Here is a 53,119-nt window from a genome sequence, read left to right as displayed (position 1 = left end):
CATCGAAGATGTGTATAATCGGAAACGGCTTCACGCCTCTCTCGGATATATGCCACCGAACAAGTTCGAGGCGAGAAGCCAAACCTTAACCCCCTGTCCGGCGCTCTAACCCGAGTGTCCAATCACAGGGGTTCAGTTCAGTCCCAATAAGAGTGGATCTTCTTTTCATTGCGCCAATTCTATTTTACGAAGCAGCAATAGCCTTATGTTTGGCTGCCGTTGACCTTACCGTTAGTGAAAAACAAGGACTAACAAATCAACTGAATCGCTAATTCAAGGCGCAGCCCGTATTACCAGCAAAGCCTAGCAGTTCTAACCATTCGGCTCGAGAGGGTCGCAAAAATCGCGCCCCTCAGCCGAGCCGTTCATGTATAATTTTCAACCGGTATTCCGCATAGATAAATCGTCAAGGGGGCTGCAAGATAGTAGGTGTAGGTGACGATACCTATCTCTACGACACGATACTGATTTACGGGTTGAAGTGTGTACGGCCGGACGATAAGTACAGTTTCAGGAGAGCGCTGATTAGAGGATTGCCCAGAATTACTGCGAGGAATGAATTGGAATAGTCGGAAGGATTATCAGAAAGCCTGGTGGCTACCGGAATCTGCAGATACTGCCATCGCGGCCCCATTCGTGACTCTTCCCGTATGAATCCCTTCGATGTATGCCTGATCATTATTCCCGCCCCGTTCACGGTGTACACCTGCAGTCCATCAATTCGCGTATCTGCCGCTCGAAATCTTCTGCCGTCGTGAACAGGATCGTCTGCATTCCGATACCCCGTGCCCGCCCGATGTGCTCCTTATTGTCGTCGATAAACAGGATCTCTTCCGGTTTGACGCCGAGCTCGCTGCAAACGTACTGGAATGTTGAAGCCTCCCGTTTGCTCCGGTGAATCCGGAACGAGTTGAAGACACGGTCGAAATGTGAGAAGAGACCGCTGTCGCGGTCGATCTCTTCGAGCCAGTTCGTCTGATCGCTCAGCATGGCCACGGAAAGACCGCAGGACCGCAGAAGATCGACGCAGGCGAGCATCGGCTGCCGGAGAACGAAGCGCTTGAGTATCTCCTCGCGAAGTTCATGGTCCGTCCCGCGTACGCCCGCCCGCTCCCTGACGCTCTTCCAGTACTCCGCCTCTCCGGCGCGCCCGATGAGATATCCCGTCTCATCGATCAGCGCATCGGCGAGCGAGAAGAAGGTCACGGGATCGACCCCGTTCTTCCTGGCAATCTCCTCGAGCCCTTCCCGGAAGCCTTCTTCAGCCAGGACTCCTCCGAAGTCAAAGAGAATGGTTTTGATCATAAGCCTCCCTGCGCGTGTTCCCGCTTCCTTATATTATAGCCGTCTTCGTGCTGACCATGGAGGAGTCGAGAGGCCCGCGTCCAGGCGCGGGAAGCCTGAATTTTATTGTTTTTGATTTTTCGAATATGGTAAAATAGCTGGCCTTTGCAGAGCGCTTCTCTCCAGGGAAGTGATGAAGACGGTACGGAGGGGTTGGTGAATATGGTAATGCGATCCAGGCTGCTGCTGATTTTCGCTCTGATTTTGGCCGCATCACTGCTCGCTGCATGGAATCAGCCGGTCGTCCTTTCCCCGCATGCCGAAATGGTCGCAAAGGCTGTAAATTTCGACCGACAGGTGCTGGCCATCATGCAGGAGGAATCGGGAGGCGGGGAAATCCACCGGATGTCCGGCTATGATGCAAATGATTTCCAGGTCATCGTTGACGGGGTGTACCTATCCGTTCCGAATGACAAGACGGACGTGGTCCTTGAGTCCCTGAAAAAGAGGCTCGCGCCGATAAAATACATGGCTTTCGTCATCGAGATGAATGCAAATACCAGGACGGACAAGATCGGCGTGCTCAAGGGGACCGATCAGCTTGAGATCCTGCGGATCATGCACACCGACGGGGACCAGTACGACATTTCAAACCAGGACGTGATCGACCGGCTCACTGAATGGGGCAAGACCGCTCCCTTCGAAGTCATCGGCGCGGATAACGACTGGGTCGAGATCGAGTTCAAAACGCTGCCGCAGGACCTGAAGGCTTTCGCCGAGGAAGTGTATGATTTCTGCCCCGACGCCGTGGACCAGGGCCCGGGGAGCACGGCCGACCTTGCCCGGGACATCCAGAAGACGAAAAGGCTGTTCCTGTGGTGGGATTGACAATAAGTGAATCAAGGAAAGGTCGGAGGGGAATAAAAAAAGCAGGCGGTTTTGAACCGCCTGCTTAAAGTCACTCAAGAAACCTTTTTTCCGCTCGGTATAATGAATTAGCGGTATAGGTAACTTACTTTGCTGCCGGAGCCATTTCGTCCTTCTTCATTTCGGTCTTCTTGTCGGCCTTCTTCTTCTTCTCTTTCTTAGCTGACTTCTTCTTCTTTGCCGGCGCCTTCTCTTCCTTCTTCATGTCCTTCATCTCGCCAGCCGGGGCTGCCTTCTCCTCTGCGAAAGCAACGCCGAGGGTCAGAGCAAATGCCATTGCCGTGAAAAGCGCGATAATCTTCTTCATTGATTTTCACCCCCTTTCCGTTTTTAGAATGGTTAAATTTATCAGATTTTCCCCATAGTGTCAAGCATAATCAATGACTAACCCAGGAGGCGCATGATGGCATGCCTGTCTCGCGTCAGGCTCAAGGGCAGTATTGTTCTATAAAAGCTGTTGAAAAACAACGCGAACAAAGGTATTAGGAACGGCAATATTCCTCAGGTGTTACCCCAGGATTTTAACGCAGGCTATCAGTGGAGAAGAGACTGGGCATGGGCCGTGGTCGTGGATACGGCAAATCCCGGTGTCTACATAGCAGGATAGAAGGCCCTGATTCCTTCCCGGCCATTTTGAGTGGATCATCGAGAGGCTCGTGAAGTTAAGAGCATTCATACGAAGGCTTGTTTTTGCAGAGGGGCCGTCAAAAACCGTCATTTCTTGACAAACCTGAGTTATTGGTTTAGATTGGCTAAAATTAAAAATCCCGTGACCGAGGAGCCTCAGAGTGAAAAAAACCTTCTCTGCAGTCGTGATTTTCCTGCTGGTCGCAGTGCTCTCTGCCTGCACCAAAGGCTATGAGCGTCAGGCAACGGCAGGTGATGTGAAGATGACCCTCACGGCCAGCCAATATCCGCTCGTCAAGGGCGACAATACGATCACCATCAAGGCGGTTGATCAGTCGGGCAAACCCGTGACCGACGCGATTGTGAACGTGCGCTATTACATGCCTCCCATGCCGGGAATGGCTCCCATGGAATTCAACACCCAGGCCGTATCCAAGGGTGATGCCTACTCTTTTACGGCCAATATCGCAATGGAGGGCGGATGGAAGGCTGAAGTGTCGGTGACCCGCCCGGGCAAGCCGGCATCCTTGGCGACCTTCAATCTGGACGCTCGGTAACATACGGATTCAGCAGGGAAGAGCGACGAGGATCGAGAGATGAAGAACGATGGATGAACTCATCGAAGGCATCTGTCGTTTATTATGATCGCACTGTTCAATAAACGTATCCGGGGGATCAAAACGATCGTGCTCGCAGCAATGCTCGGGCTGATCACCACGTTCCACTTTCTGGCAGGGGGCGTTCAGGCGGGCATGCTGCATGGACTGCTCGGACACCTGTACATTCTGCCGATCATCCTGGCCGCTTACTGGTACGGCATCAAGGGAGGCGTGATCGTCTCCATTACATCCTGCGTCCTGTTCTCGCCCCATCTGTTCCTGCACTGGCATGATCCCTTCCTCGATATTTACAACTACGTTGAGCTGTTCCTGTACCTGTTCATCGGCGGCGTGACCGGAGTCCTGAGCCAGATGGAGCGGAACCAGCGACTGCGCTACGAGGAGGCCATCGGCAGGCTCGACGATTCCCACCGGAAGCTCAAGGAGCAGACGGACATCCTGTTCCAGACCGAGGAACAGCTCCGGAGGGCGGACCGGCTGTCGGCGCTGGGAGAGCTGTCCGCGGGCATGGCCCACGAGATCCGCAACCCCCTCGGTTCCATCAAGGGAGCCGTGGAGATCATCAAGGACGACTATTCGCCGGAGGAGGCGAAATACGAATTCATCCAGATCCTGCTGAAGGAATCGGACCGGTTGAACCAGATCGTCCAGGAGTTTCTCGGGTTCGCCAAGCCCAAAAACCCGGAGTTCCATTTCGTCGACCTGAATGAAGCCATCGAATCCGTTCTCACGCTCACTGCCCAGGAGGCACGGAAAGCACGCGTGCAGGTTCAAAAAAAGCTCGATCCTTCCATCGGGGAGAGAAACCTCGATGCGGGCCTGTTGAAGCAGGCCATCCTGAACCTCATCCTGAACGCGATCCAGGCTATGCCGGATGGAGGCGTGCTGACCGTCTCGAGCAGCCTCTCGGCCGGCGCCGTCGAGGTCAGGGTCACGGACACGGGAACCGGCATATCCGAGGAGAACCGGAAGAAGCTCTTCAGCCCCTTCTTCACGACCAAGAAGAACGGGACCGGCCTGGGCCTCGCGATCACGTACCGGATCATTGAGAACCACCGGGGAACAATAGACGTGGCGAGCGAGCCGGGCAGGGGGACGACGTTCCTGGTGAGGATTCCGGTGTGAAAAGAGAGGTGCCTGCCGCGGTTCCGGGGACCCTGTCGTGAGACGGTTCTTCTCTGACACTGAAATGCGAACGGAACGACCACAGGGCGAAGCGGGCAGCGTAGGCGCTGCCGACTGAAGGCTGGATTAATGAAAAAGACCACAATTCTCCTGATAGACGATGACGACAGCTTGCGACGGGTCATGGAGTTCAGCCTGGCCGAGGCGGGATACTCGGTCAAGGCCGCGGCGAGCGGCGAAGAAGGTCTGCGGCTGCTTGACGCGGGCTCTTTCGACGCAGTCATCACGGACATCACGATGCCGGGCATGGACGGCATGCAGGTGCTCGCCAGGGTCCGCGAGCGCGACGAGGCGGTCCCGGTCATCGTCATAACCGCCTACGGCACGATCGAGAGTGCGGTCGAGGCGATGCGGCAAGGCGCCTTCGACTACATCACGAAGCCGTTCAACCGCGATGAGCTCCGGATCACCCTGGACAAGGCGCTCAAAATGCGCCGCCTGGAGCGCCAGAACGCGGAGCTGCGCACGGCGGTGAACGACCGGTACCGCTTCGACGCAATCATCGGCACGAGCAACAGGATCAGGGACGTGCTCGAGATGGCCGGGCGGGTCGCGGCGAGCGACGCGAGCGTGCTCATCACGGGCGAGAGCGGGACCGGCAAGGAGCTCCTGGCAAAGGGCATCCACTATAACAGCGGCCGCTCCGACGGTCCTTTCGTGGCGATCAACTGCGCTGCGATCCCGGAGAACCTGATCGAGAGCGAGCTGTTCGGACACGCGAAGGGCGCGTTCACCGGCGCCGTCAGGGACCATGAGGGAAAATTCGAGCTTGCCGGGGGCGGAACGCTGTTCCTCGACGAGATCGGAGACCTGCGCGTGGACCTGCAGGCAAAGATCCTCCGGGCGCTCCAGGAGCGCCAGGTGGACCGCGTGGGTGGCAGACACCCGGTTCCCGTGGACGTGCGCATCATAGCGGCCACGAACAGGGACATCGAGCGCGCCGTGCGGGAGGGCAGCTATCGCGAGGACCTGTACTACCGGCTGAGCGTGGTCACCCTGCATATCCCGCCCCTCCGGGAACGCCGGGAGGATGTGCCGCTTCTGGCAGGTCATTTTCTGAAAAAGTTCAATCCCTCTGACGCGGTTCGGCTGGACCAGGACGCACTCTCGCTGCTCACGGACTACGGCTGGCCGGGCAACGTGCGCGAACTGGAGAACGTCGTCCAGCGTGCATCGGTGCTCAGGCGGGGGGATATCATCACGGCCGAGGACCTGCCGGACAAGCTCAAGAATGAAAAGACGAGCGTCGAGAGCATCATCCTGAACCTCCCCGATGAGGGCATACGACTGGAAGAGCTGGAAAAGAACCTGATAATCAAGGCCCTCGAAAAGCACAACAACAACCAGACCCGCGCGGCCGAATACCTGGGGATCACGAGGCCAACCCTTATTTACCGCCTGGAGAAATACGGGATAAAATAGCACGAGCCCCGGATGAACCGCGGCTGCGGGGTTGCCCATGGCAGGACAGGGGACGCGCGAGAAAAGTCTTTGCAACAGCGGCGAATTCCTGTATTATGGTTGCACTTTATCATAACTCTTTCTCCCCCAGGAGGTACTGAACATGGCTAAGACGACGCTGAAGGTCCAGGGAATGACCTGCAATCATTGCGTGATGCGCGTAGCCAAGGCGCTCAAAGCGGTTCCGGGCGTGCAGGACGCACAGGTCGACCTGCAGAAGGCCGAGGCGGTAGTGACCTATGACGACGCGAAGACCGGTAAGAACAAGCTTTCCGCTGCGGTCGTCGAGGCGGGGTATAAGACCTCGTAGGCAGCCTCCGGACCCCTTTCCTTGACAACATCCCGTGCGATCAGTATAATTTCACCGTATTTTACGCGGCGCCGTCGGCCGCGCGATCGTGGGGGGACGAAGAGAGGCGGCAGATGGAAGCCAGTTCCAAGTGGATCATGATCCTTGCCCGGTCAGCGAGGAGAAAACAGCTCCCGCTCGATATAGACCACTGTTCGCCGATCTCGCTCCGCAGCATCATCCTCGACGTGCGCACACCGGACTCGATCCTCGAGCAGATCGCCCAGACCTACTACGATGACGAGGAAGTCCTGCGCGAGCTGGTCCGGTGCCCCAACCTCTCCGAAACGACGCTGGCCTTCATCGCCCTTACCGCATCCGATGAGATCAGGAGCTTCATCAGCGGCACGCGGGTGATCGATGTGGTCACCGCTGAGGCCGAAGCGGAGAGCGGGCGGAAGAAGCTGAACACGACGCAGATCATCCTCAAGATGAAGCCGTCCCAGAAGATCAAGCTCGCGCTGACCGGCGCCAAGGAAGCGCGGGGGATCCTCATCCGGGAGTCGAGCAAGCAGATATCCCTGTCCGTGCTGAACAATCCCCGGGTCACGATAGCCGAGGTGGAGTCCTTTGCCAAGTCCCAGAATCTGAGCGAAGACGTGATGCGCAAGATCGGGGCCAACACGGAATGGACGAGAAAGAACTCGGTCGCGGCCGCGCTGGTGTTCAACCCGAAGACGCCCGTCGGCGTTTCGCTCGGGTTCATTCCGCGCATGACCGAGCGTGATCTCGGAATCCTGGAAAAAAGCAAGAACGTACCCGAGGGCGTCCGCACGGCAGCTCGCGGAATGCTGATCAGGAAAAAAGTAGGCAAGGGTTAGTCAATTATCTCCTTGCGATCCACGCCGCCGTCTTGTCCTTTATCAGCTCATTTCCCCGGGGGAATTCCGATGAAACAGACGATACTCCTCGCCATGCTGCTCGCGCTTGCCGTCGCGGGATGCAGCCGTGTCAGGACGGTCCAGAAGACCGAGCCCATCATGGGCACGGATGTCACCATCACGGTCGTCGCGAAGAGCAGGGCGGGGGGCGGGGCCGCCATCGATGCCGCCATGGACGAGGTCCGGCGCTTCGACCGGATGATGTCGCTCTACAAGATCGACAGCGAGGTATCGAAGGTAAACGAGGCCGCCGGCCGCCACCCGGTCGTGGTATCGCCCGAGATGATCGATGCGGTAGAATCCGCGCGCCGCGTCTCGGAGCTGTCGGGCGGCGTTTTTGACATCACGATCGGCCCGCTCGTGGTGCTGTGGCAGATGAGGCTCAAGGAGGGGACGGTCCCGACCGACTCGGAGATCGCCAGGGTGAAGCCCCTTGTGAACTACCGGAACATCGTCGTCGACCGCAAGGCCTCGACCATCTTCCTGAAGAGACCGGGCATGATCATGGACCTGGGGGGCATGAAGGGTTACATCGCCGACCGGGTCAGGGACCTGCTCAGGGCACACGGCATCGACAATGCCGTGATCGCGCTGGCGGGGGACATCTGGGTGATGGGACGCCGGGAGGACGGAACACCGTGGCGGATCGGCGTCCAGCATCCCCGAGAGCGGGACAAGACGCTGATCGTGCTGGGGCTGAGCGACAAATATATCACCACGTCCGGCGATTACGAACGCTTCGTCATCAGGGGGAACAAGCGGTACCATCATATCATCGACCCCAGGACCGGCAAGCCGTCTACCGGCGTCATCTCGGCCACGCTGATCGGGGACCAGGGCTCGCTGATCGATCCGCTTGCCAAGGCGCCCTTCATCCTGGGTCCGGAAGAGGGCATGAAGATCGTGAAACAGGCGGGGGCCGAGGCGATCATCGTGGATGAGGGAGGCCGGACCTTCATGACCGACGGGATCAAGACGATGGAGGCGGGTGCCCGCAAGTGAACGTATGATGAAAGTGATGTTCCTGTGCACCGGCAATTCCTGCCGCTCCCAGATGGCGGAAGGGTTCGCCCGCGAGCTCGGCAAAGGCAGGGTCGAAGCCTTCAGCGCCGGACTCATGGCCGCGGGAGTGAACGCCCGGGCCATGGCGGTCATGAAGGAAGCCGGCATCGATATCTCCGGCCAGACATCCAAGGAGATCGACGCAGTGCTCATGCGCAGCATGGATGTCGTCATCACGCTTTGCGACAACGCCGCCGAGGCCTGCCCCTGGACGCCTCCCTCTCTCAAACGGCTTCACTGGCCCATCAAGGACCCGATCCTGGCGCGGGGCACCGATGCAATGATCATGAATGATTTCAGGCGAGCGAGGGACGAGATCAGGGGGAAAATACAGCTTTTTCTCAAGGATGTCCCGTCCGGCGGCGGAAAAAAAGTATAGGCGGGGAGCTCAGAACGAAGAAAAAAACAGTTGCAGGAATGAGAACATATTGGTACTATACGGAACAATTTTAGAAGGAATTGAAATTCATCGGGAGGAAGTATGGTAAGTCTGACAGACAATGCAGTCACGAAGTTCAAGGAAATTGTTGTGGCACAGGGCAAGGCCGGCGACGGGGTGCGCATATTCACCGTGCCGGGCGGCTGAAGCCCGTCACTGGCTATGGACATAGCCAAGGAAGCCCTGCGGGGCGATACGACGCTCGAATTGAGCGGACTCAGGGTGTTCGTTGAGGAGCGCGCCAACATAATGCTTGAGAACACGAACATCGATTTCAACGATAAACAGGGTTTTATCCTTTCGGGGATGCAGTCAAGCTGCGGCTCTTCTTGCAGCAGCTGCTGATCACCGGACCATCTTTTTTGCCTTCCCGCAACCGCTGTCTCACTGAGACAGCGGTTTTTTTTGTCCTGGAGCGGCTTGAGGGCGGACCGGAGGCTCAATACTTGTCAGGGTTCAGGCCGTGGGCCTTGCCCAGGAACTCCGCTGCCTTGTCCCTCATCCCCATGCCCTGGCCAGGTAGTCATAGACCATCCGTCATTCGGGTTCACCGGGACCGTCTCAGAGTAGAACTCGATCGCCCGGTCCGGAAGGCACTTTCTAAGATAACAGAACCCCCTGTTGACGAAGAGGCTGGCAGTGTCGATGTCGTCGAGGCTCCTGAGTTGCGGGACGAACATGAACTCCCGCATGCCTTCATCAGGCATGCCGTGCTCGACGTAAATGCTCCCGATGTTCACGCAGTCATTCATGCGGAAAGCCCCATGCTTACCGGGAAGCTTACGGGGAACGATGTCAATTCGGCATTGTTTCGTATCAATTATATGAATTTTATTGCTCATGCTGACCTGCGGGAGCAGCCGCCCGGTGCTAAAATAGGGATGGGGCAGTTGTGCGGCCTTTGGATACAGGTATGCCTCTTCTTGAAATCAATAACATCTCGTTTACTGCGGGTTCTCGTGCCGAGACCCCGATCCTTTCGGGGCTTTCCCTGTCCATGGATGCGGGCGAGGTGCATGCCCTGCTCGGCACCAACGGCACCGGCAAGAGCACCCTCGCGTGCCTGATCATGGGGTGCGAGGGATACCGCCCGGCGAGCGGCGAGATCCGGTTCAACGGCGAGATCATCAACGACCTCCCGATTCATGCGCGCGCCCGGCTCGGCATCACCATGGCATGGCAGGAGCCCGTCCGGTTCGAGGGCATCGCGGTGAGGGATTACCTGTGTCTGCGGCCGCAGGCCGGGGACGCGGCCTCCTGTCTGGAACTGGTCGGCCTCTCCCCGGCCCCGTACCTCTCCCGCATGGTTGACAAGAGCCTGAGCGGCGGAGAGCGCAAGCGGATCGAGCTGGCATCGATCCTGGCGCTCAGCCCGCGGCTCGCCATCCTCGATGAGCCCGACTCCGGCATCGACATGCTTTCGATCCAGGACGTCATCAACGTGATCAACGCGTTCCGGAAGAACGGGACCGCGGTCCTGCTCGTGACTCACCGAGAGGAGATCTGCAAGGTCGCCGATCGTGCGTCGCAGCTCTGCAACGGCAGGATCATATGCTCCGGCAAGCCTGAGAACGTAGCCGGGCATTACAAGTCCAGCCATTGCCTGGAATGCAACGGCGTGGAGTGCCACTATGTCTGAACTGGATCAGCTCATGCAGGCACTGGGAGAGGCGGGCGGCGATGCCGCGGTTCTCGCGGACCAGGAGACCGCCCATCTGAGTGTGAGCGGGAACTCCATCCTGAGCTCGCGCCTGGTGGAGGGGCTCGAGGTGGACGCACGGGAAACGCGGAACGGTATATCGGCCCGCGTCATCGTCCGGGAAGGGGTGAACCTCCGGAACCCCGTACATCTCTGCTTCGGCGTCCTGCACAAGAAGGGGAGGCAGGAGATCCGGATGGATGTGAAGCTCGAGAAGAACTCCTCGGCCACCTTCATCGCGCATTGCATATTCCCGAAGGCGGAGAAGGTCGTGCACAAGATGGACGCGAAGGTCGAGATCGGCGAGGGCGCGGAGATGCGGTACTCCGAAACGCATTACCACGGGCTCTTCGGCGGCATCGAGGTTCTGCCGAAGCTTTCGGTAAACGTGGGAAAGGGCGGCAGGTATTTTACGGAATTTTCCCTCGTGAACGGCAGGGTGGGGAAGCTCGCCATCGATTACGAGGTTAGCACAGGGGAACAGGCGGTTGCCGAACTGGTCGCCCGCGTTTTTGGTCATGCCGACGACGAGGTGAAGATCAGGGAAAAGGTCGTGCTCGCGGGCGAGAACGCGCGGGGGCTGATCAAGGCCCGCGTGGCGATCGAGGACGATGCATTCGCGGAGATCACGGGCATCACCGAGGGCAACGCAGCGGGTTGCAGGGGGCACGTGGACTGCATGGAGATCGTGAAGGACCGGGCCGTGGCCAAGGCGATACCGCTCGTCCAGGTGAACAACCCGCTCGCCAAGGTCACCCACGAAGCCGCAATCGGAAGCGTGGACAAACGGCAGCTGGAGACGCTCATGGCACACGGGCTGTCGCCGGAGGAGGCAGTGGATCTGATCGTAAAGGGTATCTTGCGGTGAGGGCAGCGGGGGATAGGCCAATCCGGACAAAAGCAGCCTTTCCCTCGAGCGCCGGTGTCTCAGAGTCAGGCTGGACAAAGGGCCGTCCTGTGCTTCATCCATTCGTGAGGGCGCTCTCTCACCCCTGAAAGTGCTATCATATAAATGGGGACACTTTTTCCCTTGTATTGCCGGGGGTAGCGCATGGAGCGAACAACCTCAAAATCTATCATCCGCATCACCGCATGGTATGCGGTCTTCGGCGGGCTGTGGATCGCCTCGTCGGACCGTCTTCTGGAATTCCTGGTTGCCGATCCGCACCGGATCACCGTCATGCAAACTTACAAAGGCTGGGCATTCGTGGCCGTGAGCGCCCTGCTTCTCGCTCTCCTGGTCCGTCGTGAGCTGCTCGCCCGCGAAAAGACGGAGCAGCGGCTCACCGCGTCAGAGCTGAAATACCGGACCCTGGTCGAGGCGGCGAACGATGCTGTGATCGTTGCCGAAGCGGACACGGGCGTCATCATCGACGCGAACCGGAAGGCCGCCGAGCTCACGGGAATCCCCATCTCGTCGCTCATCGGGATGCGTCAGCCCGACCTCCATCCCGCCCAGGACCGGCAGCACTGCAGGGAGGTGTTCGAGCAGGTCCGGAGCGGAGGCGTGATCCAGACCGCGCGCTGCATGTCCCGCCGCGAGGGCAGCGAGATCCCCGTGGAGATCAGCGCCGGTGTGATCGATATCGGCGGGAAAAAGGTGGTTCTGAGCATCTACCGGGACGTTTCGGAGCACGCGGCCGCAGACGAACGGTTGAGGCGGGAAAAAGAGCGCGCCCGGATGTATCTCGACGTGGCGGACGTCATTCTCGCAGTCGTTGGCGACGATGAGTTGGTGAAGCTCATCAACCGGAAAGGGGCAGAGATCCTGGGCCTTCCGGAGGAGGAGATCGTCGGCAGGAACTGGTTCGACTCCTTTGTTCCCGAAGACCTTCGTGCCAGCGCGAGGGCCGGGTTCCGGAAACTGCTCTCCGGAGAAGCGGGGCCTGCCGGCTACGCGGAGAGCCCCGTGCTCGCGAAGAGTGGCAGGGAGCGTACCATCGCCTGGCGCCACACGCTCATCCGGGACGAGGCGGGCAGGGTCACCGCCGCCCTGAGCTCGGGTGAGGACATCACGGACCGCAAGCAGGCTGAAGAGCAGGCCTCCTGCAGGCTCGGCAACCTCGCCGCCCTCCACGCCATCGACCTCATGATCACCTCGACCCAGGACCTCCGCGTCATCCTTCGTCAGTTCCTCGACCTCGTTGTTGCCCAGTTCCACGTGGACGCAGCTGACGTGATGCTCGTGAACCGCCATGCGCCTGTGCTCGAATACGCCGCGGAGACGGGATTCCACACCGCGGGCATCCGCCGCTCGAGCCTGCGGATGGGGGAAGGCCTCGCCGGCATCGCCGCCCTCGAGCGGAGGGTCATCAGCACGCCCGATCTCCGGGACCCGGCGAGTGGATTTCTGCGTCCGAATCTCATCGATGGAGAAGGGTTCGTTGCCTATTATGCCGTGCCCCTCGTGGCGAAGGGCATCGTAAAAGGCGTGCTTGAGATCATGCATCGCTCGCCACTCGTCCTCGACCAGGAGCAGCGTGAGTTCCTCGAATCCCTCGCTTCCCAGGCGGCCATAGCTATCGACAATGCATCGCTCTTTGACGAGCTCCAGCGCTCGAACATGGAGCTCATGCTCGCCTATGACGCGACGCTCGAGGGCTGGGCCCGGGCCCTGGAACTCCGGGACCGGGTGACCGAGCGGCACACCGAGCGTGTGTCGGAGCTTACCGTCAGCATCGCACGGGCCATGGACCTGCGCGAGGAGGACATCGTCCACATACGCCGCGGTGCGCTCCTTCACGATCTCGGAAAGATCGGCATTCCCGACAGCATTCTTCGGAAGGAGGGACCGCTCACCGATGATGAACGGGAGCTCATGCGGCAGCATCCCGTCTACGCCTTTGAGATGCTCAAGCCCATAGCCTACCTGAGGCCGGCGCTCGATATTCCCTACTGCCATCACGAGCGGTGGGACGGCGATGGCTACCCGCGCGGGCTCAAGGGTGAACAAATCCCGCTGGCGGCAAGGATATTCGCCCTCGCCGACATCTGGGACGCGATCTTTTCCGCTGACAGGCCCTACCGCCGTCCGCTCTCCCGCAGCGAGGCCTGTGATCACATCCGCGGCCTCGCGGGCAACCACCTCGACCCGAAGGTCGTGGAAGCGTTCCTGCGCATGGATGATCAGGTATGCCCGGTCATGCCCCATTCCGGGAAGAAAGAAGAAACGGTCCGCTGATCTGAGGCTTTCTCACGGGAGGAAGCGGGGTTGCTCTGAGCTCAAGGAATTCTTTTTGTGATTTCAAGGGGAGCGCCGGCTTGCTGCGCCGTTTCGGGTCAGGAAAGAGACGTACCGATTCACCGTTGTGCCCCATCGAACGTCATGGAAGGGAGCCGCACTCACGATGCCTCTCAGTACGCTGAACGTTCTGAAGAGGACAGTCGCGTCACTGGTCAACCGGTCATTGAGCCCACCCCTTCGGAGCCTCAAAAAGAACGTTCCCGCTCTGGATATAGGAGTGTACGTTGCTGCAGCCCACGCCTGCACATGCGTGCTTCACTTCACTCATTTCATCAAATCCGGTGAGAACGATGGGACGGGCATTATCGGACTTCCATAGATCTTATGAATAGGATTATGGGGTAAACATGCGCTGGCACTGCACCTGATGGGGTGCTGCCGGCCCGGCTTCGATGATCTCCGGACAGTACCCCACTGCTGCAGTCCGTACGGTCCAGCCCGCTCATGCTGCGGAACCACTTCCGGCCCAGGGCTTACTCAGGCTGCTTTCCTCCTGATGTATTTTTCGCGGGCTATGCCGACATCAACGGAATAGATCGTTATATCTTCTTCTGTGAACACTTTTTTCAGCGTCTCTCGCAGCGCATCGCGGACAACGTTTTCATAGAGCTGTACATCGTAATCGCGCATGTTCTCATCAACCCCCTGAAGCGGTACGTCAATGTTCAACTCGATATCGGGGACCACCTTGAGCCACATATCGGTCACCTCCTTCTTCGCAGCTAACACGTAACCCTCTTTGCGTAAATTATAGCACCATGGCGTGATACGGCCGTCTCCCTGTCGTACCGAATAATAATAACCGGGACCGCAACGAACCTGAAGTCCCTTCTTCCTTCAATATATTCATATTCCCCCTCGCTCCCGGTGATGTCGTGATGAAAAGCGCCTACGCCATCTCTGCGCGTTGCTCCAGTTGATCGCAGGAAGCGGACCTGCGCGGCTAGTCCACTCTTTGCCTAAATCAACGTGTCCAGAGTACTCAAGAAGTTGACGAGATCCTGTTTCTTTTGATTGATGAGTCCGGTGGCGTAACGCTGATCTCAAAAATTTACCGCGTCTATTGGCGGGAATAAGGAGGAAAGCTGATGCTTAAGTTGCAACACTCCTTGCGAGCGCTGCAAATCATCCCTATTCAGCTGTTTGTCTGGCACAGGGAATCATTGGGGGGTGAGCGAATACCGCACCGACCGTGCAGAGTCCGTCCCAAAGAAAGTCCAGTTTGAGCGGCTGGCGTATGGACAGCATCGCAAAGGGCGCGAGCATGGACAGGGTTATGAACTTTCAGGAGTATCTACAGCTGGCCAAAGTTGTACTGGCTGTAGCGGATCCTGTTGGTTGCACCTGAAAGAAATGCTCGAACAGTGCGATCGCTCGCTCAGTTCGGCAGCTACGTACCCTTTCGGTCATTTAAATTGCGGAGATGAGCGTACCAGGCGAACGACATAAAGACATTCGATATTCAGAAAAGCGAAATAGTACGGAAGATCACATGATTGGTATATTTTCTTTCGCAGCCCGGAGAGGAGTTCGCATGCCGCAACGAAGCCTTGTAAAATCGGTCAATTGCCGGGATGATTTACTTTTGGCCATTTATACTTTAGCCCTAAAGTTTCTGCAATTTCCTGCCGATAAAATAAGAAAATGCGCGTTTATCAGGGGGATCGCATGGCTGAAACAACGCAGTCCATTTCGGAGCAGGACGTCAGGCGGTATATCAAGGGTTTGCACGACCTCTCCACCATCCCGGTACTTCTCGGCAAGATACTGAGAACGGTCCAGGACGAGAACGCCTCCACAAGCGAGCTCCACAAACTCATCACGTTCGACCAGGCGCTGGCGCAGCGCGTCCTGCGCATGGCCAATTCAGCCTATTTCGGCCGTTCGGGCCAGATAAAGGACATCGAGCAGGCTATCATGTTTCTCGGCTTCGAGCGGATCCGTTCCGTCGCGATCGGCATGACGGTCATGAACGTGGTGCCGACGAAGGGCTCCTTTACCATAGAGAACCTCTGGATCCACGGGTACGAGGTGGGATTTCTCGCCTCGGTCCTGACCGACTACATTCCGCTCACCATCCCGGGCGAGTGCTTCCTTGCCGGCCTCCTGCACGACCTCGGCCGGGTCGTCTTCTGCAGCATGGACCAGAAGAAGTTCATGGCAATCGGCCCGGACGATGATATGCTGGACTGGGAGCGGACGATCTTCGGGTGCACCCACGCAGAGGCGGGGGCATGGTTCGTCGAGGCGCTCGGCATGCCGAAGGACCTCGCGGAGATCACGAATAACCATCATCATCCGACGCTTGCGAAGGAACAGAAGGATATTACCGCGGCGGTGGCGCTGGCAGAGGGGCTCGTGGGCAGGTTCAGCCCCCGGAAGGGAAACGACAGCATCTGGACCGGTGAGCACGATGTGCTCCTGTCCACATACTCGATCGCCGAAGAGGATATCAGTTCAATGGGAAATAGGCTGACGCAGGCCATGCCGGACATCGAACAGGTGTTTGCCAAGGCTTGAGTGCGTGGTAAGCTCCGACCGCCTGGACAAAAAAGTGCCGGCGGGAAGGTGGGGGGGAGGGCTGAACACCGCCGGCACGTGCTGCAACGGGAAAAGCTGTTTTGTACACTACCCTTGACTCTATTCCTGCCTGAACCGATTCCTCGCGTTCCTTGTTCTCTTTCTTGCGACCCTATCCCTGGCTAATATAATATCTGATGATTAGAATTTGATGTGTGGGGTAAAAAAAGGGGGGGTCACCCTTCGGAATAACCCCCTGTCATGAACCGGTCCTTAGGCCGTGCCGGTTTTACAGGCTTTTTGTTTTTTGATTCGATACTGCTCGGAAAGATGTCGCAACGCGGCCGCCGCCTGAACGACGGTGCCGCCGCTGGCGTGGCGCTTGAGGGCGATGACCGTTGTTTCATGAACCGACTTCGAGTTGTTTCTTTCAATCGCTTTCATGGAGGGACCTCCGAAAGGATGGAACAAGGGCATGTTGCAGAGCGAAGACTCAGTGTAATGAGTATAGCACATATTGTCAATAAAAAAATGGTCATACCGTTTCGCGGTCGCGCAACTATGACGGGTCATACTTCCGGAAAACGAGGGCCCCATTAACACCTCCGAAGCCGAGAGAGTTGGAGAGCGCTGCCCGGACCGCTATTCTGCGCGCTTTGTGCGGCACATAGTCGAGGTCGCAACCAGGATCGGGGTACTCGAGGTTGATCGTGGGAGGGACCATGCCATCACGGAGCGCGAGGGCGGTTATCGCGGCCTCCGCGGCTCCCGCTGCGCCGAGCATATGGCCGAGCATCGATTTGGATGAACTGACCGCGATTTTCCGCGCATGGGGCCCGAAAGCCTTTTTCAGGGCAAGCGTCTCGATCCGGTCATTGGACTGCGTCCCCGTCCCGTGGGCATTGACGTAATCGACGTCTTCGGGCCGCATGCCGGCGTCCTTCAGGGCCAGCGTCATGGCTCGCGCCGAACCGTCGCCGTGCTCGTCGGGACGGGCATAGTGGAACGCATCGGACGTCAGTCCGTAGCCGGCAAGCTCCGCGTAGATCCGGGCGTTCCGCTTCTCCGCGTGGCCCCGTTCCTCCAGGACAAGGACCGTTGCGCCCTCGGCGAGCACGAACCCGTCGCGTTCGCGGTCAAAGGGCCTGCTCGCCTTTTCCGGCTCGCAATTCCGCAGGGAGAGCGCTTTTGCCTGGCAGAACCCCGCAAGGATCAGGGGAGTCAGGGACGCTTCGGACCCTCCGGCGAGCATCACATCGGCGTCGCCTCGCTGGATGATCTTCATGGCCTCTCCGAGGGCGTGCGTGCCCGTGGCGCAGGCCGTAGAGACATCGAGACAGGGTCCCTTCGCGCCGGTCTTCATCGAAATATAGGCTGATGCCATGTTCACCAGCGACATGGGAGTGTAGAAGGCAGACACCGCCCGGGGTCCCCGCTGGAGCAGCGCGGCCATGTTGGTCTCGGTCGTGCTGACGCCGCCCCTGCCGGACCCCACGAGCACGCCCGTCCGTTCGGGGCTGACGCCTGCGGCGGGAAGACCGGCGTCTTCGCGAGCCATGAGAGCAGCGGCCAGCGCGTATTGGATGCAGGGATCGGTCCTGTTCGCTTCTTTCGCGTTCATGAACACGCGCGGGTCGAAGCCGGTGAGTTCGCCGGCAATGCGGCAGGGAAAGGCGGAGGCGTCAAAGCGGGTGATCCGTCCGACGCCCGAGCGGCCTTCGAGCAGGGACGACCAGGTCGTTTCCCTGTTGACCCCGAGGGGTGTGAGCATTCCGATCCCGGTGACCACAATTCGCAGCGTCATGCTGCGCAGTATAAAAGGTTTCGGCAGGTTTGTCAAAAGACCCTGTTCCTTCAAGGTATTCACCTTTGACAACGACCTGGTTTGTGGTATAGTTGAGCCAGACGAATACTGTTTCTCATCCTGATATTGCGGAAGGGGGCCCGAGATGAAAAAACCGGAACTGCAGACCATGATCGTCCGTGAACTCAAAGCTCTGGCCGGAAAGATGAAGGTGCAAGTGCCTTCGGAGGCCAGGAAGGCAGACATCATCAAACTCTTGTCCGCAGCTTTCAAGAGCAAGCCAGCAGCAAAAACGGTCAAAAAGAATGCCGGGGCCAAGCGCGCCGTTGCATCGGTAAAAAGGAAAGCAGCTCCCGCAAAGATCGCCATCGCAAGAAAGAAAGCGGCAGCCCGTCCTGCATCGCTGACGAAGCCGGCTCTGCGTCCGGACAAACCGTCCGTCGAGATGCCTCCCTCGGGCCGTGAATGGAAGACCCCTCCCGGAGTAGAGGAGCCTATCATGGCGCAGGAGCGCGTGTCCGACGCGAAATATTACACCGGGCCCGAACGGAGGCCGACGGCCGCGGCCGCCTACGGCGAGCTTCCCGCGGGGTACGGCGAAGAGAAGATCGCCATCATGGTGCGCGATCCCTATCTCGCCTATGCCTATTGGGAGGTTACGCAGGAGCGGCTCCAGCGGGAAAAGGCCTGGTTCGGATGGGACGGCAAGCTGACGATCCGGATCTATGATGTCACCGGGGTCCAGTTCGACGGCCGGAACGCGGTCGGGTACTTCGATCAGGACGTGGATGAACTGGTCGGCAAATGGTACTTCGATCTGGGCAGGCCCGGCCACTCCTTTATCGCGGACATCGGACTGCTGTCTCCGGAGGGAAGATTTCTTACCCTCGCCCGTTCGAACCGCGTGATCACGCCGAGGGACGGGGTCTCCGATGTGGTCGACGGCGAATGGATCGTCGTGGACGAGGAGTACTGGAAAATATACGGGCTCCGGGGAGGCCCTTCCTCGCAGCAGCTCCAGGAGAAGGGAAGGCTGAAACGGAGACCGCAGGTAACGTCACCGGGGATGTTCCCGCGGGGGAAGAAATAGTCCTCCGCCCTCGTGCTCATTTTCATACAAAAGTCCATCCTCACCGGGATGGACTTTTGTTTTGCAATCTGCTATCGTGCCTTTCGGCAGCGCCCTGACCGGAGGATTGCCTCTTCCTGCCACGATGGCGCCGCCCCTTCCCGGCCCGTGGTGCCTGTCCCCATTGACGCTATTCCGCTGAAGCGGCACGGGATGCAGCGTCATCATCGCCCGCCGTGTCAGGCCGCGTGAGGGGATTTCCCGGGATTGGATGACGCGAACCCCGGCAGGCACTGTGCAGGAACCAACCGCACCCATGACCAATCGCCCCGAACGAGATGAAGCAGAAAAAAGCATCGGGCCGGACAAGCCGGGCCGGGAGCGCGGCTCCCTCGCACTGGTGCTGCACAGCCACCTGCCCTTCGTGCGGCATCCCGAACATGAACAGTTCCTCGAAGAGGACTGGCTGTTCGAGGCCATCACCGAAACCTACATCCCCCTGATCAACGTGTTCGACGGCCTCGTGGACGACGGCATTGATTTCCGGATCACCATGAGCCTCTCGCCGACGCTCGTCGCCATGCTCGCCGATCCCCTGCTGCAGCAGCGGTACATCCTGCATATCAGCCGGTTGGCCGAGTTCGTCGAGCACGAGCTGGAGCGGACCAAGGGTGACCCGCGGTTTCATTCCCTCGCCCTGCTGTACCGTGACCTGTTCCGGAATGCCCGGCATGTGTTCGAGGAGAAGTACGGACGAAATCTTGTCACCGCCTTCCGGAAATTCCAGGACCTGGGCAGGGTGGAGCTCATCACCTGCGCCGCGACCCACGCGTTCCTGCCCCTCCTGAACAGCAGGGAAGCTGTCCGGGCGCAGATCATGGTCGCCGTGCAGCATCACCGGAAACACCTGGGCAGGGAGCCAAAGGGCATCTGGCTTCCGGAGTGCGGCTATGCCCCGGGGCTCGATGAAGTCCTGAGGGAAGCGGGGCTCCGCTTTTTCTTCCTGGATTCCCACGGTGTGTACCACGCGTCGCCCCGCCCCCGGTACGGCGTGTACGCGCCCGTCTGCTGCCGTTCCGGGGTCGCCGCCTTCGGCCGGGACATGGAGTCGTCCAAGCAGGTTTGGAGCACCAGGGAAGGCTATCCCGGGGATTTTGACTACCGGGACTTCTACCGCGACGTGGGCTTCGACCTGGATTACGAGTACGTCAGGCCCTACCTGCACCAGGACGGCGTGCGCGTGAGCCTGGGGATCAAGTATCACCGCATTACGGGCGACACGGACCAGAAGGAGCCCTACGACAGGCGGCGGGCGCTCGACAAGGCCGCGGAGCACGCTGGGAACTTCCTGTTCAACCGGGGAAAACAGATCGAGTCGCTCTCCAGCAGCTTCGAAGACCGGAAGCCGCTCATTGTCGCGCCCTATGACGCAGAGCTGTTCGGGCACTGGTGGTTCGAGGGCCCCGACTGGCTGAACTTCCTGATCCGGAAGCTCGCCAGCGACCGGAAGACGGTCAGGATGATCACGCCCACGGAATATCTCGCGGAGACGCCGGCCTGCCAGACCGTGGACCCGCCCCTGTCGAGCTGGGGCATGAACGGATACTCCGAGGTATGGCTCGATGATTCGAACGACTGGATCTACCGGCACCTCGACAAGGCCGCCGAACGGATGACCGGGCTTGCACGGGGCCACGCCGGCGCAGAGGGCCTCGTGAAGCGCGCCCTGAACCAGGCGGCGCGGGAACTGCTCCTGGCGCAGAGCTCGGACTGGGCCTTCATCATCAAGACGGGCAGCCACGTCGATTACGCGCTCAAGAGGACCCGCGACCACGTGCTCCGGTTCACCAGGCTCTATGACGAGATACGGGCGAATCGTATTGACGAGGGGTGGCTCCAGACGATAGAATACCGTGACAATATATTTCCCGATATCGACTTCCGGGTCTATGCTTAAACCGTCCGTTGTCAAAGAACTGAAGAAGATCGTCGGAGCGGACCATCTCCTGGTCTCGCCCGAAGAGCTTATCGTCTACTCCTACGACGCTACGCGCCGGGAATCGCTTCCCTGGGCCGTGGCGCGGCCGGCCTCGGCAGCGGAGGTCTCGGCCATTCTCGCCCTGGCCAACCGGGAGCTCTTTCCCGTGGTGCCCCGCGGCGCGGGAACGGGCATGTCAGGAGGGTCGATACCCGTGCGGGCCGGGGTGGTCCTCTCCCTGGAGCGGATGAACAGCATCCTCGAGATCGACGAGCAGGACCTTATCGCGGTCGTCGAGCCCGGCGTCGTCACGGGCGACCTGCAGCAAGAGGTCGAATCGCGAGGACTCTTCTATCCGCCCGACCCCGCGAGCCACCGGTTCTGTACGATCGGGGGGAATATCGCCGAGTGCGCGGGCGGACTCCGCGCCGTCAAGTACGGCGTCACCCGGGACTATGTCCTCGGTCTCGATGTGGTCCTGCCCACGGGCGAACTGGTGCGCACGGGCGCGCGGACGCTGAAGAGCGTGGCCGGCTACGATCTGACGAGGCTGATCGTGGGGTCCGAAGGGACCCTCGGGATCGCGACCAGGATCATTCTGCGGCTTCTCCCTCTGCCTGAGAGCGTCCGGACCCTTTCCGCCTTTTTCGGTACCGTTGAAGGCGCCGCGTCGGCGGCGTCCGCGGTCATCGCAAAGCGAATCGTGCCGCGAGCCCTGGAGTTCGTGGACCAGGCGGCCCTGCGGGCCGTCGAGGGCTATCTCAAGGAGGACCTCTCGGGCGGCGCCGCTGCCATGCTGATCGTGGAGGTGGACGGCCCTTCGGAGTTGACGGAACGCGAGATAGCGCTCGTGGAACAGGTGATGAACGCGTGCGGGGCGACGCGCATTGTTCGTGCCGGGACGGAGGCCGAACGGGAGCGGATATGGAAGGCCCGGCGGTCCCTGTCGCCGGCGCTCTACACGATCAAGCCGAAGAAGCTGAACGAGGACATCGTCGTGCCGAGAAGCAGGATCCCTGACATCCTCCTCGCCATCAACGGTATCGCCGCAAAGTACGGCCTCCTGATCGTGAACTTCGGCCATGCCGGCGACGGGAACATCCACGCGAATGTCATGGTCGACGATTCCGAGCTTGAGAAAGGCCGGGCGGCGGTGCGGGAGATTTTCCAGGAGACCCTGAGGCTCGGCGGCAGCATCTCCGGAGAGCACGGAATCGGCCTTGCGAAGTCGGAATATCTCCCGATGGAGCTGGGACCTGCGACGATCAACGCCATGCAGAAGATCAAGCAGGCGCTCGATCCGAACAACGTTCTGAACCCGGGGAAGATATTTCTCTAGTCGGAGCCATGCACATGCGTATCGGACGGAACATACTGACCCTGATCCTGGCAGCCGCATGCTTCCTCGCCGCGGCGCCTGCGGGAAGGGCGGGCGAGAAATCGTCTCCTTCGCTGGAAGAGATCAGAAAACAGGTCGACGGCCTGCAGCACGAGGCCGCGCTTCTCGAGGAGGAGAACCAGGGGCTCAGGAGCATGCTGGAGGACCCGGACGACAACGAGATCTACCTCGTCGTGGACACGGAGAACAACCGGCTGACGATGAGGCGCGGGGGCGAGGTGCTGCTGGCAGCAAAGGTCGGGACCGGGAGCCGCCAGTTCGTGAAGGAGGAGACAGGCCGGAACTGGCTGTTCGAGAGCCCGACGGGATCGCTCTCGGTCCTGGGCAAGGAGCGGAACCCGGTCTGGATCAGGCCCGACTGGTCTTATGTAGAGGAGAACATGCCCGTGCCCGCCGAGAACGATCCGGACAGGATCGTGCGGGGCGTGCTCGGCAAATATGCGCTCATCCTCGGGAACGGCTACAAGATCCACGGCACCAAGTATACGGAACTGCTCGGCACGCATTTTACGCACGGATGCATCTCCGTCGGGGATGGGGACCTGGAACGCCTGTACCGGAGCGTGAAGATCGGGACCAAGGTGTACATCTATTAAGGGGGTCGGGGGCAGAGTATGCGAAAGAATGCAGGGTACGGCTGGCTGCTGCTCCTGTTCCTTCTCCCGGCGCAACCGTCTTTGAGCGTTGCTGCCGCGGCTGAGGAGGGGGAGCGGGAAAAGCTCCTGGAACAGCGGAAACAACTGGCAGCAACCGTCGAGAAGCTCAGACAGGAGCAGGACTCGCTGGTCTTCCTGAAGACCATGCAGGCTTCGGATTCCAAGTACCTGGTCCTGGACCTGAGGGCCGCAAAGGGTCAGCTCAGGTACAAGAACCGGACGCTGAAGGACCTTCATATTCTGCAGCGGGAAGGGACTCCCGCCCGCACGCAGAAGGCGGTCGTGCTGACCAAGAAGATCGAAGGCCCCCGTCAGCGCTACGCCCTGGTTTTCGGCAGATCGCTCATCCTCCAGCCACGCGGCGCGGCACCCTACCGGGAGGACTCGATTCCCCGCGCCGTGCTCACGAAGAGGGACTTCTCCGCTCTCTACTACGCACTGGAGGACGGCGCCATGGCATACGTTCTTCTCTGATCACCGGACGCGGCCGTTCTCAACCGGTGCTCTGCGCATTCCGGTATGTCCGGTAGCGTATGCTGTTCTTGCCGTTATTCTTCCCCTCGTACATCAGGTCGTCCGCCAGCTTGATCATGGTATCGACCGATTCCGGCGGATCATCAAAGGCTGCCATCCCGAAGCTGAAGGTGACCGGCCAGCTTCGCTCCTGCATGACGTCGAACAGGCTCGCCCGTATCTTTTCCAGCACCGTAATTGCCGTCCTGATGCCCGTCTCCGGGAGGAGCAGGATGAACTCGTCGCCGCCGACCCGTGCGATGGTGTCGGTCGCGCGGATCTGCCCCCGGATGGTCCTCACCGTCTGCTGCAGCAGGGCGTCGCCGATGCTGTGTCCGAACCGGTCATTCACGGCCTTGAAATTGTCGACGTCCATATAAACGACGGTGAAGGGGTGATAATACCTGCGCGACCGGCTGATCTCGGCCGCTGCCAGTTCCGTGAAATACCGGCTGTTTACGGCGCCCGTGAGGTAGTCGCTCCTGGCAAGCTGTTTTTCCTGCTCCAGCGACGCCTTGAGCGCGGAGAGGGTGTACACGACGATCAGAAAGAAAAGAATCTGCACGATCAGGTTCCCGTAGGGGATGGCGACATCGGAAGGGGTGCGGCGCGACAGCACATCGGCGAGCGACCAGGCCGCCGCGCTCACGACGGACAGGAGCACGCCGGCGCTGATGCCGACGAACCAGGTCGACAGGAATACGGGGATGAGATAGAAGATGAAAATGGAAAGGTCGGGGCCGGTGCCGTAATCGATGAACCCGAAGAACAGGACCAGTGCGGCGGACAGGAGGAGTAGCTGGTATTTCGGGAGGTTTCCCAGGGTGTGGAATATGATACGCATACCTTCCCCTCCTGATTAAATTATAGTTTATTTTGAGGGGGACGGCTTGATTTTTTGAGCCCGTGCGTGCGGCGACAAGCTTTTCGGGTTGACTCAATCCCGGTTCCCGGTATAATACGACCATGCGCGAACTGACCAGAGGGGAAGAATTTTATGACGGCATCGCCCTGCTCGGAGACCCGGTTCACGGGTATATTTCGTTCACCACGCCCCGCGGCGCAGGCGAAAAAACAGAGAAGGACCTGATCGACACCGCGTGGATGCAGCGGCTGCGCCAGATCTACCAGCTCCAGAGCGCGCGGTGGGTGTATCCCTCGGCCGAGCACAGCAGGTTCCAGCACTCCCTCGGTGCGATGCACCTTGCCGGAAGGTTCGCCCGTCACCTCTATCCTTCCCTGAAGGCGGCGGCAGCCGATTGTCCCTCGGAGCAGTACATCGAAGAGCTGCTGCGCATCGCGGCCTTGCTCCATGATGTGGGGCACGGCCCCTTCGGCCATTTCTTCGACGACAATTATCTCGACCAGTTCGGGCTGACCCATGAGAAGCTGGGGCAACACATCATCAAGGCCGAGTTGGGTGACGCGATCAGGGCCATCCGGCGCAGTCCGTCGGGAGAGTTCTCCAAGGGGGAGCGGCTGAACCCCGACCAGATCGCCTTCCTGATCGGCAAAGGCGTCGTCACGCAGCAGGGGAAACAGCCCCGGTGGCTCCAGTTCCTCCAGCCGCTGCTCTCCGGCATCTATACCGTTGACAACCTCGATTACGTTCTCCGGGACGCCTATCTGTGCGGAGTGGCCGTCGGCGCCGTGGACATCGACCGCCTCATGTATTACACCTTCTTTACGGATAAGGGGCTCACGCTGCACAAATCGGGTCTCAGCGCGCTGAACATGTTCCTGAACGCGCGGCTCTATATGTACACCAATGTCTACTATCACCGCACCACGCGGGCCATTGACGAGCATTTGAAGGAGCTGTTCAAGGACACGATGGCGGCGCTGTTCCCCTACAATCCCGTAGAGAACCTGCCGGAATACCTCGAACTGACGGACTGGTCGCTGCTCGAAGCGGTGCGTCGCTGGGGCACGAAGGAGAACGGAGCCACGGCAAAGCTCGGGCAGGAATGGGCGGCTATCCTGTCGCGCGAGGTCAAGTGGAAGATGGCCTACGACGTGACGCTCTCGATGCGCGCCTTTGAAAAAGGGAAGACGATCATAGATGCCGCCGAGCTGGTCAAGCGGATCCGCAAGAACCTGCCGCAGCGCCTCAAGGACCTTCAATTCCGGGTCGACATGGCGAGCCAGGACCCGAGGCCGATCAACCCGCTCATGATGGGAGAGCGCCAGATCCATGTGTTCGACCCCCTGACGCGCAGGGTCGAAAAAGAGCCGCTCAAGGATTTTTTCGACTACATCCCGGCCCGGGTGGTGCAGTGCCGGGTATTCACGCTGAACCACGACCACGACAGCGTGCTTGCCGATATCGTCGAGAAGGTCCTCGGAATCCAGGAAGACAGCATCAAGACGAACGTCTGATAGCTACTGTCGCCATTCCTCCCAATAGTTTCAATCCTCTTATATCCCTCGAAGCTAATTCTGCGGTTTTTTAAAGGCATTTATCGCCTGTTTCACTTACTAGTGTGTAGCGGATATTATGTCAACAGCCTTCTCCTTTACTGGTTGTAATTTGCAAGTGAACACCCTGCCGATACGCTGCGGGCGCCGCAGGCGACCGCCATCTTCATCGGCTTGTTAGACCGCCACGCGGCCGTGCATGCCCGTCCGTGGGACAGCGAGATCAGGCCGGTGTGACGTCATAATCCGGTAGCTCGATGTCGTCGTGAAGGCCGCGGCCGACGAAGAACTCGGCGATGAACGGCACTCCCATCAGCTTTGTCACTGCATTCCGGAAGGTGATGCCTACGGAAGTCCTTGGGGCGAATGATGAAGCGAATCTCGCCGCCGATTCCTGCTTCCTCTTCACGAACGGCATCAACCGCTGCTCGTAGCGGGCGAACGCTGTAGCAAAATCGTCGGCGCAGGCGTGAAGCTCGCCGGCGAGGACGTACGCTTCCGCGATCGCAAGGCCGGTCCCTTCGCCGGCCATCAACGAGACGCACGCTGCTGCGTCGCCGACCAGCGCGATCCGTCCCTTCGTCCATCGGTCCATCCGGATCTGGCTGACCGTGTCGAAGTAGATATCCTTAGCGGATTCGAGCTCTTTTTCGATCCCGGGCCACTCCCAGCCGGCGTCGGCGAAAGCGTTTCTGAGAATGGATTGTGGATCGTCGCCGCGCATGTACTCGTCGCGAAACACGAAGAGGAACATCGTTTTGTCGTCACGCATCGAGAATCGTGAGATCTGCCTCCCAGGCAGGCCGTGGCTGAGGTAGATTAGCTCATCGCGCGGACGGTAGCCCTCCGCCTCAAAGGCCGCGACATGGTAATCGAGCGAGACTTTGAAATCCGATTCCGGTCCGAACGCAAGTTGACGGACCCGCGAATGAAGGCCGTCAGCGCCGATGACGAGGTCGGCATCCCGCGGCTGCGCGTGATCAAAGGCGACGTGAACTCCGTGGTTGTATTCTTCGATGGCAGCCACCGAATCGCCGAAGATCGTTTCAACTTTGCCTTCAATGGCACGATACATCGTCGCCGAGACATCAGAGCGGGGCAGGCTGGTGAAGCGATTGTTGGTCATGCGACCGAAGACATCGACATGAAATCCGCCCCGCTTGAGACCGCGACCATCGACGAAGCGTACCTCGCGCACTTGATAGCCGAGGCGTCGGAGATCGGCGATGACACCCATCTTTTCGGCGATGTCGTAGCCGATGCCCCAAAAGTCGATGACGTAACCGCCGGCACGCAGCAACGGTGCTTTTTCGACGAGGACAACGTCATGCCCCGATTTCGTCAGCCAGTATGCAAGAGTCGGCCCAGCGACGCCAAGGCCATTAATGACAATGTTCACGGCGATCCTCAGTGTCGGTCTAACGACGAGTTGAGCCCCGCGCCGCAGAGCGCGGGACTCGAACGACTTGTTAGTAAATCATCCGATTTGATTGAATTACATAGCATGACAATCTCATACACTTGCCTTTATTGCTTTGCGATCCTTCATTAAATAGATGAAATATGAAAGCGAGGCGTACATGCCGGGCAAAAAGGTGGCTGAAAATATCAGTAACGAATTCTCTTGTTGCGATCGGATAACAAACAGCAAATAGATAACCAAGTTCAGCACAAAATATAAAGCAGTTCCAATTCCAACGATGGAAAAGAACACCTTCTTTCTGAAGTAGAGAAAGAGGAAGATTGTATAGGTTAAAAGGGCTCCAACAAGCATCATTCCACGTCTAAAGAAATCAGCGTTTGAACTCTGAGGATTAAATGAATTGAAGGTGACGACCAGCATGATTAGCAAGAGATGGATTGAAAGTAAAATCGATACAAATTTTCTGTGCATTGGGCCTCCTCCTCAGAACTAACAAGATATTAGCGAAACGACAATATTGAATCCACTTTATTCGAGCCGTCAAAACGAAATAGACATACCATATTGAAAAACCGAGTGATTGCCAATTGACTAATATTCCATTTATCACAAATTGATCTTAAATTAACTAATATGCAAATACGGTATTAGTCAATTGCTATTTTCGAGGCGTAATCCGTAATTTCAATCATGCCACTACGATTTGGTTTCGGGCAGAAGCTCTTATCGCCATAGCTCTGAAAGCACGATTGCTTCCGTTTTACGCCTGAGTGCGTCTCCGATTTTATCGTTTCTTCCCGCGCTTCACGATTTCCTTCACTGCCCGGACAATGCCCGCACGGGAGATCCCCTCAAACTCCAGGAGTTCGGCCGGCTTGCCGCTCTTCGGCAGGGCCCGCACCGCGAGCGAGTGCACGGGAGCAGGATGCCCGGCAAGGGCCGCTGCCACCGCCTCACCGATCCCGCCCTCCGGATAATGGTCTTCGACGGTGACGAGCGCCCCGGTTTCTTCCGCCGCCTGTGTGAGCGTCGCCAGGTCGAGCGGCTTGATGCAGTACAGGTCGATCACGCGGACCATGACCCCCTTTGCCTTCAGTTCCTCATAGGCCGCGAGCGCCTCATGCACGGTGATCCCCGCGGCGACGATCGCCGCTTTGTCCGACCCGCTTGACTTCAGCACCTTGCTGCCTCCGATCCGGAACGCCTCATCGTTCCGGTACAGGATGGGGGTCTCCATTCTCGTCGTCCTGAGGTAGACGATCCCCCGGTGGCCGGCCATGATCTCGACCAGCTTTTCCGTCGATACCGCATCGGAGGGATAGAAGACCACGCTGTCCCTCAGCGTCCGGAAGAGCGCGATGTCCTCCAGCCCCATCTGCGATGACCCGTCCTCGCCGATCGACACGCCTGCGTGGGAGCCGCAGAACTTGATGTTGGCGTGCGAGTACTGGCACATGCGGATCTGGTCGCAGGCCCGGGTAAGGAAGGCAGCAAAGGATGATACGAAGGGGATCTTCCCGCGGAGGGAGAGTCCGAGGCCGGTCCCGACCATGTTCTGCTCGGCAATGAACATCTCGAAGAAGCGCTGCGGGTTCGTTTTCTGGAAGATATCGGCATAGGTCGAATTGCTGACCTCCCCGTCAAGGACCACCATGGCCGGGTGGAGCGGGGCGATCCGTTCGAGCGCGTTCCCGTAGGCGCGTCGGGTCGCGATTGGGACGGCGGGATCGTAGGCCAGTGCCCGTGCTTCCCGCGGCTCCTCCGTCTGCGGCCGCAGGTCTTCGGGTTTCTCGATCCGGCCGCGTATCGTTCTGTCCACGGGTCCGAGGGCTTCCAGGGCCCGGACGAGTTCATCTTTTTTGAGCGGCTTCCCGTGCCAGCCGTTCTTGTCCTCGATGAACGGCACTCCCTTGCCCTTGATCGTTCTCGCGATGATCATGGCCGGCCTGTCCCTGGCCTGCAGCGCCTGCCGGTACGCCGTCAGGATCTGGGGAAGATGGTGCCCGTCGATCACGATCGGCTCCCAGCCGAAGGATGTTGCGCGGTTCCGGTACACGGAGAGATCGTGGCCGTACATGGTCTCGCCGCGCTGGCCGAGCCGGTTCACGTCCAGGATCCCGACGAGATTGTCCAGCTTGTAATAGGCGGCGATCTCCATGGCCTCCCATTGCGAACCTTCAGCCATCTCGCTGTCTCCCAGCAGGACATAGGTCCGGTACGGGAGCCGGTCAAGGTATTTCGCGTTCAACGCCATGCCCACGCCGATGGAGAGACCCTGCCCGAGCGACCCCGTCGCCGCCTCGGTATACCGGAAGGCCGGCGTGGGGTGGCCTTCGAGGGGGCTGCCAAACTTCCTGAAGGTCATGAGCTCCTCTTCGGTGACTGCTCCGGCCGCGGCCCAGAGCGAGTAGAACAGCGGCGACGCGTGGCCTTTCGAAAAGATCAGGCGGTCGTTGTTCGGGTTATGGGGATCGTCGAGGTCGTATCGGAACGTCCCGCCGAACAGGAGGCCGGTCATGAGGTCCGCGGCGGACAGGGAGGAAGTGGGATGGCCGGAACCGGCCTCCGTGGACATGACCAGGCTGTAATAACGGATGAGTCTTGCTATTTCTTCAAGATTATTCATGGCTGCCTCCCATTGATTTTAACCGTTATGTCAAACTTTAACCACAGAGCACGCAGAGAAATGCATTTGATCTTGGTAAGTTCGGGAGTATTTCTTTACTTCCGCTCTGCGTCCTCTTCGGGTTCCTTAGCTATTTATCTTGAGTTTTTTCAAAACTACTTAAGAACACAGAGACTGTTTCTTCCCCTTCTTCCTCAGCGCGCTCTGCCTGCGCCCAGCGCCTACGAGTGGAACCGCGAGTGCAGGGTGTGGTTTCATTTTCACTCTTTCATTTTCATGAAACTGTTGACACTACCATTTTAACACGACCGGAAACACGGCCCCCGGACCACTCCGTCAGCCGATCCCGCTGCGTCCGTATGCAGGCGCGGCTTCCGGTCGTGTCTACGTTCTTCCGATGACCCGTTGAATGATCGCGAGCAGCGGCCCAGGATACACGCCCAGCCAGACGAGCAGTACGGCAAGAACGGCAAGCACCGCATTGCCCAGCCGGGAGGCCGGCTCCCCCGATGGCTGCGAAGCGTCTGCCTGGGAATAGAGCGCTACAATGACCCTCAGGTAATAAAAGAGGCCGAGCGCGCTGTTGATCACGAGAGCGACAACGAGAAGCCAGAGGCCGGAGCCCACACCCGCGGCGGCCACGTAAAATTTTCCGATGAACCCGGCTGTCAGAGGGATGCCGGCCAGCGAGAAGAGCATCAACGTGAAGACGCCTGCAAGCCACGGCCTGCGCCACGCGAGGCCCTGATAGTCTTCCAGACGGTCGGCGTCCCTGTCCCGTGTGGAAAGGATCGTGACAACGCCAAAGGCGCCGAGAGTCGTGACGAAATAGGCGGCAAGGTAGAAGGACGCGGCCCCGGTCCCGAGCGGGCCCGCGGCCAGCAGCGTGACGAGGAGATACCCCATGTGGGATATGGAGGAGTACGCCAGGAGACGCTTCACATTCCGCTGGAGCAGGGCAAGGAGGTTCCCGGCGAACATGGAGGAGATTGCAATGATCGTGACCACCGTGAACAGGGCGCTGCCGGGACGGAACCCAGTATGGCTGAAAAACCGGAGCACCAGCGCGAACACGGCCCCCTTCGAGATCGTGGCAATGAAGGCGGTCACCGGCGCCGGAGCGCCCTCGTACACATCGGGCGTCCAGAGATGGAAGGGGACAGCGGCGAGCTTGAAGCCAAGGCCGGCCAGGATCAGAACGATGCCCGACGTCACCACCAGGCCGTGCGCGCCGGGCTCTGATGCCCGGTACGCGATCTGCGAGAACTCCATGATCCCGACCGCCGCGTAGACGAGCGCCATGCCGAAAAGGATGAACGCGGAAGACACGGCCGCGAGGATCAGGTACTTGACGCCCGCTTCGACGCCGCGTTCGTTGTGGCGCTGGTAGGCTGCGAGGGCATAGAGGGAGACGCTCAGGATCTCGATCCCGAGGAAGAAGGACGCGAAGTGGGTGCTCACGGCCAGCACCGCGCTCCCCATGACGGCGGTCAAGAGGAGCAGGTAATACTCCTCGTGCGGCCCGCTCTGCATTTCCAGGTAGGAATAGGAAAGGGCCGCGATTGCGAGTCCGGAGCACAAGATGAGACCGAGGAGGAAGAGCGCAAAGCGGTCCACGATGATGAGGTCGCCCACCTGTTGGGGCGCCATCACCGCAACGAGCGGGAGGGACGCAGCGGCAAGGGCCAGCCCGCCGAGCGTCAGGGCGGCGGCAAGCCGATGGCTGCGGCGGAACGCGATGCCGAGCATCACGATGACAACCGTGGCCAGCACGATGAGGAGCGGCATGAGCGCTTTGATGTCCTGGCTGTTCATAGAATACGTCCCGTTCTCTCTCCGGCCGGTTGCGGTCCATCGGGACGCTCCTGCCGCAGGTCCTGCCTCGCATCGATCGGCTGCCCGGGAGCAGGAAGGTATTGAGCCGGGCGAAGGGCCGGTCCCGCGGTTTTGAGAACAGGACCGGGGGAAAGCCCGAGCCAGAATATGGCGATGACCATGACGCCGAGGACCGCTGTCTCACGCACGGAAAGGTCGGGTACGGCATCTGTTCCCCGCCTCTCCCCCTGGAACGTTTGCTGGATCATCCAGAGCGCATAGACAGCGGAGAGCACCAGGCCGGCTGCGGCAAGAGCGGTTGCAACGCGGTCCGCCCGGAACGTCCCGAGCAGCACCATGAACTCGGCCACGAAGTTGCCGAACCCGGGCAGGCCGAGCGACGCCAGGCCGAAGACGAGCGCCATGCCGCCCAGCCTCGGCGCCAGAGTCCAGAGGCCGCCCATGCGATCCATGTCGCGCGTGTGCAGGCGCTCCTGGATCAGGCCGACGATGATGAACAGGGCGCCCGTGCTCACGCCGTGGGCGAGCATCTGCATGACAACGCCCTGCAGGGCGGTCATGGTCCCGGCGAAGATGCCCAGGAGCACGAAGCCCATGTGGCTGACGCTGGTGTAGGCCACGAGCCGCTTGAGGTCGCTCTGCGCAAAGGCGAGGACAGCGCCGTAGAGAATGCCGATGACGGCCAGGACGAGCATGATCGGCGAGATGGCAACGGCCGCTTGGGGGAACAGCGGCAGCACGAAGCGGAGCATGCCATAGGCCCCTGTCTTGAGCAGCAGCCCCGCAAGGATCACGCTGCCGGCCGTGGGCGCTTCCGTGTGCGCGTCGGGAAGCCACGGATGGAAGGGGAATGCCGGAAGCTTGACCAGGAAGGAGACCAGGAACCCCAGCATCAGCAGGAACGACGCCCCGTGGGGGAGCGAAGACTTGACCAGCAGGGAATAATCAAAGGTGTAAAGGCCCGTTGCACTGCCGTGGATGAAGTAGAGGCCAAGGATGGAGAGCAGCATGAACAGTCCGCCTGCCTGCGTAAAGATGAAGAACTTGAGCGAGGCGTAGACCCGGTTCTCGTGGCCCCAGATGCTGATCAGAAAGTACATGGGCACGAGCATCAGTTCCCAGAAGAAATAGAACAGGAACAGGTCGAGGGAGAGAAAGACGCCCACGATGCCGGCCAGGATGGCCATCAGGTTCAAATGGAAGAAGCCGACGCGCTCGCGGACCTCGGTCCAGGAACAGAGAACGGACAGGATGCCGAGGAACAGCGTGAGGGCGACGAGGACAAGGCTCAGGCCGTCCAGGGCAAGGTGGATGTTGATGCCGAACTGGGGGATCCAGGCGCCGTACAGCTCCACGAGCCACGCGCCCCCGGAAAGAGTGAGCGATGCGGTTGCATCACGCCAGACTACCGCGAGCAGCACCGTATCTGTGACAAGCGCCGCGAGCGAAACCCACCGGGCGGCCATGCCGCTCCAGCGGCCCAGGACCCATGCCGCAAGACCGCCGAGAACCAATATGAAGATCAACCATGCAAGGATCATAGTTTTTACTCTGTATCAATGATCTCGTATTAGTCTGCACCCTCTCGTTCGTCATTCCTGCGAAAGCAGGAATCCAGGATCTAAGCGAAAAACCACACCCTGCACTCGCGCTGCCGCACTCGTAAATGCCGGGTGCAGGCTGGATTCCGGGTCAAGCCCGGAATGACCGCATTTGAGGACAGGTTGAAGACGATAGGGCGATGTCCGCTCTATTATGAGACCGTTGATAAGCTCAGCGGGCCGCAGGGGCCGGCTTCGCAGCTTACCGCAAAAAGATGACGATTCCCAGGTACACTACGGCGCCGGCTGCAAGGGCCGCCGCATACCAGCGGATGTTTCCCGTTTGACTGCGGCTCAACAGGGCATGAAGTTCCCGGTTGACAGACGCCACGGCGGAATACCAGGAATCGACGAAATCGTTCCTGTTCGTGCGCGCGACCCAGAGGAAGGGCCTGACCAGGACCGCGTCATAGAGCCGATCGAAGCCCCAGCCCGAGAACCAGAATGCGCGGAGCGCGCTCATAGCCTGGTTCTTTGCGATGCGTTCCGCGGACCGCGGTATCCAGAGGTAGACGACGATCGCAGCGAGGATTCCCGCGAGGGACACGGCTGAAGCAGCGATCTGGGAAGCGATCTCCGTGCCGCCTGGATGGTGCGCTGCAGCGACGTCCCCGAAGACAGGCGCCAGGAACGTTGAAAAGAGCGGGAGATTGCCGAGCGTTTCGGGAAGGTTCACGAACCCGCCCACGATCGACAGCACCGCGAGGACCGCGAGCGGCAGTGCCATCCGGATTTTCGGGACGCGGCTGATCTCGATCTTCGCCTCGCCGAAGAAGGTCACGAAGACCATGCGGAAGGCGTAGAGGGCGGTGATGAATGCGCCGGCAAGGCCTGCCGCCCAGAGCCAGGTGCCGCCCGCGGGCGAGGACAGGGTCTCCCCCAGGATCAGGTCCTTGCTGTAGAAGCCGGCGGTGACGAGTGGCAGGGCCGAGAGCGACGCCGCTCCGACGAGGAAGGTCCAGAACGTGAACGGCAGCCTCTTTGCCAGACCTCCCATACTGAACATGTCGTGTTCATGGCGCTGGGCGAGGATCACGACGCCCGCAGCGAGGAACAGCAGTGCCTTGAAGAACGCGTGGGTCATGAAGTGGAACAGGGCGGCCGACCATGCGCCGACGCCGAGGGCCAGGAACATATAGCCGATCTGGCTGATCGTGGAATAGGCCAGGACCCGCTTGATGTCCTTCTGGGCGAGGGCGCTGAAGCCGGCGACCAGGAGCGTGATCGCTCCGATCACGGCGACGGCATGCTGCACCTGCGGCGCCAGCGTGAACAGCACGTGGGTGCGGGCGATCAGATACACGCCGGCGGTTACCATGGTGGCGGCATGGATCAAGGCACTGACCGGGGTGGGGCCGGCCATGGCGTCCGGCAGCCAGGTCTGGAGCGGGAGCTGCGCCGACTTGCCGATCGCGCCGCCGAGCAGGAGCGCCGCGGCGAGCGTTGCAGAAGGCGAGCCAACGGGCCACCTTTGAGAAGCGGCCTGCATCAGCGGCTGGATGTCCAGCGTGCCCAGCTCGTTGAACAGCAGGAACAGCCCGAGCGCCATTGCCGTGTCCCCGATGCGGGTCACGATGAAGGCCTTGCGCGCGGCCGCTCCGTTCGCGGGGTCCCGGTACCAGAAGCCGATGAGAAGATAGCTGCAGACCCCGACGCCCTCCCATCCGAGGTAGAGCAGCAGCAGGTTGTCGGCTAGCACGAGCGTGAGCATCGAGCCGACGAACAGGTTCATGTAGGCGAAGAAGCGGCTGTAGCCCTCCTCGTTGTCCATGAACTCCGAGGAATAGAGGTGGATCAGGAACCCGACCACGGTGATCACGAGGACCATGACGAGCGAGAGCGGGTCGAGCAGGAATGAAAAACCGCCGGCGTACCCGTCGAGAGGCACCCACGTCCGGATTGTTTGGCGCAGAACATGGCCCGCAAAGGGCGAGACCATGAACCGCACCCCGATCAGCAGGGACAGCAATGCGGACAAGGCGACAGAGCCGACGCCGACTGCGGTCACCCCCGCTTTCGGCAGACGGCCTCCGACCAGCGCCAGGATGAGGAACCCGGCGAAGGGCAGGGCGGGTATGAGGAAGAGAAGATCTTGCATGGTTCGGAGTTCAGCTTGAAAACAGCTATCCTTTCATCCTGCTTGCCGCATCGCTGTCCAGCGTGTTGAACCGGTGGTAGAGCTGCAGCACGAGCGCCAGCCCCACGGATACCTCGGCGGCAGCCATGGCAAGAATGAAAATGAACATGACCTGGCCGTCGGGCTGGCCCCAGTGCGACCCGGCCATGACGAAGGCGAGGCCGGCCGCGTTCAGCATGATCTCGATGGACATGAGCATGAAGACGATGTTCCTTCTCACGAGCACGCCGACGAGGCCGAGCGCGAACAGCAGTGACGCCAGCATGAGGCCGTGCTCCAAGGGTATGGTTGAGATCATGGAAGCTCCTCAATTCTCCGCGGAGTCACCGAAGCAAGTGTATGATCCCGTCCCCGGTGACGACCTGTCTCTGTTGCAAAGTATCAATCCTTGTGCGGCCTGCCGAGATGGTAGGCGCCTACCAGTCCCGCAAGCAGCAGGATGGACGCCAGCTCGACGCCCAGCACATAGGGTCCGAACAGGGCGATGCCGACCTGCTTCGGTCCCATGACGCGGCTCGAGGACACCCCGGCCTGGCCGCTCGTTATCGTGAGGATGAGCTCTCCCAGCAGGACGAGCGCAAGGAACGACGGCCCCGCCCACGCTGAGGGCCTGAGCCACTGGGACTCCTGCAGAGCAGCCTCCGGCCCCATGTTCAGCATCATGATGACGAAAACGAAGAGCACCATGATGGCCCCGGCGTAGATGATGATCTCCAGGGCCGCTGCAAAGGGAGCTCCCGCGGAAAGGAACGCCGTCGCCACGGCGAGCAGCGACACGATAAGGTACAGGAGGGCATGCACCGCATTCTTCTGGATGATGACCAGGAGCGTAGAGAGGGCGGCCACCAGGCCCGACAGATAGAACAGGTCAATCATGGGATCATCCTCAGGGCAGCAGCGACCGGGTGTCCACCGGGGGCTTCTCCTCGATGCCTTCGCCCTTGTCCTTTCCCTTGATGCCGATGCCGGCAACGTCGTAGAAATCATACCCGTGATACTTGCCTTGGCCGCTGATCAGGAGGTCCTCCTTCTCGTACACGAGGGAGGGCCTGCGGTACTCGCACATCTCGTAGTCCGGCGTGAGCTGGATCGCGTAAGTCGGGCATGCCTCCTCGCAGTATCCGCAGAAGATGCAGCGCGAGAAATTGATCCGGAAGAACGCGGGATACCGCCTGCCCGTCTCATCGACGGCGGTCTGGAGAGAGATGCAGTCAACGGGGCAGGCGACGGCGCAGAGATAGCACGCGACGCAGCGCTCGTTGCCGGCGGCGTCCCGGGACAGGATGATCCGGCCGCGCCACCGGGCCGGGAGCCGCTGCTGCTTTTCCGGATACAGGATGGTCACCCGCTTCCGGAACATGTGCATCAGGATGCCGCCGATCGTTCTGATGATGCTGATCATGGTTTCACCTCGTTATCCCCTCGCCAAAAGGACCGCGCCCGTCACGAGCAGATTGAGCAGGACCAGGGGCAGCATCACCTTCCATCCGAACGCCATCAGCTGGTCGAACCGGAGGCGCGGCAGCGACGCGCGGAGCAGGATGAACAGGCAGATGAAGAGAAAGGTCTTCACCATGAACCAGGCCAGGGGCGGAAGGAAGGGCCCCAGCCACCCGCCGAAGAAAAGCGTCGTGATCATGGCCGAGATGAGCGTGATGCCCAGGTATTCTCCAACGAAGAACATGCCGAACTTGAGCCCCGAATATTCCGCGTGGAACCCCGCCACGAGCTCGTTCTCAGCCTCGGGCAGGTCAAAGGGAAGGCGGTGCGTTTCGGCGACGCCGGCGATCAGGAAGATCACGAAGCCCGCAAATTGGGGGATGACGAACCAGAGGCCCCTCTGCGCATCGACGATCTGGCCCAGGTCGAAGGAACCGGCGAGCATGACGACGCCCATGAGCGAGATGCCCATGAACACCTCGTAGCTCAGCATCTGGGCCGCTCCGCGCAGTCCGCCGAGCAGCGCGTACTTGCTGTTCGAGGCCCAGCCCGCGAGCACGACGCTGTAGACCCCCAGGGAAGACATGGCCAGGAAGAACAGCAGGCCCACGTTGAGGTCCACCACGCGCACACCGGGCGCGAAGGGGATGACCGCAAAGGACAGGAAGGTCGTGATCATGATGACGGCCGGCGCGAGAACGAACACGGGCTTGTCCGCGAAGGGCGGGACCCAGTCCTCCTTGAAGAAGATCTTGATCATGTCGGCAACGACCTGCAGCAGGCCGAAGGGCCCGACCCGGTTCGGTCCGTAGCGGTCCTGCCAAAGCGCGAGCAGCCTGCGCTCGAGCCAGATAAGCCCGGCGCTGACGATCGTGAGCGCGGCCAGAATTGCGACGATCACGCCAAGCTGGATCAGAACGGGGCTCATCGCTTCACCTCGGGAGAAGGCGCCGCTGACAGCGTGCCCCACGCGGGCAGGTCAGCAAACATACCCGGCAGGCCCACGGGAAGCACGCCGACGTCCTCGGGAAGGTCCGGTACCAGTCTGGACGGGAGGCGGAATGATGCCCCGTTCACACGGACCAAGACAGCGTCGCCTTCACGCAGACCGATTTTGTCGAGCGCCTTCTGGTCCAGCCCCACATAGGGTTTCGGTGACAGCTCAGCAATGCCTTGGGAATGGATGCTCATCTCCTCGGACCCGAAGATATGATGACTTGAGACGAATAACACCTGGTCCTGGCGCGGCGCAAAGGGAGCAGGAATGGTGAATGGAGGATGGTGCTTCTGCCCGGCCTCGAGCAGCCGGATGCCGGGATCTCCTCCCAGCAGCGGCCCCCCAACCTCGGACTGGAACTTGTTGATCGCCTGCGGCGAGTTCCATCCCGGCGCCCAGAAACGGGGGATCAAGGGCGATGGCGGCTTTCCGCTGAACCCTTCCATGGAATAGGCGAGCGGCGAGTCAGGGTCTTTCGGAGGCTTCGGTTCAAAGACCGTGACATTGGCGAACATGGCCGTGCGGCCGCTGTAGCGGTGGGGCTTGCGCGGAATTTTCATGTCAACAGCGCGGAATGCTGCAGGTGGAGCGGCGTCCCGTATACCGGCCAGATCAGGCAGCGCCCGGGAGAGAGCCGTTACGACGTCATCCAGATCCTGCCACTCACGGCCTTCAGCACTGCCCTGCAGAGCCATGATATCCCTTATCCAGCGCCAGCTCTCCTGAACATCTCCCTCCGGAACGTAAACCTGGTAGAAGCGCTGCGCCCGCCCCTCGCTGCTGACGAACGTGCCATCGGCTTCCGCAAAGGTTGCGGCGGGCAGAATACATTCAGCTTTCAGCGTTGTCGATGTGCCGAGGTGGTCGATAACAATAACATGCTTGATGCCGGCAAGAAATCTGTCTGCCTTGTCCTTGTCCATGCGCCGGTAAAGATCGTTCTCCAGGATGATGGCGGTGTCGGCCCTGCCTTCTTGGACAGCCTCGCGCGCCTGCCCGAAGCTTCCGCCTCCCATAAGACCCGATCCCAGGGTATTGCATTCGGGAACTACAAGGCCGAGGCAGGGAGTCCTGTCCTTTCCCGACAAAGCCCATGCCACGCTTGCCGCGGCCTGGATCACCTTCTCGCTTCCGCAGCCCGTGCCTGAAACGATCAAGGGACGCCGCGCATTGCCGAGCTCTTTGGCGATTTCAGCCGCGAGCAACATCGTTCTTTCATCCAGCCCGGAGACCGCGGGCAGATCCCTGTTCAGCGCATGGGCAACAGCAAAGCCGAGCCGCGCTATATCGTCCGGCGCTGCGTAATAAGAACTGCGTGCAACGTCATCGAGCTTTGTCTTGTAAGTTGCTGCAATGAAAAATTCTCCCTCCCTGTCCTGCGTGGCGTTCCGGATTGCCGTATCGTCCCAACTAGGGAGATGCTGCTCCACGGCCGTTTCCACCTGTTTCCGGCGCGCCGCCTGACGCAAAGACAAGGCGAGTATCGGTGCCGTGTTGGTCACGTCCTCCCCGAGTACCAGGACCGCGTCGCAGGCTTCAACCTCCCGGAGCGAAGGCGAGCGTACGGGCCCGTTCTGCAGGATATCGATAATGAGCGAAACAAGGACTGCCTCTTGGTCGGCCATGCCTATATGGAAATGCTCCGGCCCGACGAGCGTACGGAGAGCGAAGTTCGATTCCAGCGAGGCGCGCGGCGATCCGATCCCGATGATGCCCCTGCTTTGGGACAGGATATCCCTGATCCTGTTGAGGACCGGCTCCCTGTCCACAGGCTGCTGCGCATCCTCCGACTCTCCCGGAACTTTTCCCGAAAGAGATCGGTCACCCCTTGTCAGGGGCTGGAGGATCCTCTTCTCGCTGTTCACGAATCCGTACCCGTACCTGCCGCGGTCGCAGAGAAAGTATCGGTTCACCTCGCCGTTGAAGCGGGTTCGGATGCGGCGCAGCAGCCCGTACCGCTCCCCGGGGATGGTGTTGCAGCCGACGCCGCAATGGACGCAGACGGAAGGCGCGGTCTGCAAATCCCAGCTTCTCGAGTACTGGTGCTGAAAGGTCTTGTCCGTGAACACGCCGGTGGGGCAGATCTCGACGAGGTTGCCGCTGAACTCGCTCTGGAGCACGCCGTCCTTCTGGCGTCCGAAATAGACATGGTCATGGACGGCGAAGACGTCGAGGTCGCGGCCGCCGGCATAGTCCCGGTAATAGCGCACGCAGCGGTAGCACTGGATGCAGCGGTTCATCTCATGGGCAACGAAGGGGCCGAGGTCCTGGTTCCAATGCGTGCGTTTTTTGAAGCGCGACCTGCGGTACGTGTGGCCGGTCATGAGGGTCATGTCCTGCAGGTGGCACTCGCCGCCTTCATCGCAGACCGGGCAGTCGTGGGGATGGTTCAACATGAGAAGCTCGATGATGTTCTTCCGGAACGACCGCGCCTCGGGGTCCTCGATCGAGATGCGCATGCCGTCGCGCACCGCGGTCATGCAGGACATGATGATCCTGCCGCGTGTGTCCTTCTCGTCCTTGAACTCCTTGACCGCGCACTGGCGGCAGGCGCCCACGGAGTGCATGGCCGGGTGCCAGCAGAAGTAGGGGATGTTGAAGCCCAGGGAGAGGCACGCCTGGAGCAGGTTCTGGCCCTCTTTGACCTTATAGTTTCTGTTATCGATATTGATCGTAAACATTTTTGACACAGACGGACACTGATTTTATATGATCAAAAAACCCTTCTGATTATTCTTATTTTCTCCCCAAAATTGATCAAGAGGCCAACCTTGATACCCGTGGCCTTAAGATAATTTACGCTTTCAACCCCTTCTGCAGAAGTTTTATCGCCATGGCATTCTCGTATACTTTCTCAGCAAATCCAAATCCCAGTTGTTTGTATACATCATAGGCACAGCCGATAATTTGATCCGTTAATTCAGAATGTACATAGTTTTTATCAAACCTTATCATAGGCGCTCAGTGTCCTTCAGTGTCAAGAATCGTTATCTATAGGAACATCTCTTCTCTCTTATATGCCGTTCGAACTCGTCCCTGAACAGCGTCAGCCCGCTCCGGAGGGGCTCCATGGCCCCCGGCGCAAGGGCGCAGTAGGTTTTGCCCAGCCAGAGCGAATCGCCGAGCGATTGCAGTGTCTCCAAGTCCTCCATCTCGCCTTTTCCCTGCTCGACGGCCTCGAGGATGTTCGTCACCCACGGCAGTCCCTCGCGGCAGGGAGTGCACCAGCCGCAGGACTCCCGGGCGAAGAACGCGGATAGATTATGCAGGGCGCCGATGGGGCAGGTTCTGTCATCGAGCACGATCATGGTGCCGGTGCCCATCCTGCTGCCCGCCTTCATCACGGAATCGAAGTCCATCTTCACGTCGAAATGGTCCCTCGTCAGGAACTCGGTCGAGGCTCCCCCCGGCAGCAGGCAGCGAAAGCCGTAGCCGTCCTGCATGCCTCCGGCGCGCTCTTCGAATATCTCCCCGATGGTCGTTCCCATCGGCAGCTCCCACAGCCCGGGCCGCTTCACCCGGCCGCTCACGCCGTAGAGCTTCGTGCCGCCGTCGTCGGTGCGGCTCAGTTTCTTGTACCACTCGGCCCCGTTCGCGACGAGCGGGGGCACGTTGCACAGGGTCTCCACGTTGTTCACGACCGTGGGCCTGCCCCAGAGGCCGACGACCTGGGGGAAGGGGGGCTTTGCACGCGGCATCGCGCGCCTGCCCTCCAGCGCGTTGAGCAGCGCGGTCTCCTCGCCGCACATGTACCGGCCGGCGCTGACATGAAGATGAAGCTCCAGGTCGTGCCCGGACTGAAAGATGTTCCCGCCAAGACAATTGTTCCCGTATGCTTCCTGGATCGCGGCTGCGATTCTCTTCTCTGCGACCGTGTATTCCCTGCGCAGGAATATATAGGCAACGGTAGCCCGGATGGCAAGGCCGGCGATGACCATGCCCTCGATCAGCAGGTGCGGATTTCGCTCGAGCAGCATCCTGTCCTTGAACGTGCCGGGCTCCATCTCGTCGGCATTGGCAACAAGATACGTCGGCCCCGGCGTTTCATCGCCGAGCGGCACGAAGCTCCACTTCATGCCGGTATTGAAGCCCGCGCCGCCCCGGCCCCGCAGGTTCGCGTTCTTCACCAGGTCCTGGATATCCCGGGGAGCCATGGCAGCCGCCTTCCGAGCGGCCTCATAGCCTCCGGTCTCACGGTACTCGCTGAAGGTCAGCGCATCCCCGTTTGACTTCATATGTCCGGTCAGCGGTCGTTCCATGCATTGTTCCTGCGAACAACAGAGTTCGCCGCACGATTTCTGCATTCTCTGTGCGCCCTGCGGTAAAACGTGTTCGTTACGAGTGCTTCATGGTATCCAGTATCTCGTCGAGCTTCTGCGGCGTGAGGCCGCCATGGAGCTCATCATCGATCATCATGGCAGGCGCCAGATCGCATGCGCCGAGGCAGGCGACGGGCAGGAGCGTGAATTTGTTGTCCGGCGTCGTCTGTCCCCAATCGATCCCCAGGCGCTTTTTCAGGTGCGCATAGAGCTCCTCCTGCCCCACGATCCAGCAGCTGATGGAATCGCAGAGCAGGACCACGTGTCTGCCCACGGGCCTGCGGTAAATGAGATTATAGAACGTTGCCACGCTGTCCAGTTCTTCCGTTGTCATGTCCAGGAGCCCGGCGATCTCGGCCAGACTCTCATCGGACACCCATCCGCGGCGGCGCTGGACGATCTTGAGTGCGTCCACACAGGCGGCGCGCTTGTGCACGGAGCGGTTTAACTCCTCATCGATTTCCTTTTTTTCCTGTTCGGTCAGCATAATCATGAAGAAAAAAGTTGACACTGATGTTCGCTATGAGTCATGCATTTCACCGACCAGCAGCCTTCAATCGTTCTTTTCCTGTTCTGGTCAGTGCCCGTCAGTGTCTAACAGGTAGTTGACGAAGTCTTTAAGCCGTCTTTGCGAGCGGAGCGAAGCAATCTCGCAGTGAGATAAATCAAAAGTTCGAGATTGCCGCGTCGCTCCGCTCCTCGCAATGACAGCAAGGAGGACTTTGAATCCCGCGACTTGCAATCCCCCGGCTCCTGCCGGGGGTAATGCGTCGTAGTCCGCGGGAGGTCGCGTTCCTGAGGGGAGCTACCGGCTCCTGCCCGTGGGGGCTCCACTGAGATCAGCAGTCTCTATTCGGCCTTTTCTCGCTCTTGTCAGTTCCCTCGGTGTCTAGAAGTATTTCACCGGTCAACATCTCCCATGATGAAGTCGATGCTCCCGAGCACGGCGATCAGGTCGGAGATGTTCCGTCCGCGCGTCATTCGGGGCATCACCTGCAGGTGCGGGAACGAGGGGGTGCGGATGCGCGTGCGGTAGGACCAGGCGTCTCCGTCACTCACCACATAATAGGTATTGTTGCCCTTTGCGGACTCGATCCCGAAGGCCGCCTCGCCGGGCGGAATGACGGGGCCCCAGCTCACGTTCAGGAAATGCGTGATCAGGGTCTCGATGTCCTGCATGGTCCGGTCCTTCCGGGGCGGCGTCGCAAGAGGATGACCGGACTTGTACGGCCCCGGCGGCATGTTGTTCAGGCACTGTTCGACGATGCGGAGACTCTGCCGGATCTCCTCCACCCGCAGAAGGGCCCGGTCGTAGCTGTCGCCGTGCTCCGCCGTGGGGATATCGAACTCGAACCGCTCGTAACCGGAATAGGGGCGGACCTTCCGGAAGTCCCAGGCGAAACCGCAGGCGCGCAGGTTCGGCCCGGTCACGCCCCATTCGATGGCTTCGTCCCTGGTCAGAGCGCCGACGCCCCTGGTCCGCGCCTTGATGATCCGGTTCCGCATCACGAGCGTGTCGTATTCCTTCAGGCGGGCGGGCATATAGTCGAGAAAGTCGCGGACCAGCTTGTCCCATCCCTGGGGAAGGTCCGCTGCCACGCCGCCGATGCGGAACCATCCCGGGTGCATGCGAAATCCGCATATCGCCTCGACGATGGCATAGAAGCGCTCCCGGTCGTTGAACGTGAAGAAGACCGGGGAGAGCTGCCCCAGGTCCGCGGCGAACGTCCCGTACCAGACGAGGTGGCTCGCGATCCGGTAGAGCTCGGCGAGCATGACGCGGATCACCTGCGCCCTGGCAGGGACGTCGATGTTGGCAAGCCTTTCCACGGCAAGGACGTAGGGGAACTCGTTCAGAACGCCGGCAAGGTAGTCGATCCGGTCGGTATAGGGAATGTAGGTATGCCAGGTCTGGCGCTCGCCCATCTTCTCGGCGCCGCGGTGATGGTAGCCGATGTCCAGGAGGGAGTTCACGATCTCTTCGCCGTCGAGCTCCAGGATGATGCGCAGCACGCCGTGGGTGCCGGTGTGGTGCGGCCCCAGGTTCAGGAACATGTAATCCGTTCCGTCCTCGGAGGGAGAAAGCCCCCACTCCTCGGGCCGGAACTTCATGGCCTCCTCTTCACGGATCTCCCGTTCTTCGGGCAGCAGGAACCGGCCCAGCTCGGTCCGGCGGGCGGGGTGCTCCTTGCGCAGGGGATGGCCTTTCCAGGTGGGCGGCATCAGGATCCGGCGGAGATGGGGATGCCCCTCGACGTGAATTCCGAACATGTCCCACAACTCGCATTCGTACCAGTTCGCTGCGGGCCAGAGCGGGGTGATGCTCGGGATCGAGGGGCGGTCGCCCGCGAGCGGGACCTTGATCCGGATGTCCTGGTTCCGGCCAAAGGAAAGAAGGTGATAGACGACCGTAAAATCGCTGTCGGGCTGGCCCTGACGATGAGTGCGCACGCGCTCGTCGATCGCCGTGAGATCGTACAGCATCGCGTAGGGCTCCCCGGCCTGTGTCTTGAGATATCGCAGAATATCGCGGAGCCTGTCCTTGGAGGTCCAGAAGGTGGGGATATCATCGGAGGTTGTCTGCGGCGTTACAAAAGCGTCCCCGAAAGTGTTCTTCAATTCCTCGATGATATTCATGCAGCCTCTTCACAGGGTATAGGTGCCGATAGAAACGAACCGGAGAAGGGTCCGGGTGGAGCGCTACTGCCTCTATATCTCCTCGGGCGGGAGCAGCTCGGTCACCTGCAGCCTCCGGGCGCGCTTGCGGTCGCGCATCACGGGCAGCGAAGGCCGCTCCACCTGCTGAGGCCCGACGACCCAGCTCAGCGGCCGGCGCTCTTTCCCCACGAGGTCCTGCAGCATCAGGAGGCCTTCCATGACCGTTTCGGGGCGCGGAGGGCAGCCCTGAATGTAGACATCGACGGGGAGAAAGGAATCGACGCCCTGGACCACGCTGTAAATGTCGTACATACCGCCCGAGTTCGAGCAGGACCCCATGGAGATGACCCACCGCGGCTCCATCATCTGCTCGTACAGCAGCTTCACCATGGGAGCGGCCTTGATGAAGACCGTGCCCGCGACGATCATCACGTCGGCCTCGCGGGGCGTGCTGCGGAGCACTTCGGAGCCGAACCGGGCGATGTCATACTTGCTCGTGAGGCTCGTGGCCAGTTCGATGTAGCAGCAGGAAAGGCCGAAATTGAAGGGCCAGATCGAGTTCTTCCGGCCCCAGGCGATCAAGTCCTGAAGCCGCGCCAGGGCAGCGTTTTTCTTCACGGCATCCTGCATGCCGCTGCCGGCATCACCCGGCTTGACCAGAGACCAGTCCATAGGAGCAGCGTCCTTTTCTCGAGGGTGGAAATGGTAAACGGGGACCGTTCCCTGCGGGGCCCGACCGCTGCCGCGAGGTGAACGTGACAGGTTGTCAGTGCTTCGTGCTCCAGTCCAGCGCCCCGGTCCGCCAGAGGTATACAAGCGCGGCCGCGAGGATGCCGATGAAGACGAGCATCTCGAGGTAGCCGGACCAGCCATTCTCCCTGAGCGATACGGACCAGGCATACACGAACAGGGCTTCGAGATCGAAGACCACAAAGAACATGGCGACGAGGTAGAACCGGATGTGGAATCTCAGCCGCGCGGTCCCCGTCGGGGCGGCTCCCGATTCATAGGGTTCGTCGGCCCGCTTCCTCCGGTGCCGCTCGCCCAGGAAGTAGGAGAACGTTATCATGGAGAAGACGAGCGCGAGCACGATGCCGGAGTAGACGGCAAGCGGCCACAGGACGGGCGAAGCGCTGTTCTGGCCGAGCATGGTAAAAGAATAGCATAGGGGCAAGGAAAGTCAAGCTTCGGATAGAACGGGGGATTTCAATATTGACAAATGCCGGCAACACTGATAAGTTACGGCATCCGTCGTCACCTCGTTTGAAGAAACGAGCCATTGACGCGAATACATTCTCCGGTCGTGTTGTCCGATACGGCGGGTACGCCGTTTGGAGCGACGAATATCGAAAGGAGCTTCGAGATGAAATTGGCATTGTCAATGATGTGCTGCTGCATGCTGCTCGCCGGTCCGGTGCTGGCCGAGGAGAAACCGGCTTCAAAGCCGCAGGAGACGCAGGTCCTGAAGACGCAGCGGGAAAAGGCCAGCTACGCCATCGGCATCGACATGGGGTCCAGCCTGAAGAAAAATGACATCGATGTGGATATAGAAAGCCTCACCCGCGGGATCAAGGATGGCCTCTCGGGCGGCAAGCAGCTCATGACGGAGCAGGAGATGCGGGAGTCCATCACGGTCCTGCAGAAGGATATGCAGTCCCGGCACGAGGAAAAGAACAAGGCTTTCCTCGACGCGAACAAAAAGAAGGACGGCGTCGTGACCCTGGCCAGCGGGCTGCAGTACAAGGTCATCACGAGGGGGAAAGGGAAGTCGCCCAAGGCCACGGATTCGGTGACCGTGAACTATGAGGGCAAGTTGATCGACGGCACCGAGTTCGACAGCTCCTACAAGCGCGGGCAGGCGGCAACGTTCCCGGTGAACGGCGTGATCCGGGGCTGGACCGAGGCCTTGCAGCTGATGAAGGAGGGGGCCAAGTGGCAGCTCGTCATCCCGCCGGACCTCGCCTACGGACCTCAGGGCAGGCCCGGGATCCCGCCGAACTCGATCCTGGTCTTCGATGTTGAACTGGTCTCGGTGAACACGAAAAGCACGAAGTAGGAAATTCAGGAACGACCCCGCCACAGCGGGGTCGTTCTGTTTGATGGCGAACGGCCTCCTGCCGGAGAGTTTCTTCTGCAAGCGGGCTCACCGGCATCCCCCTTCATTCCTCCCCGACGATCCTTCCACCCCATTCCTTCAGTTTGCCCGTGATGAACTCAATGATCGCAGCGTGCTCTTCTCCGCCCCGGTCCCTGATCGTCAAGGGTTTCCCGAAGGCAAAGTGAACCGGCTTCGACGGGACGATCTTTCCATAATCCTTCAGCCACTTTCCGTTGCCCCAGGCATCGGTCTTGAGCGCTATCGGAACGACGGGCACACCCGCCTTCTTAGCGAGCTTGACGCCGATGGTATTGAAGGCGGCCGGGTCGAACACGGGCGTGCGCGTGGTCTGGGGGAAGATGACGATGGAAATTCCCTTCTTCAGCCGCTCGGCGCCGCCGTCCAGCACCGCCCTCAGGTCGTCGCGGGGATTTGCCCTGCCGACGGTAATGGGATCGCGCGAGCGCATCACGTGCCTGAAAACGGGATAATCCACGAGGCTCTGCTTGACGACGAAGGTCGACTCCTTGAAGGACGAAATGATCACCGGGAGGACGAAGGTTTCGAGGGTGCTCATGTGGTTCGCGATGAAGACGCAGGGGCCTTCGAGCGTCCGGAAGGAGTCGAGGCCGGAGACCTCGACCCGGACCCCGACCCGCTCCAGCGCCCGGAGCGTCTCGAGGCTGCTTCCGCACCAGTCCGCCGTATCGTACCTGCCGTGCTTGGCACGGGAACTCGCGCGGAGCACGATCATGAGCGCGTGGGAGTAGAAGGTGAGCGACGGCAGCGCCCGCGCCGCCAGGGAAAGGGGGCGGGGCTCGGTGCGGTACGAGTCCTGGGCAAAGGGGATCTGCTCCACGGCATGCTCCTGAGGGAAAGATCGCAGCAGGCCGAAGTATACCATGGGCATGGGCGGGAAGGAAGCAGAAGTTGCAATGACGGCCGGGTCAGAGCAGGTCGGGCGAGGGCTTCCCGATGTAAAACCCCTGGGCATAGTCGATGCCGGCCGACGACACCTGGCTCAGGATATCCTCGGACTCGACATATTCGGCGATGGTCTTGATCCCCAGTCGTTCGGACAGGGAGGCGATGCTGGTGACGATGGCCTTATCGACGGTGCCCTGTCCGTTCAAGTGCCGGATGAAATCCCCATCGACCTTCAGGAAATCGATGCTGAATGTTCTGAGGTACTGGAAGGACGAATAGCCCGCACCGAAGTCATCGATGGCGAAGCGGAAGCCGTCATCCTTCAGCGCGTCGATGTATCTTCCGATGACGTCCAGCCCCTTGACCGTGTCCCGCTCCGTGATCTCGAATACCATCTTCGACGGCTCGATGCCGTAGTCCCGCAGCAGTTTCCGGACCGTGGGGATGAACTCGTTCAGGACAAGTGCTCTGGGCGACAGGTTCAGAAAGAGGGCCCCCTGGTATCCGCAGTCCCTGACCTTTGCCAGGGTCTGTTCGATCAGCTGGTAATCGATCCTGCCGATGGCGCCCATGCTTTCCGCCGTTTCGATGAACTCGGCTGCTGGGATCACGCGGTCGTCGATCACGATCCTCGTCAATACCTCATGGGCCCCGATCTTCCGGTCCCGCACGTTCATGATGGGCTGGAAGTAGGGAACGATCCGCCGCTGGGCGAGGGCCTCGAGGACAAGGATGTTCCTGGCGCCCATGCTCTTCAGGACCTCGACGTCGTCCTGCTCGCTCGGCATGCTGAGGCGGTCCTTGCCGAAGGTCTTTGCCTGGGCAAGCATGCTGTCCGCAAGGAGGTAGAGGTCCCTCTCTTCCCGGGCGTGGTCGGGAAAGACCGCGACGCCGATGGAGACCGTCTGCCGGATGGACTTCCCGTCGGGCGTCTGCATCGAGGCCGCCCGCACATTCTCCAGAACGCGGCGAGCGGCAATATGCGCCTGTCCCTCGTCGCATACGGGCAGGATGGCGGCAAACTGGTCGCCCGAGTTCCGTGCCGCGACGTCTCCGCTGCGCAGCGCGCTCTTCAGGACATCCGCGATCTTCTTCAGGAACAGGTCGCCCGTATCATGACCGTAGCTGTCATTGATGGCCTTGAAATTATCAAGATCGACAAGCATCAGCGTGAACTTATAGCCCTGGCGATTGGAGCGGTGGGTCTCGTAGTTCAGGAGGTCCCGGAAAGCGACCTCGTTGTACAGGTTGGTCAGGGGGTCCCGGGTGGCGAAGCGCTCGACCTCGCGGGTATAGGTGGCGAGCACCCTTGCCGACCTGACGCTGTTCATGAGGGCGACCAGCACGCTTTCCACGGCGATCTCGTCCTCCGGGCCGCGGCTTTTGGCATTCCCGAGGCCGATCCCCGCCAGGGCATTGCCGTTCACGGCCTCGAGGGAAAATATCTTCGACCGCACGTCCAGATGCGGCAGATCGATGTCGGGGAGAGGGGAGTCCGGTATGAAGTTCGTATTCACGATCGAGAAATCCGGGGGCGCCTGGAGGGAAACCTCGGCGCATATCGCGTTCGAGACGATCGCCGTAGCCCGACCCTGAAGCGGGGCGGGAGGCGTGCCGCACCAGAAGAAGTGGAGCACCGGGCGTTCGTCATCTCCGCGCTGGTACGTGAACAGGAAATGGACATCGAGCACGTCACGGGCCGCCAGTGCAATATTCCTGACCGGCGATTCCTGGCTCCGGCCGGGAACGGCTGTCATGGTAAGCTCCTTCAGCAGGCGTGACTGGAATTCAATAAGGCGGTCTTTTTTCTTGTGCTGAAAAAAAAGCACGGCAGGTGATGACTCCTCAAAGGTTGACGTATTGCGGGAGTGCGGCGACGAAGCAGTCCTCCTTCTTTCCAGCGGAACCGCCGCGAGCCGTGCAGTCGCGCGTAATGACAGTGTTGCAGGACTTTTTCCTGTGCCTATTAGTATATACTTCCTCTCCTGTTTGTCAACTGATGTCTCATCGCCGGGCCCTCGTTCCAGAAAACGCTTGCATTGCCCGGGGGAAAAAGAGAAAATGCCGATCATGACGGGGCTTGGAAAAAACGTGTGGCAGCTGGTCATGCCGAGGATCGACGGGGAATTCCTGGAGGACCCTTCCTATCGCCGGGAGATCGAGGACCTCGTGCGCGAGGGCATCGGCGGTTTTATCCTGTTCCGGGGCAGCGTCGAAAAGACCCCCGCGCGGCTGCGGGATCTGCAGAAGCTGGCCGAGATCCCGCTCCTCATCACGTCCGACGTGGAGCGGGGGCTGGGCCAGCAGCTCACGGGCGGCACGCGGTTCCCGAGCCAGCGGGCGGTGGCCTCGGCCATCAGCCGGCACTCGAAGCAGGACGTTGCCCTCCTGGACAGTATGCTCGACGCGGTCCGCAGCGAGACCCGCGCCGCGGGCATCCACGGCGTATTTTCTCCCGTCGTCGACGTGAACAGCAACCCCGCCAACCCGATCATCTGCACCCGCGCCTTCGGGAGCGAGCCGGAGATCGTCGAGTGGTTTGGCAGGCGCTACATCACGCAGCTGCAGAAGCCCCGCGCGAACGGCTGGATCGATCTGTTGGCATGCGCCAAGCATTTTCCGGGCCACGGCGACACGGACCAGGATTCCCACAGCACCCTCCCGGTCATCAGCGCCGACCGCCCCCGCCTGAACAGCATGGACCTGCCGCCGTTCCGGGAGGCGGTGAAGGACGGCGTGGGCATGGTGATGGTCGCGCACCTGCTCGTCCCGGCCCTCGACCCGGGGAAGCCGACGACCTTCTCGAAAAAGACGGTCACCGCGCTCCTGCGCGAGGGGATGGCCTTCGACGGCCTGATCGTGTCCGACGCCCTGGACATGCTCGCGCTGGCTGCCGATTATTCCCAGGAGGAGATCGCCGTGCGCGCCGTAGAGGCAGGCATGGACATCCTGCTCCACCCCAAGGACGCCCGCCTGACCGCGGGTGCGGTAACGGCCGCCGTTGGGCAGGGAAGGCTGACGTCGAAGCGGATCGAGGAATCGGTGGAACGGATCCTCGATGCCAAGAAAAGGCTGGGGCTGTTCGAGCCCGCCGGGGACGGGAAGGTCCTTCCGGACTACGAACTGCATCGCTCCATCGCGCGGGAGATAGGCCGGAAAGCGCTCAGGATCGTCTCGGGCAGCAAATCTCTGCTGCCCCTTTCCCCGAAGACGGCGGCATGTTTCCTGATCGATGACGATGGGGCGGGGCGGGGCGGGACGTTCATCAGCGCGCTGCATGCACGGATTAGCGATTTCGGCGCGACGGTCCTCACTCCCGATTCCCGACTGTCCCCGGAGCAGCTTCAAGAGAGTATCGCCCGGGCGGGCTGGGTCGTTCTTCCGATCGTATCGAAGATAGCTGCGTCGAAGGGACGCTGCGGCATAGCACCGGGGCTCGAAGAGATGGGGCATGCGGTCATCAGGGCCGCGAAGGAGGCGGGGAAGCGCACGGTCGTCATTTCCTTCGACAGCCCCTACCTGCTCGACGGGTTCAGGGACGCCGACCTCTGCATCGCGGGGTACGACTGGATGGACGAGATCCAGCAGGCTGCGGCGGAGATGCTCGTGGGGAAGCGGGAACCCTGAGTGAGAACAGATCCCGGCCGGGCATGAACAGGATTCACCCGGTTTCCTCTGCAGAACGTCCTGCGGCGATTTCGTCATGACCCTCATCATCCTCATATTCCTGTCCTTTGCCGTTCTCCACAGCATCACCGTGTCCATCCGGTTCAAGCGGTTCTGCCGGACCATCCTGGGCGACACCTTCATGCGCGTCTGGTATCGCTTCCTGTACAATGCGGTGAGCACGGTCACCGCCGCTCTCGCTTTCTTTCTCATTGCCCGCGTCCCCGACAGGGTCCTCTGGCAGGGGCCGTTCTGGTTCCGCTGGTGCTGCCACGCGGTCCAGCTCGGCGGCCTCGTCTTCGGCACCCGGGCCTTCGAGCACCTCGATACGGGGGAGTTTCTGGGGATCAGGCAGGTCTGGAGGTATGTGACCCGCGGAGAGGTCGCAGGGAACCTGGAAGGGCTGACCGAGAAGGAGCTCGTTACCACCGGCGTCTACGGAATTGTGCGCCACCCCATGTATCTTGCGGGTATCATCATCTTCACCCTTGAGCCGAACATCACCAGAAACGGGCTCACGGTGACGCTCCTGGCCGATTGCTATTTTCTGTTCGGGGCTTTTATCGAGGAACGGAGGTTCCTGAGGATCTTTGGTGACCAGTACCGGGAATACATGAACAGGGTTCCGAGGCTGGTGCCGAAATTACCACTGCTTCGGAAGGGATAGCAGTCGCGGCCGGCTGCGATGGCGCCTCAGGGGCCGGTCCTGATCGCAGCGATATAGGCAAGGTTGCGGTACTGTTCTGCGCAGTCCACGCCGTAGCCCACGACGAACCGGTCGGGGATGACCTGGCCCACATAGGCAAGCGGCACGTCCACGAGCCGGCGCTCCCGTTTATCCAGGAGAACAACGGACCGCAGGCTGGCGGGGCCCCGCGCGGCATACCGCTTCACCAGGAAGTCCATGGTCTCTCCCGTGTCGATGATGCAGTCCACGAGCAGGACATGCCTGCCCGCGATGTCCGTTTCGATGTCCTTCTTGATGCGGATCTCCCGTGACGACTCGGTTCCCTTTCCGTAGCTGGACGCGTGCACAAAATCCAGCAGGACGGGAAGGCGGATATGGCGCATCAGGTCCGCGGTGAAGATGAACGCACCTTTCAGGATGGAGATGAGCACCGGGTCCTTCCCCGCATAATCCGAGGATATCCGCGCTGCCAGCTCCCGGACCGTCTCCTGAATGGCCTTTTCGGTCACCAGTATTTCCTGAATTTCCGCCACCGGCGATCTCCCCTGAATGCCTGACCCGGACAAGC

General features: G+C 60.3%; 49 protein-coding genes and 1 pseudogene. 22 read left to right on the top strand and 28 right to left on the bottom strand.

The features are described from left to right. Positions 1 to 693 precede the first annotated feature (693 nt). The gene (locus tag VL197_17505; GenBank protein HUJ19787.1) at positions 694 to 1,305 is read right to left on the bottom strand and encodes an HAD family phosphatase; all 612 of its coding nucleotides are present in this window, start codon (positions 1,303 to 1,305) and stop codon (positions 694 to 696) included. Positions 1,306 to 1,506: 201 nt separating this feature from the next. Between VL197_17505 and VL197_17500 the strand changes: the two genes are divergently transcribed. Then, positions 1,507 to 2,172 (top strand): DUF4253 domain-containing protein, encoded by a 666-nt coding sequence (locus VL197_17500; protein HUJ19786.1) that lies wholly within the window; start codon positions 1,507 to 1,509, stop codon positions 2,170 to 2,172. Positions 2,173 to 2,296: 124 nt separating this feature from the next. On the opposite strand, the gene VL197_17495 is transcribed toward VL197_17500, so the two are convergent. Continuing rightward, positions 2,297 to 2,518, bottom strand: a complete 222-nt coding sequence (locus VL197_17495) for a hypothetical protein (GenBank protein ID HUJ19785.1) — start codon at positions 2,516 to 2,518, stop codon at positions 2,297 to 2,299. 481 nt (positions 2,519 to 2,999) lie between these two features. On the opposite strand from VL197_17495, the gene VL197_17490 reads away from it, so the two are divergent. From VL197_17490 to VL197_17455, 8 genes are all read left to right on the top strand, one after another. Beyond that, on the top strand, positions 3,000 to 3,395 hold the full coding sequence (locus VL197_17490) for a FixH family protein (GenBank protein ID HUJ19784.1): 396 nt from the start codon (positions 3,000 to 3,002) through the stop codon (positions 3,393 to 3,395). Positions 3,396 to 3,479: 84 nt separating this feature from the next. Continuing rightward, entirely contained in the window at positions 3,480 to 4,583 is a 1,104-nt protein-coding gene (locus VL197_17485; GenBank protein ID HUJ19783.1) for an ATP-binding protein, read from the top strand. 129 nt (positions 4,584 to 4,712) lie between these two features. After that, the gene (locus VL197_17480) at positions 4,713 to 6,065 is read left to right on the top strand and encodes a sigma-54 dependent transcriptional regulator (GenBank protein ID HUJ19782.1); all 1,353 of its coding nucleotides are present in this window, start codon (positions 4,713 to 4,715) and stop codon (positions 6,063 to 6,065) included. 142 nt (positions 6,066 to 6,207) lie between these two features. After that, positions 6,208 to 6,414 (top strand): cation transporter, encoded by a 207-nt coding sequence (locus VL197_17475; protein HUJ19781.1) that lies wholly within the window; start codon positions 6,208 to 6,210, stop codon positions 6,412 to 6,414. Positions 6,415 to 6,527: 113 nt separating this feature from the next. Beyond that, the gene (locus VL197_17470; GenBank protein ID HUJ19780.1) at positions 6,528 to 7,274 is read left to right on the top strand and encodes a hypothetical protein; all 747 of its coding nucleotides are present in this window, start codon (positions 6,528 to 6,530) and stop codon (positions 7,272 to 7,274) included. A 69-nt stretch (positions 7,275 to 7,343) separates the two neighbouring features. Beyond that, positions 7,344 to 8,336 (top strand): FAD:protein FMN transferase, encoded by a 993-nt coding sequence (locus VL197_17465; GenBank protein HUJ19779.1) that lies wholly within the window; start codon positions 7,344 to 7,346, stop codon positions 8,334 to 8,336. Positions 8,337 to 8,340: 4 nt separating this feature from the next. Next, positions 8,341 to 8,775: an arsenate reductase ArsC gene (locus VL197_17460; GenBank protein ID HUJ19778.1), complete on the top strand. Its 435-nt coding sequence runs from the start codon at positions 8,341 to 8,343 to the stop codon at positions 8,773 to 8,775. 222 nt (positions 8,776 to 8,997) lie between these two features. Beyond that, the gene (locus tag VL197_17455) at positions 8,998 to 9,180 is read left to right on the top strand and encodes a hypothetical protein (protein ID HUJ19777.1); all 183 of its coding nucleotides are present in this window, start codon (positions 8,998 to 9,000) and stop codon (positions 9,178 to 9,180) included. Between the two features lie 104 nt (positions 9,181 to 9,284). On the opposite strand, the gene VL197_17450 is transcribed toward VL197_17455, so the two are convergent. Beyond that, entirely contained in the window at positions 9,285 to 9,587 is a 303-nt protein-coding gene (locus VL197_17450) for a tetratricopeptide repeat protein (protein ID HUJ19776.1), read from the bottom strand. Between the two features lie 161 nt (positions 9,588 to 9,748). On the opposite strand from VL197_17450, the gene VL197_17445 reads away from it, so the two are divergent. The 3 genes from VL197_17445 to VL197_17435 all read left to right on the top strand — a co-directional run bounded on the left by VL197_17445 (position 9,749) and on the right by VL197_17435 (position 13,715). Then, on the top strand, positions 9,749 to 10,474 hold the full coding sequence (locus tag VL197_17445; protein HUJ19775.1) for an ABC transporter ATP-binding protein: 726 nt from the start codon (positions 9,749 to 9,751) through the stop codon (positions 10,472 to 10,474). After that, a complete protein-coding gene (locus VL197_17440) occupies positions 10,467 to 11,402 on the top strand; it encodes a SufD family Fe-S cluster assembly protein (GenBank protein ID HUJ19774.1) in 936 nt (311 codons plus the stop codon). The genes VL197_17445 and VL197_17440 overlap by 8 nt, the downstream gene beginning before the upstream one ends. Before the next feature lie 183 nt (positions 11,403 to 11,585). After that, the gene (locus VL197_17435; protein ID HUJ19773.1) at positions 11,586 to 13,715 is read left to right on the top strand and encodes an HD domain-containing phosphohydrolase; all 2,130 of its coding nucleotides are present in this window, start codon (positions 11,586 to 11,588) and stop codon (positions 13,713 to 13,715) included. Positions 13,716 to 14,255: 540 nt separating this feature from the next. Here the strand turns inward: VL197_17435 and VL197_17430 are convergent. Together VL197_17430 and VL197_17425 are read right to left on the bottom strand one after the other, a co-directional pair. After that, positions 14,256 to 14,507 (bottom strand): hypothetical protein, encoded by a 252-nt coding sequence (locus VL197_17430; protein ID HUJ19772.1) that lies wholly within the window; start codon positions 14,505 to 14,507, stop codon positions 14,256 to 14,258. A gap of 661 nt (positions 14,508 to 15,168) precedes the next feature. Next, positions 15,169 to 15,225, bottom strand: coding sequence for a hypothetical protein (locus VL197_17425; GenBank protein ID HUJ19771.1), 57 nt, complete (start codon positions 15,223 to 15,225; stop codon positions 15,169 to 15,171). 221 nt (positions 15,226 to 15,446) lie between these two features. On the opposite strand from VL197_17425, the gene VL197_17420 reads away from it, so the two are divergent. Further along, the gene (locus VL197_17420) at positions 15,447 to 16,298 is read left to right on the top strand and encodes an HDOD domain-containing protein (GenBank protein ID HUJ19770.1); all 852 of its coding nucleotides are present in this window, start codon (positions 15,447 to 15,449) and stop codon (positions 16,296 to 16,298) included. A gap of 273 nt (positions 16,299 to 16,571) precedes the next feature. On the opposite strand, the gene VL197_17415 is transcribed toward VL197_17420, so the two are convergent. Both VL197_17415 and fabF read right to left on the bottom strand, forming a co-directional pair. Next, on the bottom strand, positions 16,572 to 16,742 hold the full coding sequence (locus VL197_17415) for a hypothetical protein (protein ID HUJ19769.1): 171 nt from the start codon (positions 16,740 to 16,742) through the stop codon (positions 16,572 to 16,574). A gap of 115 nt (positions 16,743 to 16,857) precedes the next feature. Next, positions 16,858 to 18,102 (bottom strand): beta-ketoacyl-ACP synthase II, encoded by a 1,245-nt coding sequence (gene fabF / locus VL197_17410; protein ID HUJ19768.1) that lies wholly within the window; start codon positions 18,100 to 18,102, stop codon positions 16,858 to 16,860. 145 nt (positions 18,103 to 18,247) lie between these two features. Here fabF and VL197_17405 point away from each other — a divergent pair, with 145 nt between their 5' ends. The 5 genes from VL197_17405 to VL197_17385 all read left to right on the top strand — a co-directional run bounded on the left by VL197_17405 (position 18,248) and on the right by VL197_17385 (position 23,678). Further along, complete coding sequence (locus VL197_17405; protein ID HUJ19767.1) at positions 18,248 to 19,192, top strand: DUF4912 domain-containing protein; 945 nt, start codon at positions 18,248 to 18,250, stop codon at positions 19,190 to 19,192. Positions 19,193 to 19,487: 295 nt separating this feature from the next. Next, positions 19,488 to 21,128 carry a 1,4-alpha-glucan branching protein domain-containing protein gene (locus VL197_17400; protein ID HUJ19766.1) on the top strand — a complete coding sequence of 547 codons (1,641 nt, stop codon included), beginning with the start codon at positions 19,488 to 19,490 and terminating at the stop codon, positions 21,126 to 21,128. Next, positions 21,121 to 22,488, top strand: coding sequence for an FAD-linked oxidase C-terminal domain-containing protein (locus VL197_17395; protein ID HUJ19765.1), 1,368 nt, complete (start codon positions 21,121 to 21,123; stop codon positions 22,486 to 22,488). Before VL197_17400 ends, VL197_17395 begins: the two co-directional genes overlap by 8 nt. Positions 22,489 to 22,502: 14 nt before the next feature. After that, positions 22,503 to 23,144: a L,D-transpeptidase gene (locus tag VL197_17390; protein HUJ19764.1), complete on the top strand. Its 642-nt coding sequence runs from the start codon at positions 22,503 to 22,505 to the stop codon at positions 23,142 to 23,144. A gap of 18 nt (positions 23,145 to 23,162) precedes the next feature. Then, complete coding sequence (locus VL197_17385; GenBank protein ID HUJ19763.1) at positions 23,163 to 23,678, top strand: hypothetical protein; 516 nt, start codon at positions 23,163 to 23,165, stop codon at positions 23,676 to 23,678. Between the two features lie 19 nt (positions 23,679 to 23,697). Here the strand turns inward: VL197_17385 and VL197_17380 are convergent, their stop codons facing one another. Next, complete coding sequence (locus VL197_17380) at positions 23,698 to 24,561, bottom strand: GGDEF domain-containing protein (protein HUJ19762.1); 864 nt, start codon at positions 24,559 to 24,561, stop codon at positions 23,698 to 23,700. A gap of 122 nt (positions 24,562 to 24,683) precedes the next feature. Here VL197_17380 and VL197_17375 point away from each other — a divergent pair, with 122 nt between their 5' ends. Next, complete coding sequence (locus VL197_17375; GenBank protein ID HUJ19761.1) at positions 24,684 to 26,096, top strand: HD domain-containing protein; 1,413 nt, start codon at positions 24,684 to 24,686, stop codon at positions 26,094 to 26,096. Between the two features lie 262 nt (positions 26,097 to 26,358). On the opposite strand, the gene VL197_17370 is transcribed toward VL197_17375, so the two are convergent. From VL197_17370 to ndhC, 17 genes and pseudogenes are all read right to left on the bottom strand, one after another. Beyond that, positions 26,359 to 27,534 (bottom strand): FAD-binding domain, encoded by a 1,176-nt coding sequence (locus VL197_17370; GenBank protein ID HUJ19760.1) that lies wholly within the window; start codon positions 27,532 to 27,534, stop codon positions 26,359 to 26,361. Between the two features lie 114 nt (positions 27,535 to 27,648). After that, on the bottom strand, positions 27,649 to 28,029 hold the full coding sequence (locus tag VL197_17365; protein HUJ19759.1) for a hypothetical protein: 381 nt from the start codon (positions 28,027 to 28,029) through the stop codon (positions 27,649 to 27,651). A 313-nt stretch (positions 28,030 to 28,342) separates the two neighbouring features. Continuing rightward, positions 28,343 to 30,184 (bottom strand): transketolase, encoded by a 1,842-nt coding sequence (locus VL197_17360; protein ID HUJ19758.1) that lies wholly within the window; start codon positions 30,182 to 30,184, stop codon positions 28,343 to 28,345. Between the two features lie 384 nt (positions 30,185 to 30,568). Next, positions 30,569 to 31,999, bottom strand: coding sequence for an NADH-quinone oxidoreductase subunit N (locus VL197_17355; protein HUJ19757.1), 1,431 nt, complete (start codon positions 31,997 to 31,999; stop codon positions 30,569 to 30,571). Then, positions 31,996 to 33,561, bottom strand: a complete 1,566-nt coding sequence (locus tag VL197_17350) for an NADH-quinone oxidoreductase subunit M (GenBank protein HUJ19756.1) — start codon at positions 33,559 to 33,561, stop codon at positions 31,996 to 31,998. The genes VL197_17355 and VL197_17350 overlap by 4 nt, the downstream gene beginning before the upstream one ends. 262 nt (positions 33,562 to 33,823) lie before the next feature. Further along, positions 33,824 to 35,719 (bottom strand): NADH-quinone oxidoreductase subunit L, encoded by a 1,896-nt coding sequence (gene nuoL, locus VL197_17345; protein ID HUJ19755.1) that lies wholly within the window; start codon positions 35,717 to 35,719, stop codon positions 33,824 to 33,826. Positions 35,720 to 35,744: 25 nt separating this feature from the next. Beyond that, complete coding sequence (nuoK, locus tag VL197_17340) at positions 35,745 to 36,053, bottom strand: NADH-quinone oxidoreductase subunit NuoK (protein ID HUJ19754.1); 309 nt, start codon at positions 36,051 to 36,053, stop codon at positions 35,745 to 35,747. Between the two features lie 86 nt (positions 36,054 to 36,139). Continuing rightward, entirely contained in the window at positions 36,140 to 36,634 is a 495-nt protein-coding gene (gene nuoJ, locus VL197_17335) for an NADH-quinone oxidoreductase subunit J (protein HUJ19753.1), read from the bottom strand. Positions 36,635 to 36,644: 10 nt separating this feature from the next. Further along, complete coding sequence (nuoI, locus tag VL197_17330) at positions 36,645 to 37,160, bottom strand: NADH-quinone oxidoreductase subunit NuoI (GenBank protein HUJ19752.1); 516 nt, start codon at positions 37,158 to 37,160, stop codon at positions 36,645 to 36,647. A gap of 12 nt (positions 37,161 to 37,172) precedes the next feature. Then, positions 37,173 to 38,126 carry an NADH-quinone oxidoreductase subunit NuoH gene (gene nuoH, locus VL197_17325; protein ID HUJ19751.1) on the bottom strand — a complete coding sequence of 318 codons (954 nt, stop codon included), beginning with the start codon at positions 38,124 to 38,126 and terminating at the stop codon, positions 37,173 to 37,175. After that, complete coding sequence (nuoG, locus tag VL197_17320; protein ID HUJ19750.1) at positions 38,123 to 40,876, bottom strand: NADH-quinone oxidoreductase subunit NuoG; 2,754 nt, start codon at positions 40,874 to 40,876, stop codon at positions 38,123 to 38,125. The genes nuoH and nuoG overlap by 4 nt, the downstream gene beginning before the upstream one ends. Before the next feature lie 32 nt (positions 40,877 to 40,908). Further along, positions 40,909 to 41,150 (bottom strand): annotated as a pseudogene (locus tag VL197_17315) (GxxExxY protein). A 32-nt stretch (positions 41,151 to 41,182) separates the two neighbouring features. After that, entirely contained in the window at positions 41,183 to 42,454 is a 1,272-nt protein-coding gene (gene nuoF, locus VL197_17310; protein HUJ19749.1) for an NADH-quinone oxidoreductase subunit NuoF, read from the bottom strand. A 76-nt stretch (positions 42,455 to 42,530) separates the two neighbouring features. Continuing rightward, the gene (gene nuoE, locus VL197_17305; protein HUJ19748.1) at positions 42,531 to 43,001 is read right to left on the bottom strand and encodes an NADH-quinone oxidoreductase subunit NuoE; all 471 of its coding nucleotides are present in this window, start codon (positions 42,999 to 43,001) and stop codon (positions 42,531 to 42,533) included. A 413-nt stretch (positions 43,002 to 43,414) separates the two neighbouring features. Continuing rightward, the gene (gene nuoC, locus VL197_17300) at positions 43,415 to 45,151 is read right to left on the bottom strand and encodes an NADH-quinone oxidoreductase subunit C/D (GenBank protein ID HUJ19747.1); all 1,737 of its coding nucleotides are present in this window, start codon (positions 45,149 to 45,151) and stop codon (positions 43,415 to 43,417) included. Between the two features lie 72 nt (positions 45,152 to 45,223). Continuing rightward, a complete protein-coding gene (locus VL197_17295) occupies positions 45,224 to 45,844 on the bottom strand; it encodes an NADH-quinone oxidoreductase subunit B family protein (GenBank protein HUJ19746.1) in 621 nt (206 codons plus the stop codon). Between the two features lie 94 nt (positions 45,845 to 45,938). Further along, complete coding sequence (gene ndhC, locus VL197_17290) at positions 45,939 to 46,322, bottom strand: NADH-quinone oxidoreductase subunit A (GenBank protein HUJ19745.1); 384 nt, start codon at positions 46,320 to 46,322, stop codon at positions 45,939 to 45,941. Positions 46,323 to 46,535: 213 nt separating this feature from the next. Here ndhC and VL197_17285 point away from each other — a divergent pair, with 213 nt between their 5' ends. After that, positions 46,536 to 47,228: an FKBP-type peptidyl-prolyl cis-trans isomerase gene (locus tag VL197_17285; GenBank protein HUJ19744.1), complete on the top strand. Its 693-nt coding sequence runs from the start codon at positions 46,536 to 46,538 to the stop codon at positions 47,226 to 47,228. Between the two features lie 103 nt (positions 47,229 to 47,331). On the opposite strand, the gene VL197_17280 is transcribed toward VL197_17285, so the two are convergent. Further along, positions 47,332 to 48,129, bottom strand: coding sequence for a lysophospholipid acyltransferase family protein (locus tag VL197_17280; GenBank protein HUJ19743.1), 798 nt, complete (start codon positions 48,127 to 48,129; stop codon positions 47,332 to 47,334). 88 nt (positions 48,130 to 48,217) lie between these two features. Then, positions 48,218 to 49,954, bottom strand: a complete 1,737-nt coding sequence (locus VL197_17275; protein ID HUJ19742.1) for a bifunctional diguanylate cyclase/phosphodiesterase — start codon at positions 49,952 to 49,954, stop codon at positions 48,218 to 48,220. A 304-nt stretch (positions 49,955 to 50,258) separates the two neighbouring features. Between VL197_17275 and VL197_17270 the strand changes: the two genes are divergently transcribed. Both VL197_17270 and VL197_17265 read left to right on the top strand, forming a co-directional pair. Beyond that, complete coding sequence (locus VL197_17270) at positions 50,259 to 51,824, top strand: glycoside hydrolase family 3 protein (protein HUJ19741.1); 1,566 nt, start codon at positions 50,259 to 50,261, stop codon at positions 51,822 to 51,824. Positions 51,825 to 51,900: 76 nt separating this feature from the next. Beyond that, positions 51,901 to 52,530, top strand: coding sequence for an isoprenylcysteine carboxylmethyltransferase family protein (locus tag VL197_17265; GenBank protein HUJ19740.1), 630 nt, complete (start codon positions 51,901 to 51,903; stop codon positions 52,528 to 52,530). A 26-nt stretch (positions 52,531 to 52,556) separates the two neighbouring features. Here VL197_17265 and hpt read toward each other — a convergent pair. After that, a partial coding sequence (gene hpt, locus VL197_17260; protein HUJ19739.1) for a hypoxanthine phosphoribosyltransferase occupies positions 52,557 to 53,119 on the bottom strand: 563 nt, incomplete at its 5' end.

Source organism: Nitrospirota bacterium (genome assembly GCA_035516965.1).
In the GTDB taxonomy this organism is placed as follows: domain Bacteria; phylum Nitrospirota; class UBA9217; order UBA9217; family UBA9217; genus MHEA01.
This window is presented reverse-complemented; position numbering and strand designations above follow the sequence as displayed.

Excerpts from the sequence above, each read along its gene's own strand:
- VL197_17415 (HUJ19769.1), bottom strand. The coding sequence starts at position 16,742 with ATGAAAGCGATTGAAAGAAACAACTCGAAGTCGGTTCATGAAACAACG.
- VL197_17405 (HUJ19767.1), top strand. The coding sequence starts at position 18,248 with ATGAAAAAACCGGAACTGCAGACCATGATCGTCCGTGAACTCAAAGCT.
- nuoJ (HUJ19753.1), bottom strand. The coding sequence starts at position 36,634 with ATGATTGACCTGTTCTATCTGTCGGGCCTGGTGGCCGCCCTCTCTACG.
- VL197_17435 (HUJ19773.1), top strand. The coding sequence starts at position 11,586 with ATGGAGCGAACAACCTCAAAATCTATCATCCGCATCACCGCATGGTAT.
- nuoH (HUJ19751.1), bottom strand. The coding sequence starts at position 38,126 with ATGAGCCCCGTTCTGATCCAGCTTGGCGTGATCGTCGCAATTCTGGCC.
- VL197_17270 (HUJ19741.1), top strand. The coding sequence starts at position 50,259 with ATGCCGATCATGACGGGGCTTGGAAAAAACGTGTGGCAGCTGGTCATG.
- VL197_17395 (HUJ19765.1), top strand. The coding sequence starts at position 21,121 with ATGCTTAAACCGTCCGTTGTCAAAGAACTGAAGAAGATCGTCGGAGCG.
- VL197_17445 (HUJ19775.1), top strand. The coding sequence starts at position 9,749 with ATGCCTCTTCTTGAAATCAATAACATCTCGTTTACTGCGGGTTCTCGT.
- VL197_17360 (HUJ19758.1), bottom strand. The coding sequence starts at position 30,184 with ATGAATAATCTTGAAGAAATAGCAAGACTCATCCGTTATTACAGCCTG.
- VL197_17375 (HUJ19761.1), top strand. The coding sequence starts at position 24,684 with ATGCGCGAACTGACCAGAGGGGAAGAATTTTATGACGGCATCGCCCTG.
- VL197_17455 (HUJ19777.1), top strand. The coding sequence starts at position 8,998 with ATGGACATAGCCAAGGAAGCCCTGCGGGGCGATACGACGCTCGAATTG.
- VL197_17355 (HUJ19757.1), bottom strand. The coding sequence starts at position 31,999 with ATGAACAGCCAGGACATCAAAGCGCTCATGCCGCTCCTCATCGTGCTG.
- VL197_17385 (HUJ19763.1), top strand. The coding sequence starts at position 23,163 with ATGCGAAAGAATGCAGGGTACGGCTGGCTGCTGCTCCTGTTCCTTCTC.
- VL197_17485 (HUJ19783.1), top strand. The coding sequence starts at position 3,480 with ATGATCGCACTGTTCAATAAACGTATCCGGGGGATCAAAACGATCGTG.
- VL197_17380 (HUJ19762.1), bottom strand. The coding sequence starts at position 24,561 with ATGCGTATCATATTCCACACCCTGGGAAACCTCCCGAAATACCAGCTA.
- VL197_17275 (HUJ19742.1), bottom strand. The coding sequence starts at position 49,954 with ATGACAGCCGTTCCCGGCCGGAGCCAGGAATCGCCGGTCAGGAATATT.
- VL197_17470 (HUJ19780.1), top strand. The coding sequence starts at position 6,528 with ATGGAAGCCAGTTCCAAGTGGATCATGATCCTTGCCCGGTCAGCGAGG.
- VL197_17495 (HUJ19785.1), bottom strand. The coding sequence starts at position 2,518 with ATGAAGAAGATTATCGCGCTTTTCACGGCAATGGCATTTGCTCTGACC.
- VL197_17460 (HUJ19778.1), top strand. The coding sequence starts at position 8,341 with ATGATGAAAGTGATGTTCCTGTGCACCGGCAATTCCTGCCGCTCCCAG.
- VL197_17505 (HUJ19787.1), bottom strand. The coding sequence starts at position 1,305 with ATGATCAAAACCATTCTCTTTGACTTCGGAGGAGTCCTGGCTGAAGAA.
- VL197_17295 (HUJ19746.1), bottom strand. The coding sequence starts at position 45,844 with ATGGACTGGTCTCTGGTCAAGCCGGGTGATGCCGGCAGCGGCATGCAG.
- fabF (HUJ19768.1), bottom strand. The coding sequence starts at position 18,102 with ATGACGCTGCGAATTGTGGTCACCGGGATCGGAATGCTCACACCCCTC.
- VL197_17440 (HUJ19774.1), top strand. The coding sequence starts at position 10,467 with ATGTCTGAACTGGATCAGCTCATGCAGGCACTGGGAGAGGCGGGCGGC.
- nuoC (HUJ19747.1), bottom strand. The coding sequence starts at position 45,151 with ATGAATATCATCGAGGAATTGAAGAACACTTTCGGGGACGCTTTTGTA.
- VL197_17365 (HUJ19759.1), bottom strand. The coding sequence starts at position 28,029 with ATGCACAGAAAATTTGTATCGATTTTACTTTCAATCCATCTCTTGCTA.
- nuoE (HUJ19748.1), bottom strand. The coding sequence starts at position 43,001 with ATGCTGACCGAACAGGAAAAAAAGGAAATCGATGAGGAGTTAAACCGC.
- ndhC (HUJ19745.1), bottom strand. The coding sequence starts at position 46,322 with ATGCTCGGCCAGAACAGCGCTTCGCCCGTCCTGTGGCCGCTTGCCGTC.
- nuoF (HUJ19749.1), bottom strand. The coding sequence starts at position 42,454 with ATGGAACGACCGCTGACCGGACATATGAAGTCAAACGGGGATGCGCTG.
- VL197_17420 (HUJ19770.1), top strand. The coding sequence starts at position 15,447 with ATGGCTGAAACAACGCAGTCCATTTCGGAGCAGGACGTCAGGCGGTAT.
- VL197_17265 (HUJ19740.1), top strand. The coding sequence starts at position 51,901 with ATGACCCTCATCATCCTCATATTCCTGTCCTTTGCCGTTCTCCACAGC.
- VL197_17480 (HUJ19782.1), top strand. The coding sequence starts at position 4,713 with ATGAAAAAGACCACAATTCTCCTGATAGACGATGACGACAGCTTGCGA.
- VL197_17475 (HUJ19781.1), top strand. The coding sequence starts at position 6,208 with ATGGCTAAGACGACGCTGAAGGTCCAGGGAATGACCTGCAATCATTGC.
- VL197_17285 (HUJ19744.1), top strand. The coding sequence starts at position 46,536 with ATGAAATTGGCATTGTCAATGATGTGCTGCTGCATGCTGCTCGCCGGT.
- nuoL (HUJ19755.1), bottom strand. The coding sequence starts at position 35,719 with ATGCAAGATCTTCTCTTCCTCATACCCGCCCTGCCCTTCGCCGGGTTC.
- nuoG (HUJ19750.1), bottom strand. The coding sequence starts at position 40,876 with ATGTTTACGATCAATATCGATAACAGAAACTATAAGGTCAAAGAGGGC.
- VL197_17390 (HUJ19764.1), top strand. The coding sequence starts at position 22,503 with ATGCGTATCGGACGGAACATACTGACCCTGATCCTGGCAGCCGCATGC.
- nuoI (HUJ19752.1), bottom strand. The coding sequence starts at position 37,160 with ATGATCAGCATCATCAGAACGATCGGCGGCATCCTGATGCACATGTTC.
- VL197_17450 (HUJ19776.1), bottom strand. The coding sequence starts at position 9,587 with ATGAATGACTGCGTGAACATCGGGAGCATTTACGTCGAGCACGGCATG.
- VL197_17350 (HUJ19756.1), bottom strand. The coding sequence starts at position 33,561 with ATGATCCTTGCATGGTTGATCTTCATATTGGTTCTCGGCGGTCTTGCG.
- VL197_17500 (HUJ19786.1), top strand. The coding sequence starts at position 1,507 with ATGGTAATGCGATCCAGGCTGCTGCTGATTTTCGCTCTGATTTTGGCC.
- VL197_17400 (HUJ19766.1), top strand. The coding sequence starts at position 19,488 with ATGACCAATCGCCCCGAACGAGATGAAGCAGAAAAAAGCATCGGGCCG.
- VL197_17465 (HUJ19779.1), top strand. The coding sequence starts at position 7,344 with ATGAAACAGACGATACTCCTCGCCATGCTGCTCGCGCTTGCCGTCGCG.